The 46,916-nt window shown below is 31.9% G+C and carries 37 protein-coding genes; 15 read left to right on the top strand and 22 right to left on the bottom strand.

Translation table 11 applies throughout. The features are described from left to right. Positions 1-391: 391 nt before the first annotated feature. On the top strand, positions 392-1,063 hold the full coding sequence (plsY, locus tag LS73_RS06710; RefSeq protein WP_034558603.1) for a glycerol-3-phosphate 1-O-acyltransferase PlsY: 672 nt from the start codon (positions 392-394) through the stop codon (positions 1,061-1,063). Positions 1,064-1,276: 213 nt separating this feature from the next. On the opposite strand, the gene LS73_RS06715 is transcribed toward plsY, so the two are convergent. Both LS73_RS06715 and gatA read right to left on the bottom strand, forming a co-directional pair. After that, positions 1,277-2,434 carry an iron-containing alcohol dehydrogenase gene (locus LS73_RS06715; RefSeq protein WP_034558601.1) on the bottom strand — a complete coding sequence of 386 codons (1,158 nt, stop codon included), beginning with the start codon at positions 2,432-2,434 and terminating at the stop codon, positions 1,277-1,279. Positions 2,435-2,557: 123 nt separating this feature from the next. Further along, the gene (gene gatA, locus LS73_RS06720) at positions 2,558-3,922 is read right to left on the bottom strand and encodes an Asp-tRNA(Asn)/Glu-tRNA(Gln) amidotransferase subunit GatA (protein WP_034558598.1); all 1,365 of its coding nucleotides are present in this window, start codon (positions 3,920-3,922) and stop codon (positions 2,558-2,560) included. A 162-nt stretch (positions 3,923-4,084) separates the two neighbouring features. Here gatA and metG point away from each other — a divergent pair, with 162 nt between their 5' ends. Then, positions 4,085-6,115 carry a methionine--tRNA ligase gene (gene metG / locus LS73_RS06725; RefSeq protein ID WP_034558595.1) on the top strand — a complete coding sequence of 677 codons (2,031 nt, stop codon included), beginning with the start codon at positions 4,085-4,087 and terminating at the stop codon, positions 6,113-6,115. A gap of 108 nt (positions 6,116-6,223) precedes the next feature. Here metG and LS73_RS06730 read toward each other — a convergent pair whose 3' ends face one another. Then, positions 6,224-6,997, bottom strand: a complete 774-nt coding sequence (locus LS73_RS06730; RefSeq protein WP_034558592.1) for a hypothetical protein — start codon at positions 6,995-6,997, stop codon at positions 6,224-6,226. 147 nt (positions 6,998-7,144) lie between these two features. On the opposite strand from LS73_RS06730, the gene LS73_RS06735 reads away from it, so the two are divergent. Next, a complete protein-coding gene (locus LS73_RS06735) occupies positions 7,145-7,756 on the top strand; it encodes a nitroreductase family protein (protein ID WP_034558949.1) in 612 nt (203 codons plus the stop codon). A gap of 191 nt (positions 7,757-7,947) precedes the next feature. Here the strand turns inward: LS73_RS06735 and LS73_RS06740 are convergent, their stop codons facing one another. From LS73_RS06740 to LS73_RS06770, 6 genes are all read right to left on the bottom strand, one after another. Next, positions 7,948-10,287: a hypothetical protein gene (locus LS73_RS06740; RefSeq protein ID WP_034558590.1), complete on the bottom strand. Its 2,340-nt coding sequence runs from the start codon at positions 10,285-10,287 to the stop codon at positions 7,948-7,950. A gap of 313 nt (positions 10,288-10,600) precedes the next feature. Further along, complete coding sequence (glmS, locus tag LS73_RS10275; RefSeq protein WP_034558588.1) at positions 10,601-12,514, bottom strand: glutamine--fructose-6-phosphate transaminase (isomerizing); 1,914 nt, start codon at positions 12,512-12,514, stop codon at positions 10,601-10,603. 22 nt (positions 12,515-12,536) lie between these two features. Then, entirely contained in the window at positions 12,537-13,406 is an 870-nt protein-coding gene (locus LS73_RS06755) for a hypothetical protein (protein WP_052089805.1), read from the bottom strand. Next, positions 13,406-14,500 (bottom strand): hypothetical protein, encoded by a 1,095-nt coding sequence (locus LS73_RS06760; protein WP_052089803.1) that lies wholly within the window; start codon positions 14,498-14,500, stop codon positions 13,406-13,408. The genes LS73_RS06755 and LS73_RS06760 overlap by 1 nt, the downstream gene beginning before the upstream one ends. A 15-nt stretch (positions 14,501-14,515) precedes the next feature. Continuing rightward, positions 14,516-15,220, bottom strand: coding sequence for a 23S rRNA (guanosine(2251)-2'-O)-methyltransferase RlmB (gene rlmB / locus LS73_RS06765; RefSeq protein WP_034558586.1), 705 nt, complete (start codon positions 15,218-15,220; stop codon positions 14,516-14,518). A gap of 88 nt (positions 15,221-15,308) precedes the next feature. Beyond that, complete coding sequence (locus LS73_RS06770) at positions 15,309-16,661, bottom strand: M16 family metallopeptidase (protein ID WP_081955635.1); 1,353 nt, start codon at positions 16,659-16,661, stop codon at positions 15,309-15,311. A 217-nt stretch (positions 16,662-16,878) separates the two neighbouring features. Here LS73_RS06770 and LS73_RS06775 point away from each other — a divergent pair, with 217 nt between their 5' ends. From LS73_RS06775 to hemW, 3 genes are all read left to right on the top strand, one after another. Beyond that, positions 16,879-17,853 carry a hypothetical protein gene (locus LS73_RS06775; RefSeq protein ID WP_034558584.1) on the top strand — a complete coding sequence of 325 codons (975 nt, stop codon included), beginning with the start codon at positions 16,879-16,881 and terminating at the stop codon, positions 17,851-17,853. Positions 17,854-17,876: 23 nt separating this feature from the next. Beyond that, entirely contained in the window at positions 17,877-19,193 is a 1,317-nt protein-coding gene (hisS, locus tag LS73_RS06780; RefSeq protein WP_034558941.1) for a histidine--tRNA ligase, read from the top strand. A gap of 83 nt (positions 19,194-19,276) precedes the next feature. After that, positions 19,277-20,332, top strand: coding sequence for a radical SAM family heme chaperone HemW (gene hemW / locus LS73_RS06785; protein ID WP_034558583.1), 1,056 nt, complete (start codon positions 19,277-19,279; stop codon positions 20,330-20,332). A gap of 374 nt (positions 20,333-20,706) precedes the next feature. On the opposite strand, the gene atpC is transcribed toward hemW, so the two are convergent. From atpC to LS73_RS06820, 7 genes are read right to left on the bottom strand one after another with little or no spacing between them, the layout of a single operon-like run. Then, positions 20,707-21,084, bottom strand: coding sequence for an ATP synthase F1 subunit epsilon (atpC, locus tag LS73_RS06790; RefSeq protein ID WP_034558581.1), 378 nt, complete (start codon positions 21,082-21,084; stop codon positions 20,707-20,709). 10 nt (positions 21,085-21,094) lie between these two features. Next, positions 21,095-22,504 (bottom strand): F0F1 ATP synthase subunit beta, encoded by a 1,410-nt coding sequence (gene atpD, locus LS73_RS06795; RefSeq protein WP_104692251.1) that lies wholly within the window; start codon positions 22,502-22,504, stop codon positions 21,095-21,097. 45 nt (positions 22,505-22,549) lie between these two features. Beyond that, positions 22,550-23,455 carry an ATP synthase F1 subunit gamma gene (gene atpG / locus LS73_RS06800; RefSeq protein WP_034558578.1) on the bottom strand — a complete coding sequence of 302 codons (906 nt, stop codon included), beginning with the start codon at positions 23,453-23,455 and terminating at the stop codon, positions 22,550-22,552. 11 nt (positions 23,456-23,466) lie between these two features. Next, on the bottom strand, positions 23,467-24,984 hold the full coding sequence (atpA, locus tag LS73_RS06805; RefSeq protein ID WP_034558576.1) for a F0F1 ATP synthase subunit alpha: 1,518 nt from the start codon (positions 24,982-24,984) through the stop codon (positions 23,467-23,469). A gap of 10 nt (positions 24,985-24,994) precedes the next feature. Further along, on the bottom strand, positions 24,995-25,543 hold the full coding sequence (locus LS73_RS06810) for a F0F1 ATP synthase subunit delta (protein WP_034558574.1): 549 nt from the start codon (positions 25,541-25,543) through the stop codon (positions 24,995-24,997). Beyond that, a complete protein-coding gene (locus LS73_RS06815) occupies positions 25,543-26,067 on the bottom strand; it encodes a F0F1 ATP synthase subunit B family protein (RefSeq protein WP_034558572.1) in 525 nt (174 codons plus the stop codon). Before LS73_RS06815 ends, LS73_RS06810 begins: the two co-directional genes overlap by 1 nt. A gap of 24 nt (positions 26,068-26,091) precedes the next feature. Then, positions 26,092-26,517: a F0F1 ATP synthase subunit B family protein gene (locus tag LS73_RS06820; RefSeq protein ID WP_034558569.1), complete on the bottom strand. Its 426-nt coding sequence runs from the start codon at positions 26,515-26,517 to the stop codon at positions 26,092-26,094. A gap of 322 nt (positions 26,518-26,839) precedes the next feature. Between LS73_RS06820 and LS73_RS06825 the strand changes: the two genes are divergently transcribed. Beyond that, complete coding sequence (locus LS73_RS06825) at positions 26,840-27,808, top strand: hypothetical protein (RefSeq protein ID WP_034558567.1); 969 nt, start codon at positions 26,840-26,842, stop codon at positions 27,806-27,808. A gap of 173 nt (positions 27,809-27,981) precedes the next feature. On the opposite strand, the gene LS73_RS06830 is transcribed toward LS73_RS06825, so the two are convergent. The 6 genes from LS73_RS06830 to LS73_RS06855 all read right to left on the bottom strand — a co-directional run bounded on the left by LS73_RS06830 (position 27,982) and on the right by LS73_RS06855 (position 38,422). After that, positions 27,982-28,818 carry a phosphatidylserine decarboxylase gene (locus tag LS73_RS06830; RefSeq protein ID WP_034558939.1) on the bottom strand — a complete coding sequence of 279 codons (837 nt, stop codon included), beginning with the start codon at positions 28,816-28,818 and terminating at the stop codon, positions 27,982-27,984. Positions 28,819-29,092: 274 nt separating this feature from the next. After that, positions 29,093-31,360 carry a heavy metal translocating P-type ATPase gene (locus LS73_RS06835; protein ID WP_034558564.1) on the bottom strand — a complete coding sequence of 756 codons (2,268 nt, stop codon included), beginning with the start codon at positions 31,358-31,360 and terminating at the stop codon, positions 29,093-29,095. A gap of 175 nt (positions 31,361-31,535) precedes the next feature. Further along, a complete protein-coding gene (locus tag LS73_RS06840; RefSeq protein WP_034558562.1) occupies positions 31,536-32,660 on the bottom strand; it encodes an SAM-dependent methyltransferase in 1,125 nt (374 codons plus the stop codon). Positions 32,661-32,721: 61 nt separating this feature from the next. Continuing rightward, entirely contained in the window at positions 32,722-34,782 is a 2,061-nt protein-coding gene (locus tag LS73_RS06845; protein ID WP_034558559.1) for a GTPase Era family protein, read from the bottom strand. Positions 34,783-34,793: 11 nt separating this feature from the next. Beyond that, complete coding sequence (locus tag LS73_RS06850; RefSeq protein WP_034558557.1) at positions 34,794-37,313, bottom strand: hypothetical protein; 2,520 nt, start codon at positions 37,311-37,313, stop codon at positions 34,794-34,796. A gap of 293 nt (positions 37,314-37,606) precedes the next feature. Beyond that, positions 37,607-38,422 carry a sulfite exporter TauE/SafE family protein gene (locus tag LS73_RS06855; protein WP_052089801.1) on the bottom strand — a complete coding sequence of 272 codons (816 nt, stop codon included), beginning with the start codon at positions 38,420-38,422 and terminating at the stop codon, positions 37,607-37,609. Between the two features lie 200 nt (positions 38,423-38,622). On the opposite strand from LS73_RS06855, the gene LS73_RS06860 reads away from it, so the two are divergent. From LS73_RS06860 to LS73_RS06895, 8 genes are all read left to right on the top strand, one after another. Beyond that, positions 38,623-39,237, top strand: a complete 615-nt coding sequence (locus LS73_RS06860) for a porin family protein (protein ID WP_104692309.1) — start codon at positions 38,623-38,625, stop codon at positions 39,235-39,237. 51 nt (positions 39,238-39,288) lie between these two features. Beyond that, positions 39,289-40,473 (top strand): hypothetical protein, encoded by a 1,185-nt coding sequence (locus tag LS73_RS06865; RefSeq protein ID WP_034558405.1) that lies wholly within the window; start codon positions 39,289-39,291, stop codon positions 40,471-40,473. 186 nt (positions 40,474-40,659) lie between these two features. Then, the gene (locus LS73_RS06870; protein ID WP_138070005.1) at positions 40,660-42,006 is read left to right on the top strand and encodes a formyltransferase family protein; all 1,347 of its coding nucleotides are present in this window, start codon (positions 40,660-40,662) and stop codon (positions 42,004-42,006) included. Beyond that, positions 42,003-43,157, top strand: a complete 1,155-nt coding sequence (locus LS73_RS06875) for a hypothetical protein (protein WP_034556691.1) — start codon at positions 42,003-42,005, stop codon at positions 43,155-43,157. Before LS73_RS06870 ends, LS73_RS06875 begins: the two co-directional genes overlap by 4 nt. Continuing rightward, the gene (locus tag LS73_RS06880) at positions 43,154-43,450 is read left to right on the top strand and encodes a hypothetical protein (protein WP_034556694.1); all 297 of its coding nucleotides are present in this window, start codon (positions 43,154-43,156) and stop codon (positions 43,448-43,450) included. Before LS73_RS06875 ends, LS73_RS06880 begins: the two co-directional genes overlap by 4 nt. 10 nt (positions 43,451-43,460) lie before the next feature. Further along, positions 43,461-44,288 (top strand): SDR family NAD(P)-dependent oxidoreductase, encoded by an 828-nt coding sequence (locus tag LS73_RS06885; protein ID WP_081955474.1) that lies wholly within the window; start codon positions 43,461-43,463, stop codon positions 44,286-44,288. Next, positions 44,281-45,705, top strand: a complete 1,425-nt coding sequence (locus LS73_RS06890) for an ANL family adenylate-forming protein (RefSeq protein WP_138070006.1) — start codon at positions 44,281-44,283, stop codon at positions 45,703-45,705. Before LS73_RS06885 ends, LS73_RS06890 begins: the two co-directional genes overlap by 8 nt. 129 nt (positions 45,706-45,834) lie before the next feature. Further along, on the top strand, positions 45,835-46,916 hold a 1,082-nt coding region (locus LS73_RS06895), incomplete at its 3' end, for an AMP-binding protein (protein WP_138070007.1).

Here is a 46,916-nt window from a genome sequence, read left to right on the forward strand (position 1 = left end):
GCATAGAAACTTCGCTTCGCTTGTTTTTCCAGCTTCGCATAGAAACTTCGCTTCGCTTGTTTTTCCAGCTTCGCATAGAAACTTCGCTTCGCTTGTTTTTCCAGCTTCGCATAGAAACTTCGCTTCGCTTGTTTTGAGTTGGGGGTAGTTGGGTTTATTTTGATTCTAAACTTTGGATTCTAAGCAAAAGCTTTGTTGATTAACTAAGATATAAGAATATATAAGAAGATTTAGTTTTTTTGTCTTCACAGCTTTAAGCATGGGTAATTTACCGCGCATATTGTCATTAAATATTAATTAAAGGATTTTGCTATAAGCCTAAGCAACAGTTATAAAGTTGCTATAATTGTTGAATTATATTATTGAGTTCTTAAGGCTTAAAGGGGCGCAGATGATAGATTCAATGTTTGAAATATTAGGAAATATCAATGTAATATTTTATATTATTGCATACTTGTTGGGTGGGTTACCTATAGGTGTGATTATTGTTAAAATTTTTGCGAATAAAAATCTTTTAGAAATTGGCTCTAAAAGCAGTGGTGCAACAAATGTTTATCGTGCATTTGCTGATATAGATATAAAAAAGGCAAAGTTATTTTCTCTTATTACGCTTATACTTGATGCTATCAAAGGGTTGCTTGTAGTGTTGCTCGCAAAGCTTGTGGGGCTAGACTATGCAACGCAATATACTATTGCTTTTTTATCTATTATTGGGCATTGTTATAGTCCATTTCTTGGATTTTATGGTGGCAAGGGAGTATCTACCGCTATAGGTTCAGTGTTATTACTTGTTCCTATTGAAGGAGTATTAGGTCTTTTGGTTTGGGGTGTTGTAGGTAAATTTTTTAAGGTTTCAAGTCTTTCTTCGTTATTTGGTGTTATTAGTGGAATTATATTTACTTTTATTATTCCTTCAGTTGTTTCGTTGCCAGAATCAATAGATATTAATACACAAATAGGAACTCATGTCCCTGTTGTGCTAATAGGATTACTAATAATCTATACTCATACTGATAACATCATTCGACTAATTGCCAAAAAAGAGCAAAAAATTTTGTCATGATAAAGGACAAAGTTAACTTAAACGGATATGTTTATGTTATAAGTGGGCTTTGATTTTTGAATCTTGCAGATTTATGCTCCTATAGGTGATACTAAAATTAGTCTTTTCTTTTTCTGGTTTTTACTTTGGAGTGCCAAAGATTCTTTGGCAAATTATAAATATTTCTAGACAATAAAAATAAAATCATCTTCTAGTAAAAGCAATTATTCTCTATTATTCACCTTCGTATGCTTTGCGGAATATTTCAATAATATCTTCTTTGGTTGCTTTTCTTGGGTTGGTGAATCCACAGACATCCTTCATTGCATTTTCTGCCATGATATCAAAATCTTCAGGTTTTACACCAAGGACTTTTAGATTAGCTGGAATGTTTACTTGTTTGCTGATAGTTCTAAGTGCTTTGATAGCCTTACAGGCTGCTTCACCTGTAGATAAACCTTCTACATTTTCACCCATAGCTTGTGCCAAATCTTTAAAACGATCCAAATTACCAATTAAATTGAACTCTTCCACATATGGCAGTAAGAGAGCATTACACACACCATGAGGAAGATTATAATAGCCACCTAATTGGTGTGCCATAGCATGCACATAACCTAAGGAAGCATTATTGAAAGCAACACCAGCTAAAAATTGAGCATAAGCCATTCTGTCTCGTGCTCTCATATATTCTCCATTAGCCACTGCTTTTGGTAGATATTTATAGATTAATCTTACAGCTGCCAAAGCTGCAGCATCTGTAAGAGGGTTAGCAGCTGTAGAAACATAGGCTTCAACTGCATGAGTCATAGCATCCATACCTGTTGCTGCTGTTAGACTAGGCGGCATCCCTTTGTGAAGCATTGGGTCATTGATAGCAACTTTTGGTGTTACACGCCAATCAACAATTGCCATTTTTACCTTTCGTGAAAGATCCGTGATGATGCAAAAACGAGTCATTTCTGAAGCAGTACCTGCAGTTGTGTTGACTGCTAATAGAGGCATGAGATCCTTTGTTGCTTTATCAACACCTTCATAATCATGAATTCTACCACCATTACTTGCAACAAGACCTATGGCTTTAGCACAATCATGGGAAGAACCACCTCCAAGGGAGATAATTGAATCACACTTATTGTCATTAAAAGCTTTAAGTCCGGCCTCAACATTCGTATCTGTAGGATTAGGCTCTGCACCACCAAAAATTGCAGCAAAAAGACCTGCACCTTCAACAATTTTTTTCACTTGTTCAGCCGCACCTGATTTAGCTAAAAAAGCATCAGTAACAATAAGAGCACGACCAACATTAAAACTTTTCAATAAAGCTCCAGTCTCATTAACTGATCCTTCACCAAAAATACTACGAGTAGGTAAAAAATAATCAATAGACATAAAACACTCCTTCACATTTAATTTAGATAAGCACACATCAGGTGTGCGTCTATATTATAGTCTAAACTAAATATGAGTCAAAATGATAATGTCATAATAATTACATAATGGGAGATTTAGAATCTAAAATTTATGTGTGGTTGAAAGCCCAAGCTCTCTCTCTAAGCCAAATGCTGCATTAAGGATATTTTGCTCATCTAGGAATCTTCCTATAAATTGCATGCCTATTGGTAGTGGCTTCTTAACTACGGGAATGCTTATAGCAGGCAATCCAGCTAAGTTTACCCCTATTGTGTAAATATCGCTTAGATACATTTCAAGAGATGTTTTTGTTGCATTACATTTAGGGGCTACACTAGGCGCAACAGGCATAAATATCATATCGCAATCTTGAAATATATCTTCATATTGCTTCTTGATTATCGATCTCACCTTTTGTGCTTTTAGATAATATGCATCATAGTATCCACTACTAAGCACAAATGTCCCAAGTAGAATCCTCTTTTTTACTTCATCGCCAAATTGCGCACGTGAATTAAAATATATTTCCCTTAGATTTTCACCTTCTGCTCTTTTACCATATCTGATGCCATCAAATCGTGCTAGATTCGCACTAGCCTCTGCCATTGCTATTATGTAGTAGCTACTTATGTGATAATCTACATTTAGCATTTTTTTTTGAAAAATAGTATGTCCTATAGAATCTAGTACTTTTATAGTATCGTAGTATGCAGTTTGCACTTCTTTAGTTGCTTTTTCTATGAATTCTTCTAGCACAGCGATTTTGAAAGTTTTGTTTGGATTTAATTTTGAAAATGTAGAAGTTGAATCATTTTGCAAGCAAGTAGAATCTTTATCGCATTTTCCGCTTATTATGTCAAGTAATAAGCTAGCATCTTCTACATTTTGAGTAATAGGTCCAATTTGCTCAAGGCTTGAACTATATGCTACTAGCCCATATCTACTAACTCTACCATAGCTAGGCTTTAGACCTACTACACCGCAATAGCTAGCTGGTTGACGAATACTACCTCCTGTATCGCTACCAAGGCTAGCAATAGCTATGCCTGCTGCTACTGCTGCAGCACTTCCACCACTTGAGCCGCCAGGGACTATTGCTGTGCTATAAGGATTCTTAGTTCTACCATAGCAACTTTTTTCAGTTGTGCTGCCCATTCCAAATTCGTCCATATTTGCTCTACCAAATGCGCATAGATTGGATTGTTCTAACTTCTCTATCGCGGTTGCGCTATATGGAGATACATAACCATGTAATATATTGCTAGCACAAGTTAGTGGGCTATCTTTTACACAAATGTTGTCTTTGATTAGGATTGGAATCTTGCCCTTGTCTTTTTCTTGAATTTTTGGTGTTTGTATATAGGCATTTAATTCTTTGTATGAGGATTCTATCTTTTTACACAAATCATGCTTTAGATTCTCTATCTCATGTGGTTTAAGAGACATTGCTTGCTTTAGTGTTGGCATAAAAATCCTTAAATAGGTAAAATTTGTCAGACTTAAAAAGCCTAAATTATAGCTTATATTTTATTAATTCTACATATATTGAAGATGCTTGAATTATTGATTTAAGATGATTTTATAAGTATAATTGCATGCTTTAACCGAATTATTATTAAGAGGAAAATAATGAAACAACTACTTACTACTCCTATCTATTATGTTAATGATATCCCTCATATTGGACATGCTTATACAACAATTATTGCTGATGTATTGAAAAAATATTGGAATTTGCAAGGAAATGATATTTTTTTGTTAACTGGGACTGATGAGCATGGGCAGAAAATCGAAGGGGCAGCAAAGAAAAAAAATATGGATATAGGACAATATGTTGATTCCATTGCCAAGAGATTTCAAGATACATGGGATTGTTTTGGAATCGATTATGATAAATTTATTCGGACAACATTTGTAGAACACAAGATATCTGTGCAGAAAGCATTTGAGATTATGTTTGACAAGGGTGATATATATAAGGGGGAGTATGAAGGTAGATATTGCGTCAGCTGTGAGAGTTTTTTTACTCAAACGCAAGTCTTTGATGAGATATATTGTCCTGATTGTGGTAAGGAAACTCAAATAGTCAAAGAGGAAAGTTATTTCTTCGCCCTATCAAAATATCAAGATAGGCTACTTACATGGTATAGAGATAATGCTAAATGTATTTTGCCATTACACAAGAAAAATGAAGTCATAGCATTTGTAGAGCAGGGCTTACAAGATTTGTCTATTACTCGCACAAGCTTTAAGTGGGGGATACCAATCCCAGAAAAATTACATGATGAAAAACATATTATATATGTATGGCTTGATGCGTTAATAAGTTATATTAGTGCTCTAGGCTATGGACTTACGCAATCAAATGCAAAGGAAATCTTGCAAAATCATTTAGACCAAGATCCGTGTTTAAATTCAAATATGCAATATTTTGAGCATGCTACCCATATAGTTGGTAAGGATATTTTGCGATTTCATGCAATTTATTGGCCAGCATTTTTGATGAGTCTTGATGTTCCTCTTCCAAAACATATTTTTGTGCATGGTTGGTGGACAATTAATGGTGTAAAAATGAGCAAGAGCTTGGGAAATGTGGTAAATCCGTTAGAAATTCAGCAAGCTTATCCAATGGATATTTTTCGATACTTTTTATTGAAAGAAGTGCCATTTGGGCAAGATGGTGATTTTTCCCAAACTGCGTTAATCAATCGAAATAATGGAGAACTTAGCAATGATTTGGGCAATTTGCTTAATCGTTTACAAGGTATGAGTGAAAAATATTTTAACTTTGAATTAAAAGAGAGTTTTTGTAGAAATAGTTATCATGACCAACTTGAAAAAATTAATTCGATAACAACAGAGTGTCATGTATATATAGAAAATATGCAACTTAATAAATATTTGGAATCTGTTTGGGAGCTTTTGTATCTAGGCAATGAAATGATTACTAAGGTTGCCCCATGGGAGCTAATGAAATCAAATAAGAATAAAGAATGTAAAGAGTTCTTAAATTTAATTGCAAATATTCTTGCAAAGGCTGGATTGTTGTTATATCCTGTTATGCCAAACTCCTGCGAAAAAATTGCAAGATGTCTTGGTTTTGCTATTAATCCTGCCAACTTTACATATTTGATTAGTCAACAAGGATATTTGCAAGATTTTGTTCTTACAAAGGTTGAGGCTTTATTTCCTAAGATAGAATCTAAGAGGATAGAATCCAAAAATGCAGATTCCTCTAATAATTTGGAATCTGACATTTTAGATTCTAACAATGTAACAATAAATCAAAATGATGATAGCTCAAATAATCAACTAAAACCACATACATCCTTAAATTCTGTATCCATAGATGACTTTAGCAAAATAGAAATTAGAGTAGGGACTATACTAGATGCCAATAGGCTACCTAAGAGTCATAAGTTACTTAAGCTAAAAGTTGATATAGGTGATACTATAGAGAGACAAATTATTGCTGGTATTGCAGAATACTATGATAGTAAAGATCTAATTGGTAAACAAGTTTGTGTTATTGTCAATCTTAAGCCTGCCAAGATAATGTCAGAGATAAGTGAGGGTATGTTGTTAGTTGCTAAGGATTCAAACGGACTTAGCATAATAAACCCAGAACAAAAGCGAGAAAATGGTAGCAAGATTAGTTAGGCTTTTAGCATAATATATATATCCTTTCAAATGTAAGTTGGTATATGGCTTTCATCTAGTTCATGCAGTTAGTATTTGTATTTTTGTCATTTATTATAAAAGTTATATTTAGAAGCGATACATATAATAGATATTTGTTCCAAATGAATCTAAATAGGTATTACTAGAATCAATTGTAACTGGAGGTTGTATTGCTGCATTCGCGCTTGTTTGAGCTGTGCGCATTTTGATACTACTAAATTCATTTGTCAAAAAATAATAATTGAAGAATATTCCAATATGATGTTTAAAATAACCAACCTCCGCACCAAGTCTTATAAAAAATGAACTTTGTATTACGCTTGATGTATCATTTATATTTTTATCAATTACAAGTCTTGTGCTAGTTTGCCACATATATCCAAAGGTATATCCTAATCCTGCCTTAGGTAAAAAACTAAAGCCATTTTTTACAATGAGATAATAGTTACCCAATATGCTTACATCTATATTATATCCATCACCTGAATTATTGTGATAACTATTGAAGTATCTAGTGCTAGGGGCAAGATATGATATGATTATTGGCAACTCTATAAATACGCTTGGGTTTAAAGTATACTGAAATGAAGCGATTAATCCATATTTATTGTCTATACCGCTTGTTTTTTGATTGGATGTATTTTTTATTAGATTGCTTTTGCGCCAATCAAAGCCATAACCAAACCCCCAAGCAATTTTTAACTTCCCATATCCACTATCTTTGTCTTCTATGGGGCTTGTTGTTTCTTCTGCATGCACATTTTGGATTGTTAGCATCATTAGCCAAGTTGAAATTACAATGATACTACGGCTTATTGATTTGCAAAATACTTGATTTACTTTTTGGTTAAATATAATCATAACTCCCCTTTGGCATTTATGTCTTATTAGTATAAAACAAATAGCCAGTGATTCTACCACAAAGGTAAGTTTAAGTAGCAAGGATATTTATTGAAATATTTTGTATATAATTTTTGCTATATCTTAAATAAAGGAAAAATTGTGAATTTGCATTTTTGTGAAATAATAGAAAAGAGATTTGCATGTAAGGCGTTTAATGATAAAGAGATCAATAAAGATGACTTAGATTTTATACTCAATGCAGGTAGATTAGCCCCTAGCACATGCGGATTTGAACCATGGAAATTTGTAGTCGTATCTAAGAGAGATAATACAAGTCTTAGCAAAATTTGCTTTAATCAAGAGAATGTAGCTACTGCAAGCCATAATATTATCTTGCTAGCAAGGACTGATTTACAAGCAAAAGATGATTACATTAAAAAGCAAATTAGCAGAATTTGTCCTCCCGATAATGAAAAAAAATTTAATCAAGTGTTAAACGCTTATACATATGAGACAAATACCTTAAATGATGAGCAACTCTATGCCTATGCCAAGTCAGATTGCTATCTAGCACTTATGCAAATGGCTCTAGCCGCTATGAGTAGGGGCATTGATTCTTGTATGATAGGTGGTTTTGAGAAGGATAAGGTAGATAGCTTTCTAAGTCTTGGGTATCCATTCCAAACAGCCGTGATACTAAGCCTTGGATATAGGAGAGATGAGCCAAAATACGACAAAGTTAGATTAAACATAGATGAGGTTGTTATCTATTATTAAATCTTTGTGCGTTTAAGTGTATGATATTCTCTTATAGTTTTTGAGATGTTTATTCTTATGGTTTTATTGCATTGCACTTTATTCTTTTGCCATTTTGAGTAAAATAAGACATCTTATAAGAATAATAAATATTTTTTAATCTTTTCTTTTGATTTCAATTACATGAATTTGAAACAAAAATAAAATTGCAATTAAAATAAATAACTAAATACCCCGTTAACACCATAATAATATATATTGGTATCATCATTTATAGTAGTTTTAAATATTCCTTCAATCCCAAGACTTATATTATTGTTTATATCAAATCTACCTCCAATAACAACTCCTATTCTAGAGGTATATGGTGAGCTAAAGCTAATTCTTTCGCCATTTTGAAATATTAAGTGAAAATCCTGTGTGCTAAATAAAAAATGCTCATAGTCTAATCCAAAGGTTATATACTTATTAGAACCTAATCTCCAATTAGCTCCTGAACCTATGGCAATACTCATATAATAAGCATTATATTGTGGAACACTTATGCTTTGCGCTATATTATTATTACTTGGATTCGCATTCTCACTAAAGCCAGATATTATATTGTAGCTTTGTATAAGTTTTACCCTTGGGCTTATAGATAGAACCCCCATTTCTATGCGATAAGCAGTTGTTAAGTCAAGGCTAAATTGATGAACTCCATAGTTTGAGCCAAAGCTTTGCGTAGGAGAGTTTAATTTCACATTGCGATTAGAATCAATTAGTGAAACAAAATATCCAAGTCCTATATCAAGCTCTAGTTTGCCATCAGTTAGAAAGTATGTTTTGGCATTGGCATTTAATCCAATACTATGGCTTTGAGCAAGAAACTCAGAATCTAATAACACAAAATCATTTTTTGCTCCCTGCATGCTACCATACATATATGCGATATTAGAATATAAAATTATATTACCTAATCTATAACCAAATCCAGCTTTTATACCTCCAAAGCCTCCGACTAAAGAGCCTGCTACACCTCCTCCAATAGCATTTACATCAGATATAAATGAGCTAGTTGCACTTTGTAGGACAATGGTAGGATCGAATTTAGTATTGCTTTTTATAGTGTCAATAAGGCTAAATGGAGTTAATAAAAATTGTGATTGCAAGTTTTTGTTAAATTCTTTTATATCTTTTGCAATATTTATTCTAGTTGCACCCTGCAATGTATATATTCTATCTCCAAAGCTACTTAGGATAGCTTGGGAATTAGCATTCAAAGATGACTTGAAAGACTTTATAGCTTGTTCATTGATGCTTAATGTCACAGAGCCATTCCATTGGTTATTGTTATTCGAGCCTAAGCTAGTAGATGCAAATTCAGTGTTGCCGTTATTTAGTTGCACATGCGTTCCAATGGTTATATTTCCAGATAGATTGCCATTTATTATCTGATGTGTGCCAGCTTTTGCACCTGCAATGTCAATAATAATTGAGGCATTTTGAGAATTTTCATTATTAAGTGCGCCTGTGAATTTACCTACATCATCGTTGTATGCGCCAAATATAATACTGCTACCTATTTTATTGGTAAGATTGTTTGCAGTAAGAGTTGCTCCGTAGATTCCAATAGAGGAATTGCGTGCATTTGAAATACCTCCACCATTAAGTAAATCTCCTCCTTGAGAGGATATGATATTTCCCATTACATTCATACTACCACCATATAGTGTTATATTTCCACCACCACCAAATTGAGGATCAAAGACATTGAATCCACCAAATATTGATCCTGTTGTATCTACCTTTGCTTGTCCTCCATTGTAAAGATTCCCGTTTATGGTAATTGTCCCGTTTATATTTGTCATATTTGAGATGCCATTAGTAGAGATATTTATTTGGCTACCAATGTTATAAACTTCTCCTGTAAGTTTAAGATTACCTCTATTGTTTAGCTCACCTTGCAATCTAATTGTGATAGCTTGTGCTTCTAATGTAGATTGATTGGCAATATTTCCAACTCCATCGTGAATGAAAAATGTAGCATTGGTAAATTTTACATTAGAATTATGGTTTAGTGTTAGTCTTGTGCTTTTGCTAAATCTAACTTTAGATTCTCCTCCATAATCGCTAGATTGAGCATTGATCCTGTTTCCACTTGAAAAAACATGTAAGCTAGTTCCACTACCAACACTAATACTACCTGTTTCTAACGATAGTGTATGTACATTAGATATTGTTGCACTAATATTGCCATTTACGCTAATTCCACCAAGATAATATGTAACACCATTAACATTTGTAGGGCTTTTTACTTGCAATGAATATATGGAATTGTTGCTTCCACTAATGTTAAGGCTAGGATTTCTTCCAGATCCTATTGTTGTCATATCCCCATTGCCCGGGCTTGCAGTAACTGTATCTTGAACATTACCATTTACAAATATAGATTGTGGCATGTTGTAGTATGTGTAATCCGTGCCAAATAGTGGGCATATTAATGCAAGTCCGACTATAAAATGATTTAATATACTAGTATGCAAACGCGTCATATATTTTTGCTTTATCATATATGCCTCCTCGCATTTTTTGCTTTATTATTGTATCCACATATGTTAAGTATATTTGACATATTAAGGAAATTAATTATTAAGTCATATTATTAATGATAATCTTGTAAGCAAATGATACATTCTTAACAAAACACTAGATTCAATGTCTTTATCTTTTTTATAATATTTTTCTTGTATATTTATAATTGCCATGTTTATTTTGAATTTATAATATTTATTTAAATCCTTGATGGGCATGAAAGATATTGCTATTAATATTTTTACTTATTTATATCTAGAAACAATAATACTTATTTGTTAGTTTGAGATGTTATTCCACAGTAACACTTTTGGCTAAATTTCTTGGCATATCTACATCATTGTTTAGACGAATGGCAATTTCTAGTGCTAGTAGTTGTAATATCACCATCATAGAAAAAAATTCCTCCATATAGCTATCAAACTCTGGAATCTTTACCATATCATCGGCTAGCTCAAACTCAATAGGGCTAATTGCGCATACAATAGAATCTCTAGCAATAAGTTCCTCTACATTGCTTCTATTTTTCTCATACAATAGGTTCTTAGGCATAAGTGCTAATGTGAATAGCTCGCTATCAGCAAGGGCTATTGGTCCATGTTTCATTTCTCCACTAGCATATCCTTCTGCATGTAGATAACTGATTTCTTTTAGCTTTAATGCGCCCTCTAGTGCTAGCGGATAGAAAATATCTCGCCCAATAAAAAAGAATCCATGCCCATGCAAATATCTCTTAGATAATCTTTTGATTTTTTCATGTAAAAAAGGCATTATTTTAGTTGCTTTTATGGCGTTTAGCATAGCCTTTGTTTCACTATCTATACCTATTTGATCAACTTTGCCCCTCTTTTGTCCAAGTAAAACAGCAAATACCCATAGAACCATTACTTGTGTTGCAAAAGCTTTTGTGCTTGCTACTCCCTTTTCTATCCCTGCACGAGTAAGCAAACAATAATCAGCCAAACGCACCATAGAGCTGTTATCTACATTGCATATTGCAAGTGTTACTAGCCCTTTCTCCTTTGCTAATTTTAGTGCTTGCAATGTGTCTGCAGTCTCACCGCTTTGAGATATTACTATGAATAGCTCATCTTTTTCCAACATAGGTTTTGCATATCTAAATTCGCTTGCAATGTGAGTTGTAGTTCGGATTGCTGCTTTTCTCTCTAATAGATATTTACCTACTAGGGCACTGTGATAGCTAGTTCCGCAGGCACAAATGGCTATGCTTTTAAAATGTGAAAAAAAATTCGAATCTAATTCGTCTAGTTCTATTCTGCCTTGACTTACTCTACCCATTAATGTTTCAAATAGAACTTTTTCTTGCTCATAGATTTCCTTTTCCATGAAGTATCGGTAACCATCTTTCTGGGCATAGGCTTTTTGCATATAGAAGGGCTTTAATCGTTTTATAAGATTCTCATCAATATTATTTAAGCAGATGCTACCTATTTCCCCATCATCTAAATATAGCACATAGTCAATAAATCCTATTAGTGCTGCATCACTGCTAGCAAGGAATATGGAGCTAATTTTGCCATTAGTAGATAATGATTTTTTGTTTATATTTTGGTTTGTATTAGAATTATTACAATCTTGATTTTTATTTACATTATTTTCTTCGATTTGGTTTTCAATGTAGTCTTGCTCTTGGTATTTAACTCCAATTAATAAAGGTGAATGTTGTTTAGCATAGAAGATTCTATCTGGTTGCATTGTTGTAATAAGAAGTATGGAGTATGCTCCTTGTAGTCTTTTTATAGTTTCCTTAAATGCTTTTTCAGGACTAAGTTTTGCTGAATATACTTCAAATAGATGAATTATTACTTCTGTATCAGTTTGGCTAGAGAATGTGATATTTTTTTGTTCTAGCTCTACTCTAAGCTCTTTGTAGTTTTCTATGATTCCATTATGAATTACTGCGCTCTTATCTGTGCTATGTGGGTGTGCATTTGCTTCACTAGGCTTACCATGTGTAGCCCATCTTGTATGACCAATGCCTATACCATGTCCACAAAACTTAGAATCCTTTAGCAATGCTTCTAGATTTTTAAGCTTGCCTAACACTCGGAAAGTCTGAAGTTTTGAATCTTGCAAAACAGCCATACCTGCACTATCATAACCTCTATATTCTAGCTCTTTTAATCCGCTAAGAATAATTTCTTTTTTATCCTTATCTCCAATATAGCCTACAATCCCACACATAATCTCTCCTTAACCTATTAAGTTATTTAGGGTTAAAAATAATTTTGATTCCATTGCTTAATCTAGCTGGATTGTAATTATCTGTTATCATTAAAAATAGTATATTTGAATTTGTATTTATTACTTGCTTTTGTTTCATCTCTTTTTGCATAATTGCATTTAGCAAGTTCATATTATTATCAAATATTAGAATCTTTGGGTTCCATTTCTCTTCGTTGTTTAGCATTATTTCTAGTATTCCAGCACTATCAACAATTATCCAATATTTACCACTTACTTGATTTAGCTCTATCTCACCATCTTTTATCTGCTGAGCATTTGTAATTTTAGGCTGCTCAAGTCGTATATCATATATCCAATGAAGTTCTGAATCCTTGCTAACATCAATTACATTGTATCCTCTACTTTGGATATTGCTAATTATCACTGTAGGATCTATTTGAGATTCTGAATTAAGTGTATAACTAACCGATATTACATCATTATTTTTCTTTGCATTTGTTACATAAAAGTAGGAATATCCCATATTTGTTAATAGGTTGCTTGTTGCGTATGCAAGGAATATAAAGCTAGGCTCAAAATCTGTGCGATTTTTTTCATTAACTCTAAATGATATTTTTATATTGCTTGGCTTATTTAGCTTTAGTGCTAGTAAGCCATTGTTTTTTAGGTTATTAAGGATTTTAATTACATCAACATTACCGTTCTTATAAAAAGCACTTTCATTTTTGAATAGTTTTTGTATAAATTTAGCGTTGGTTTGATAGGTCTTTGGTTGAATGTATTCCTTGATCTTTGTATGTAAATCGTAATTTTCTCCCCAAAGTAATAAACAGTTGCAGGAAAAAAGCAAAAATGTTAGGATATTGAAATATCCAAATCTGCATATCATTAGATTGCCTTTTTCTTCATTGAGTTATATTCTTTTTGAGATATTTCCTTCAATCCAAAATTTTTACTATATAGCATATATGTAACTGAGCCTTTATTAAAGCTATAATCTTCTCCATTTATATTAAATGTAAGTATCATATTTCCAAAGTGAAATATGATATCACCTTTTGTTTGAATGCTAAATGAAGTTTTGGTGTATTTTTCACCATTCTGTTTGGTATCAAGATCCACCCATGCAAACCACACGTCTGTTTTGGGTATTATAGTGAGAGTGCTTTCTAATCCATTTGTATTTGCTGTTTGTGCTAATTCTTCTGATTTCTCGCTTTTTGATGTTTCTGTTTGATTTTTATCAGTTTTATTGTCCATTATATTTTCAGGTTGTGCTTTATTAGAGTTTTCATTTAATTCTCTATCAAGAAGCGCGTCTTCTAAGAGAATTCTTGGATACAAATCTCTTTTGCTTGGTATTATCTCTTCTGCTTGTTCTATGATTACCTCTTTGTTAGTTGTATCGTTATTCATATTATATATTATAGTGATAATAATTAGTAGTATTACCAATGTTAGAATGAATGCAAATACTATGATTTTTTTTGTTCTATTATCCTTATTGCTATGCAATCTTACTGAAGGTTTGCTAGGAATATATGATTTTTTTGTTTTTATGATTGGCCTGCTTTGTTTTTCATTGACTTTAGGTGAATCTTTTGGAGTAATTTCATGTGTATCTATATCGTTTTTAGGTTCCTTTGTTTTATTACTATATGTTTTATGTTTTGTATTTGTGCTTATTTCTATATCTTTTATATCTTTCGTGTCTTGCGTTGAGCTCGGACTTACTTTAGATTCTACTTTTTTAGGAATTGCATTTAGATTGTTGTATTTTTGATATTGTTCATATTCTTCGATCCAGCTTTTTAAATTGAGGTTTAGCTCTCTCTCTAGAATTTTAATAAAGCCATGCGCCCGTATATGATGTATATTTGCAAAGTTTTTATTTATAATATCTTGTAGCTTTGATACTGTTATGCGAGTTTTACTGTGAAGCTCCTGTATATCCATTTCTTTCAGTTTATCAAAATCTTGCATTCCATTCCTTAGTCCTTAAAATCTCTGCTGCTGTATCCGATCAATCAAGATTCCAGTAGCTACACTCGCATTTAGTGAATCAAAATTGTTCATTTCAATATGTATGATTTTATCTAATTTTTTCAGTATTTTTTGTTTTAATCCTATATCTTCTCTACCTATAAATAAAGCCCACTTTTTTGTATTATTAAGTGATTTGTTTACATGCCACGCATCGCGCTGCATTCCAGCCCCTATTAAGCAGAATTCTTGATTTTTAAGTTGATTTGCTACCTCAAGACTAGATTCCATTGTGCAAAATGGTAGTGTTAATAATGCGCCGCTACTAGCACGAAATATTCCTTCTATAGCGTTTATTTTAAGATATTCCCTATCGCATAAAATCACTGCACCAATATTTAAGCAACGACATGTTCTAACAATCGAACCTATATTGCCTACATCAGTTAACCCACATAGAACGAGTATGGAATCTAGTCCTAGCACACTCTTTATATCTGCTGTATTTATGTCGTCTATTTTGGCAATTATGCCTTGATGATTACCGCCTCTAGATAGTGATTGCGCCTTTTTATTGTCAACGCGAATGATCTTTATATAATTCTTTCTAATTTCTTTTATTAATGACTCATCAATTTCTTTTGATAGATATACTTCTTGTATCTGTTTAGGAGAATTTGCAAGAACATATTTAAAGCATTGACTTCCAAAAATTATCATTATAAACCTTATTATTTATAAATATTAATTGGGACGGAATATAAAGTTACTAAAGCCCCAAGTCAATAATAACCCAACCTAATCATTGTTATTTAGAAGAATTGGTAACTACGCTAAATGTTAAATTGGCAATTTCAGAGTGAGATAATATAAATTCGTTTAGTGTTTTTAAATCTAGATTTTTAATATTTTCTATGAATTCGTCCTTATAGTTAATTGGTAATCCATTATAATAGTTCATAAATTTAGCCTGCAGTCTCTGACTTAGTGTTTCTTCTTTTAGCGGTCTGCTGCCAATGATGAATTGTTTTGCAGAGTCTAATTCTTCTTGAGTTGCACCGTTTCTTATAAAATCCCTAATAATTTCTTGTGTTAACTTTATTGTTTCATCTTGTTTATCAAGGGCTGTTTGTATATGTCCAAAAAATGAAGTTTGAATCCTAGATAGATTTGGATACATGTATGCAGAATATGCTAGACCTCTTTTAACACGTATTTCCTCCATTAGCCTTGAGCCAAATCCAGAGCTACCAAGTATAAATCCAGCCACTTGTGCTTTATAACCATCGTTTCTAAGGTTTGTGATGTTAAGCGGGCTTGCAAAATATATGAAAGCTTGTTGTGTATCTTTTTTTAGAGTTTTTAATGTTGATGTTTTAACTTTATAACTTGGAATGTCTATCTTATGTCCTTTTGGTAGAGAGTCAAATAAGGGTAGTAATTTTTGAAGGCTTGATTGTAAGTTTAAATCCCCACCAACAACAATAATTGCCCTACTTATTGTTATATTTTCTTGTAAGTATGATTTAATATCTTTTAGTGTTATGGATTCAATTTCGCTAGATTTATTTCCTAATGCAGGATATGCTAAAGGAGTATTTGCAAATATATTCTGATTTAACAAAGTAGCTGCTTGATAATCAAAGTCAGTTTGCTTGCTCATTAGTGCTGCTTGGAGTTTATCTTTTACTTGTTTTAGTGTAGATTCTGTAAGATTTGGATCATTTAGCAAATTATAAAGTTGTTCATATGCAAAGTCTTCATACTCCTTTAAGAAGTTAACCTCAATGGTCAATGAAGATTGTCCAACTTGTGAATCAATTTCTACTGCCTTACTCTCAAGCAAGTCTGCAAAGCCTATATTGCCTAACTTTTTTGTTCCATGGTTAAGCATTGTGCTAGTAACTTTTGCTAAAGGTTTTTGGGTTGGATTAAATATATTGCCTCCACCAATGAATACAAGTTGCAAATTTCCAACAGGCAAGAATGGTGAAATATCGCTAATAATAGGGATCTTCACATCATCAATTAGCAAAAAATCCATTTCATCTTCTTTTAGAATTTTAACATCTCTAGTAGTTGGAGCTATGCTAGCATTTTGTGATGTTTTATTTTGACTAGATATGCTTGTTGCTCTTTTTTTATTGCCTGTTTGTGCCATACCCACTCCTAATAGCCCTAAAATTATCAAAAATCCAAATATATGTTGCAACACCCACTTTATCCTCGCAGTAATCACAAAAATTTAAAAATCAGAATTATATCATAATCTCTATTAAGGCTATAATGAAATGAATGTAAGTATTAGGAAAAATTAAGTATAGTTTTGTTTATAATTTTCTAATTGTTTGATTTTAGCCTAAATAAAAAGGAATATTATGCAACATTTCATCGGCTTTTCTAATATATATGTTATTGGTAGCAAATTTTTTTCTGTTATTTGCTCCATTTCCATGCTATTTTTTTCGTTATTTTATTTTGCTTTTGGATCTGGTGCCAAAGAATTAGCAGAATCTTTTGTTACCTCTCTATTAGAGAATCCAAAAGATTATTTTTGCGATGGTAATCGTTCTAAGGCTACATGTAATGCTAAAATCATAAAATTGGATAAGAACATAAAGCTTAGAAATGTTATACTTGATGTTGTTGTAAATAATAAAAATTCATCTTGGTCTTTCAAGGGAGACATAGATATATCAGATGCCGGTCTTGAACCAATAAAAAAAGTATTCCTACCAAATAAATTTGATTGTAATCATAAATATAATTTAAAAAATATAATACTTTCTTCAGATGATAAATGCAATATAAGTTCATCTACATATGATTTAACTCTTCATAGCTTAGCGGATACTCAATCAGATGTTTTTCGTTCCAAGAATATAGATGATGCAATTCAGGATTCTGTAGCTATGTTTGAAGGAATCGATCAAAATCAAGATCTAGAGGCAGTTTTATCTAAATTTAAATTTAATCATAAGCAACTAGTTATAAATCTTAAAGGATCACAACTAGGAGATTCTGTGTTTAAAGCAATGAAGGCTAACGACTCATCTTTAACAAAAGAAGTGTATGATTCAACCATTGCATTAGGTGTTGCTATGATCCCATCTTATTTATCTCAATTGCCAAACATTACCCCAGCTACATCATCCAGTCTTTCAAAGGTTGCAGGATCTATAGCAGATATCATCACTTCAAGAAAAGAATCCGCAAAAATAACCTTAAAAAGAAAGTCAAATACACCAGTTAGCCTTTCTTTGTTGATTGATTTTATTGATAATTTAGATTCAGATCGCGGAGATGCTTTTTTATTTATTAATGACTATGATATTACTTCTATATCAGAATAATGGTGATTATTATGATTGATAATTTGATTGTTGCTAAAACTCTTAGTGGATTTAAGGATAGGCTGCCAAAGGAATGCGCTGCTAAGGCAAGCATTCTTGATGTTGTAAGTAATGTATTTCTAAGTTATGGTTTTATGCCTATTGAAACGCCTCATTTGGAATATGCTCAAACTCTTGTAAGACAGGGTAGCGATGAGATTCAAAAGGAGTTATATCGTTTTAGAGATCATGGTAATAGAGATGTTGCTTTACGATTTGATTTAACTGTACCTCTTGCAAGATTTATAGTCCAGCATAGACATGAGCTTGATATGCCATTTAAACGCTATGCAATAGGAAATGTCTTTCGTGGAGAACGTGCCCAAAAGGGTCGATATAGAGAATTTACGCAATGCGATTTTGATTTCATAGGCAGCAATTCCTTAAGTTGTGATGCCGAGATATTGCAAGTTATTTATAGCTCTCTAACTGCTTTAAACCTTCAAGAATTTAGCATTTGGATAAATCATAGACAAATTTTAAATGGTATATTTCAGCATTTTGGTTTGCAAGATAATATAGAATCTGGGCTTAGAATTATTGACAAGTTAGATAAGATAGGCATAGATAATGTAAGCCTTGAATTGCAAAGGGAGCTAAATATTAGTTCAAATGTTGCACAAGATATTTGTAATATCATTAGCATAAAACAAAATAATCACTATGAGGAATTTTTTAAGGAAGTTAGCTATCTTAAAGATTATAATGATAGCCTAAAAATTGGCTTAGAAAGCTTGGAATCTGTATTACATATATTGAGCGATTTAGAGTTTGATATATCTGTATGTAGAGTTAGTTTTTCTATTGCTAGAGGGCTTGGATATTATACAGGTATAGTTTATGAGACAACTCTAAATCGCCTAAAAAATCTTGGCTCTGTTTGTAGTGGCGGTAGATATGATAATTTAACTCAAAGCTTCAGCAGTGAGAGATTAAGTGGGGTTGGGGCTAGTATAGGCATTGATAGACTAATAGTTGGAATGCTTGAGCTAGGCTTGCTTGATGAGAGAAGCACTATGGCTAGAGTTCTTGTTATTTCATTGCATATGGATTACTTGCCATTTGCCCATAAAGTAGCTGAAGTATTAAGGCAGAGCAATATTAGGGCTGAAGTTTATCCAGATGTTACGAAAATTAAGAAATCCCTAAGTTATGCTAATAATAAAGGACATGAATTTAGTCTCATCATAGGTGAAGAAGAATTTAAAACAATGACTGTTACTGTAAAAAATATGACATCGGGCATGCAACGTGAGAATATTAGTTTATTGAATACATTGCAGATGATTAAACAAGCCTAAGATTTTTAAGATATTGTATTTATCGTATTAATGTATTTTATGTGATTGTCAATAGTTTTACAATTCAATCATAGAGTATTATAATGAGAATCTACATTCACATTCCATTTTGCGATTCTAAATGTGGGTATTGCGCATTTTTTTCTCAAACAAACCAAGAGTATTTGATACAAGATTATTTTAAGGCTTTATACAAAGATATACAATATACTCTAGCTATACATAATATAACATATATCTCAAGTATATTTATTGGCGGTGGGACTCCAAATGTAGTTCCTGCTCGATATTATGAGAGCATATTTGAGCTCCTTATGCCTTTGTGTAATATAGAAAATGCAAATTCAAGTATAGAAATAAGCATAGAATCAAATCCGAATACTTTAACTCAAGAATGGCTTGAAACTCTCTGTTATTTTGGTGTAAATAGGTTAAGCTTGGGTGTGCAAAGTTTTTATAGTGATAAACTCATATTATTACAACGAGCTCATTCACCACGAGATATAGCTCATTCTTTTGATTTGGCTACACGATTTCTTGATAATATTAGTCTAGATATGATTTATGATTGTAGCTTGGATTCCAAATTTAGGCTTCAAGATGAGCTAGCTATGGCTTTGAATCTGGGTATATCACATATTTCAGCATATAGTTTAAGTATAGATAAAGATTCTAGTTTTGCTAAAACAAATTCCAATCATCTTTTAAGACAAGAAAGCCTAGGATATGTTGTAAGAGATTTCTTGTGTCTTAATGGAGCACTTCACTATGAGGTGTCTAATTTTGCTTTGCCTAAGAAATGTCAGCATAATTTAGGCTATTGGAATAGTGAGGAATATTTAGGATTTGGTGCTAGTGCCGTAAGTAGAGTTGGAACAAAAAGAACTTATGCTACAAAGAATTTACAAGGCTATATTGCAAACCCATCTTATAGAATCATTGAGGAGTTAAGTCTTAGGGACTTGGAGTTTGAGGAAATTTTCCTTGGATTTCGTAGTGAAGTGGGAGTTAGACGGAAGTTGTTAAATCAAGAAAGACTAAATATAGCCCTTAGCAATAACTTATGCTTAGAAAAAGATTCCAGAGTTTATTCTAAAGACTTTTTTATAGCTGATGAGTTGGCATTATATCTTTGTTAATATATTTAGCGTATTTTAATAGCATTTCTGTGATTTTTGTTGTACTATAGTTGTAATTATGCATTATGATTTGTTATACTTTATCTTAAACATAACTAAATAAATTGTTTTTATAAGCTGTTAGTGTGAAATATAAAATACTATATATTGATGAAATTGATATTACTAAATAAATCTAGCATTAATTCATTGGCAAATATTATTGTGATATTTTAAAGTTCACCTATAATACAAACCTATTTAAATAATCTATAATGATAGTTACTTACTGTTATGGTTTATTGATGTTAAAATCATTTGATAGCATTTATTATAACTTGCACAGGTATATTATCTAAGTGGCTAATAAAATATTTAGATACCTAAATATTTTATTATATCTCTTCAAAGCGACGTAGTGCTGAAGCTATCATTGAAGTATCGCTTGATGCTTCTCTTAATAGTTGTTCTGCTTGTTCTATTGCTTTTGATACTTGTGAACTGCTATCATTTTTGCGAATACATACTGCACCATCAGCCAGAACACTTACTAAATCACCTGCAATTTCTACATAACCCCAATTAATGGCTACTAAATCATGGTGAGATTCAAAGCTAATATCTATAATACCAGTTTGCAGCAGTGTTAGCATATCACAATGTCCCGGTAATACTCCAAACTCTCCGTCTTTACCGGGGAGATATACTGCTTGAACCCTACCTTTAAAAATTTCACCATAAGGAGTAACAATGTCTAATTGAAAATCTTGCATAACATATCCCTTATTTTGATTGTTTCATATCCTCTGCTTTTTGAATCACCTCTTGAATGTTGCCTACCATATAAAAGGCATTTTCTGGAATGTGGTCATATTTACCTTCTAGTATGCCTTGGAATCCTTCAAGTGTTTCTTGTAGACTTACATACTTACCAGCACTACCTGTAAATACTTCAGCAACAAAGAATGGTTGTGATAAGAATTTCTCAATTTTTCTTGCCCTTTCGACTGTTCTTTTATCCTCTTCTGATAGCTCGTCCATACCAAGCAATGCGATAATATCTTGTAAATCTTTATACTTTTGTAAAACTTCTTGAATACCTGTTGCAATTTTATAATGTTCTTCCCCTATAACTTGAGGATCAAGAATTCTAGAAGTAGAATCAAGAGGGTCCACAGCTGGATAAATCCCCTTTTCAGCAATCTTTCTATTCAAAACAGTTGTTGCGTCCAAGTGTGAGAATACCGATGCAGGAGCTGGGTCAGTTAGGTCATCTGCAGGAACATAAACAGCCTGCACAGAAGTAATAGATCCCTTATTTGTAGAAGTAATACGTTCTTGTAATTTACCCATTTCACTTGCAAGTGTTGGTTGATAGCCAACTGCAGATGGAATCCTTCCTAAAAGCGCGGACATCTCAGCACCAGATTGTGCATATCTAAAAATGTTATCAATAAACATCAAAACATCAAGTCCTTTTTCATCTCTGAAATATTCAGCCATAGTTAATCCTGTGAATGCGATTCTATTCCTTGCGCCTGGTGGTTCATTCATTTGTCCATAGCATAATGCAACTTTATCTAAAACCCCGCTTTCTTTCATCTCGTGATATAAGTCATTTCCTTCCCTAGTTCTCTCTCCAACGCCAGCAAATACAGAATAACCACTATGTTTATACGCAACATTGTGGATAAGCTCCATAATAACAACAGTTTTTCCTACTCCAGCACCGCCAAATAAGCCTACCTTACCACCCTTTGAGTAGGGGGCTAGCAAATCAATAACTTTTATTCCAGTTTCAAACATTTCTGTTTTTGTGCTTTGATTATCGAAGCTCGGAGATTCTCTATGTATGGGCCATGTTATTTTAGCTTTTACCGGTTCTCCGCTATCTACTGCTTCTCCTATAACATTAAAAATTCTTCCTAATACCTCTTCTCCAACGGGCACTTCAATCATAGTGCCACGAGCAGAAACTTCTTGTCCTCTTGTTAGCCCTTCTGTCATATCCATAGCAATAGTTCGGACTACATTATCTCCCAAGTGTGCTGCAACTTCCAAAACAAGATTTTTTGTTTCTTTGTCGAAGTCATATTTAACATCTAGTGCTTCATTTATCTGCGGTAGATAATTATCAAATTCAACATCTACAACAGGTCCCATAATTTGTGTAATCCTACCTATCTTGTCCATAAAGTAAACTCCTTAAATATAGTGTAATTATTGGCATCAGTATATCTATTTCATCGCTTCAACGCCAGCATTGATTTCTACTAGTTCAGTTGTGATAGCTTGCTGTCTTGCTTTGTTGTAGGAAATAGTCAATGTTCTAACTAGCTCAGTGGCATTATTGGTTGCTGTGTCCATGGCCTGCATTCTAGCACTGTGTTCAGCTGCTAATGAATCTACGAGAGCATAATACATATTATATTCAACATACTTTTTTGCTAATTCGTCTAATATAATATTTTCTTCATCTTCTGGCGAAATATTTAAAACATTATTGCCTTTGTCTTCGTTTTCTAAGATACTTAAGTCGGGAACTAGTGGTAGTATTTTTACAGATTTTAGCTGTTGTGATATTAGGTTTTTGAATCCATTATATACAATTATAACTTCTTGTGTTTTATCATTTAAAAAATCTTCTACTGCGGCATTAATAAAATCGCTTGCCCTCTCGTAGTTTGGAGAAGAACTCAAATCTACAATACTATCTTCTAGTTTAATTCCATTAAATGCAAAGAAAGCATTTCCTTTTTTGCCAATGCATCTAAATCTCACATTTACCTGACGTTTTTTATATTCATCACTTAAACGTAAAACTTCTTTCATTGTTATACTATTAAATCCCCCACATAATCCTTTATCTGCTGTTATGAACACTATATCAACAAACTTAATATCATGTGAATCGGTGTTGTTGAAAAATTTACTATCAATATTAGTTATTCCGCTAAATCTAACTCTTTTCATCATATCATAGAAAACTTCATTAAGCTTATTTTCAAATGCTCTAGCTCTTCTAGCCATTTCCTCTGCTTTTTTAAGTTTAGAGGTAGAAACTAACTTCATAGCTCTAGTAGTTTTCTTAGTGTTGTTTACACTAGATATTTTTTTTCTAATTTCTTTTAGTCCATTACCCATATTAGACTCACTTATATTGCAAACCCAGATTGAAATTCTGTTAATGCATTATTAATGGCAGATTCAATTTCTTTGTCTAAAGCTTTTTTAGATGCAATATCTTTGAATATTTGAGGATATTTTGCTTCTATAAAGGGATAGAGCTGTTTCTCAAACTCAACCACTTTATTAGCTGGAATATCATCTAAGAATCCTTTTGCTCCAGCATATATTATTACCACTTGTTTCTCTATTGGAAGAGGGCTATATGGACCCTGTTTTAATACTTCAACCATTTTTTGTCCTCTTTCTAGCTGTTTTCTGCTAGATTCATCAAGGTCAGATGCGAATTGAGCAAATGCTTGCAATTCTCTGAACTGGGCAAGATCAAGACGTAATGTCCCTGCAACTTGTTTTGTTGCTTTAATTTGTGCTGCGCCACCAACTCTAGATACAGATAAACCAACGTTAATAGCTGGACGAATACCAGAGTAGAATAGGTCTGTTTCTAGGAAGATTTGTCCATCTGTTATTGATATCACATTTGTGGGAATATAGGCTGATACATCTCCTGCTTGAGTTTCAATGATTGGTAGTGCTGTTAAAGAGCCAGCACCAAGTTCATCATTTAATTTAGCTGCACGTTCTAAAAGTCTAGAATGAATGTAGAATACATCTCCTGGGAATGCTTCTCTACCCGGAGGTCTTCTAAGAATAAGACTCATTTCACGGTATGCTACAGCATGCTTAGTTAAGTCATCATAGATTATTAATGCATGCTTGCCATTATCTCTAAAATATTCTCCAATTGTTACTCCTGAATATGGCGCAAGATATTGCATAGCGGCACTTGAGCTAGCAGATGCGTTAACAACAACTGTATATTCCATTGCTCCATGTTCTTCTAGTTTACGCACCACTTGAGCAACTGTTGATTCTTTTTGTCCTATGGCTACATATATACAATAAACACCTTGTCCCTTTTGATTTATGATTGCATCTATTGCAACAGTTGTTTTTCCTGTTTGTCTGTCACCAATAATCAGTTCTCTTTGTCCCCTACCAATAGGAACAAGAGCATCAATAGCCTTAAGTCCTGTTTGTAGTGGTTCGTGGACACTTTTTCTTTGCATAATGCCAGGTGCCTTTTGCTCAATAAATCTATGCTCAACAGATGTTATATCTCCTTTACCGTCTAGAGGCTCTCCAAGTGTATTTACAACTCTACCAATTACTCCTTCTCCTACGGGAACTTTCATTAGTCTATTTAATCTTTTTACTGATGTTCCTTCCTTAATCCCTTTGCCTGAACCTAATATAACGATTCCAACACTGCCTTCTTCAAGATTTAGTGCTAGACCCTTCTCTCCTGTATCAAACTCTACCATTTCATATGACATCACATCATTTAAGCCATATACTTTAGCAACACCATCGGCATAGCTAGTAACTTTCCCTACTTTGTTAATGTCTATTCGTAGATCGAAATTTTCTATCTTTTCTTTTATTATTGAACTAATTTCTTCTGGCTTTAATTTTGTTGTATTCATGCTTTTCCTTTTAAATTGCTTTTAAGATAAATTCTTGTAATTCTCTCATAAACTTGTTTTTTAAGAATGTAATTTCAATTCCCAAATCATGTATATCAAGGCATATACCATCAATGTTATGATCGATTGTTTGAGATATTTCAAGATTGACATTTATTCTTTTCTCTAATTTTGTCTTAATGCTTTGAAGTGTTATTTCGTCAACTCGCTCTTTAGTAAGTAAGGTTGCTATATAGGTATTATTTTTGCCATCTATTATTTTCTTTAGTTCTTTAGATATTATAGGTATTAAACATAGTCTATTATTTTCAGCTAATAATGATAGTAGTCTCTTGGATTTAGAATCTAATTCTTCATTTATGGATTCTATTATTGAGCATACAAGTTTAAACTTATCTTCCTTTGACATTATATGTGAGTTAACTGCTTCAGAGAATTTATCTGATTCAAAGGCATACTGAAGACAAGAATAATTTCTATGAGTTTTAATGATTTGTTCAATATTAGAGCAATCTGCTAATGCCTTAGCATATTTCTTAGCTATTATAATTTCTTGCATTATGACACCTTTTTTTCTAGTATATTGATGTAATCGTTACTTGTTAGCTGAATTTTATTGCTGGAGAGTATTTCTTGTAATACTTCTTGTATAATTTGTTTTTGGAAAGCTTTAGCTTGGAATTTCATTGATTCTTCATTGCTCTTTGTTATATAAAGTATTTGTTCTTTAGCCTTTTCCTCTATCTCTTTCTCTGATATTAATGCTTCTTTCTTGGCTGTTTCAATTATACTTTTAGCTTTTTGCTTTGTATCTTCTAGCTCAATTTTAGCTTTTTCTTTTTTACTTTTAGCTTGTTTTGTTCTCATTTGTGATTCTGAAAGCCTATTGGCGATATCTATACTTCTAGCAGATAATATTGCTTTTAATTTGTCTGCCACCAAGTACCAAAGCAATACAACAAATATTATGAAGTTTACAAGCCTTTCGAATATGTCAGTTTTTGATATATCTATATGACCACCTTGTGAAGCGAATAATATTCCTGATAATCCAACCAAAGTTAGTATTGCTATAAATCTCATTATAAACCACCTTTCATTAAAGCTTCACACATTTTTTATTTTCATTAATAGTGTTGAATCTATATCACTTAAGCAAGCCTTAATATCCTTCCTCATTTTATCCTTCTGGTCTGATAGTTCTTTTAGGAATTCTTCCATTTTTTCTCTATTTTCTAGTTGAGCTTGTTCTATTTTTTTATTTGCGGAATCTTTAGCATCTTGTATCGCTCTGCTTTTTATGGCATATGCTTCAGACTTAGCTTCTGATAAAATTTTATTTATTTGCTTATTTATTTCAGATAATTCCTTATCGTCTTGGCTAGCAATAGCTAAATCACTATTAATCTTAGCATTCCTCTGGTCTATATAATATATAATTGGTTCAAACACAAATTTATTTAATAAAAACATAGTAATTATAAATACTATAAATACAACTAGCATTACTTGAGGATTAGGTATTATCTCCATAATTTAGCTCCCATTAGAATTATTACATTTGTTTCTTAAAATTTCAATTTTATATAGTCCCAATAGCTAAAAGCAGATTGCACTGCAACGGGCATACTCTTAAAGAAACGAAACAATAACGAAACTCTACTTATTATTATAGCAAATTATCTTTTGAAATATGTTTTAAGTTTTAATTATAATTAAAAATAAAGTAATTGAGTATGTTTTTATTCAAGTTATTTTTTAATAATATTTTTTTATACCTAATATCTTTTTTGTCAAACTATATTAGAATTATCATATAGAGTTTTGCAACGTTTTGATTTTTGGGAGGATAACAATGAATGATGATTTAGCTATTAAAGAGTATCTTAAGTTTCATGGTATAGATAATGTATTAGATATGGAATATGATGAATTAAAGGAACAATATGAAAAAGTTGTTCGCGAAGGTGTATCCTATTACTTTGATATTTTGCATGGAAATGATGTAGATATGGAGATTTCTAGCATTGATAGAAAGGATACAATTGAAGCTCTAAAGCAAGTAGAAAATACAGATGAGTTGTATGAAAAATTGCATGATTTTTTGCATACATATAATCATACTGACTTGATTGCTCTTATAGTTGAATTGAAAATGCCTATTTCATATAATAGGCTACGTAAGATTGTTTCTATAGTTTATTCTAGGGTTCAAGATGAAGTTCTTGATAATATTAAGATGGATTTGCATACATTTCCACAGCAAGAGCGCGAAACCCTTATTGCATATTATGAAACTAAGAGAGATGATATTATGATGCTTCAAAGCTTGCATGCAAAATACAAAAGTTTAGGAATGTTGGAGTATTTACGTGGGATAGCTGAGACTAAGCTTCTAATTATGCGAACTTTTTTACCCAAAGACTTGGAAACTGAATATAAGCCATTTTATGATAATGGAAAGGAAAAGCAAACACTTGTTTCAAAAATACTAAAAATCAGTGGGATCTATTCAAAGCAAGAATTATTTGACATGCAAATTATGGAATTGCAAGGTATCTATAATGAAATTATGGAACAAATATCGCAAAAAGAACGAGAGAATAAATTGATAAGGAAATATATTGAAATATTCGAGGATTCTGCAGGTATTACGGAAGATGAGTTTAAGGCTTATTGCCACGAAATGAGGGAAAACCTATCGGCAGAAGCAATAAGTGAGGTTATTGGTCATTTTACAACGCGTAATCATTTCATATCAAATAAAATTAATAATGTTTTTTCTGGTAAGAATGTTAATCAAGCTCCAGAGGCTTTAGATTAAGCATTTGTGTGACTTAATCTTTATATATATTCTGCTAATAAATTTAATTGGTTTTGTTTCTTATCTATTTTCTATATCTTTTTATATATTTGTATTTTTGCTAATATAAATCTATAAATTTTGAGAATCTATATTCCACTTTCATTATTTATAGCCTATTCATTATTTATAGCTTACATGGCTGGTAATGTTCCTATCTCTTGTCCCATTTTCACAATATCATTGGTGTGCACGCTCCAATGCGCTTTTATAATCAAAACCACAGTTGAGCCCATCTCAAAATATCCTATTTTATCTCCAGCTTTAAGTTGAATAGGATTTTCGTAGATATATTTGGCATCTCCTAATTGGGCATTTGTCTGTATTCTATGATCAAAATCAAAGCATATTTTGCCTACATTTAAAGCACCTATCGCGACAAAATACGCAATGCTAGCATTGTATTTAAGCCTTGTTGTAAGGACTACTCGCTCATTATGTATAAATAAATTATTATTTTTCAGCAAAGAATTTTTATTTACAGGTAATAATGTGCCGCTAAAATACCTAGCTTCTAATACCTCCAAATCACATGGAGCATGATAATGATGATAATCCTTAGGGGATAGATATAAGTTTATATAGCTATATGAATCTAAGCGCGCTTGGCTTTCGTTTTTTTCTATTTGTCTATATTCTGCACCATATCCATATAGTAATTCAAGAGCATTGTAGCTTTTGCCTTTTATCTGTAGTGCGGTATTTTTATTAATATTTCCAGATTCCATAATCAAAGAATCAGTAGGGCTAATTATATTGAAAGACTTTGTTTGAATTTCTCTTGGCTTTACTAGCTCGCGGGTAAAAAGATCATTTAGTGTTTCATATTGTGTATAGTCCTTAAATTCATTTAGGTTGATTTTGAATATATTTACATAACTTTTATTTATGATGTGTTGAATAGATTTATTGAACTTTTTATGTGCAAATTTGCCAAATAATCGTGAAATTTTGTTGCTTCGATACAATATATATCCTTTATGAGTGAAATGATAATAGTGCTTTTTATAAGAAATTGTATAAGATTCTAGCAAACTTTTGATATTCTTATTTAGATGTTTATTGCTTGGTTTACTAAATAAGTTTGCCTTATATGAAAACCCTTATGCTAGAAACTTCTATTTCATAATTTTGTATTTTGGGTTTTATTCTATTCATTCAAATCAATAGGCTTTTATTATTTTAGCCTGTGTAAGAGGCAAAACATAATTTTATTTGAGGAAAGTGTCATTAATACTTTTAAAGTTATCGCGCACATCTAAGCGCATTTGCTAGAGCTAATAGTGCTACACCCACATCTCCAAAAACCGCTAGCCACATATCTGCTATGCCCGCTACTCCTAGTGCTACTATTGCTAGCTTTACGCTTAATGCGAAGTATATATTTTGCCAAGTGATTCTTTGTGTTTTTTTAGCGATTTCTATTGACTTAGTCAAGCTGTGCAATGTCGGAGAAGTTAAGATAATATCTGCGCTTTGCTTGCTTATGTCATTACTTCCATTATCGCTTCCTGATATACTAATGCCAACATCAGCTAGCGATAGAACTACGCAATCATTGATTCCATCTCCTATAAAAGCGGTATTATTTTTATGTCTGTTTATAGACGAAAATATTTTTTCACTATCCCCAAATCGTCCCCTTTCCTTTGTCGTGCTGTTGGTTGTAATCTCATATTCTTTTTTAAGTGATGAGAAGATTTCTGCCTTTTGATTTGGCAATAGATTCCCATAGAATCTATCTATAGTAAGTAATTTGGCTATATGTTGAGTGCTTGCTTGATTGTCCCCACTAAGAATTGCCATATTTGCAATTCCTAGTTCTTTAAGTTTTAAAATACATTCTTTTGCTTCATCTTTTAGAGAATCAGAGATGTGTATGCATCCTACATATTGCCATTCATCTATATCTATTTTAGCTGTTGCTACATATATGATTGTATCTGCAGGATTAGCATTAGTTTCATCGTCCAATATAATATCTATATTGTATTCTTTTAATAGTTTAGCACTACCTATTAAAATCTTTCCTTGTCCTTTATCATTATATGTAGCTAGTATTCCTTTCCCAGATATTTCTTCACATTCTTGCATAGATGGATAATTTATTTTCATTGTTTTTGCAGCTTGTCTTATAGAGTTTGCGATTGGGTGATTTGATAGGCTTTCAGCACAGCTAGCAAGCCCTAATAACTCTTCTTTGCTAATGTTGTTTGGCTTTATTTGTGTAATAGCAAATTCGCCTTTTGTAAGAGTGCCTGTTTTATCAAATATGATATTTCTTGTGTTTGCTAATGCTTCTAAGTAATTTGAGCCTTTTACTAATATGCCATGTCTACTTGCAATACCAATAGCACCAAAATATCCAAGTGGAGCAGAGATTACTAGAGCACAAGGGCAGCTAACCATTAATACAACTAATGCCCTATATATCCATTCTAACCAAATCTCTTGTGTGAATCCTAGAAAGAATGGTGGGATTATTGCTATACACAAGGCAAATACGAATATGATTGGCATATACACTTTAGCAAATCTTGTAATTAGCTTTTGTGTTTTCGCCTTATTATCTGCAGCATTTTCTATCATATCCTGAATCTTGGCTATATTAGAATCTTGAAATCTAGCCTCAACTCTAATTTCTAATGGACTGTTTATGTTGATTGCACCAGCTATTACTTTATCATTTGGTTTCACACTTAATGGCTTTGGTTCTCCATTGATTATACGCATATCAAGATGGCTACTACCCTTAATAATCATTCCATCAACTGGAATCTTTTCTCCAACTTTTACCACAATTACATCATCAATGTCCAATATTTCTGGGTGTATATCTTCTAGCTCATTTTCATTTAAAGTTTTTTTATGAGCAATATTTGGGATAATTTGCATTAGAGTATTCAGCGAATTGCGAGATTTACTTATGGCTAATGATTCTACTAGCTCTCCAGTTTTGAAGAATATCATTACAGCTACTGCTTCAACCACTTCTCCTATACAGATAGCAGCAAATGTAGCAAAGAACATCAAGGAATTTTCATCAAAGAAGATTTTATTTTTTAAGTTCTTATATGTATTTTCAAAAACCTGCTTGCCTGAAAGAAAATAAATTAGCAAAAAGAATACAAATAGTAAATATTTGGAATCTTCATTATTTCCAGTAAATATCATATCGCTGTATTTTGCAAACAATCCAAACCCAAATAGAGATATTAATATGAGCAATAATATCCCTTCGTTTTTATTTGCATCATTTTCATCTTGATATTTAGAATCTTGATTGCTTTTTATTTGCACTTTTGATTCTACTTCATGTATATCTTTTTGTAACAAAGACAACAAAGATTGATTTAGATTTGACTTGTTATCTTCATTTCTTTCTTGTATATATAATGTTCCTGTTTGAAAATTGATTTTAGCAGTCTTGATATATGGTAGGCTAGATAGTTTTTTTTCTATCTTATTTGCGCAGTTTGTGCAATCAAGATTATATAGTTTAAACTTTTGCATATCGCTCTCCTAATAAGCAATGTTTAGATATATTATATTATGTTTTTGTTTAATACCTAAGGGAGGTATATGTTTATTACAATATAAAATAAATTCGTATTTTATTTATAATTTTAGGAATAGAACTTATTACAAAGATTTATATAAGCTAATGTTTATACATGCTTGCATGTTTTTATTCTCCACCAATAAAACAAATTGCTTTAAATCTTTCGCCCATAGCATTTGGAGCAATCAACCCTTTAAGTTTTACTTGCTGCTTAATTTTTGTTTGAAGGCTAAATCCTTGTGAAAATAGCTCAAAAACTTCTAATATATTGCATTCTTGTAATAATGCTTTAGCTTGTGTAGAGCAGAAGAGACATTTTGCTCCATATTGAGCAAAGATGTTTTGTAATATTCCAAAATCTACATCATAGGTTATATCACTCTGTTTATAGAATCTGTGGATATTTCCATTTTGTAGTTCTTCGTAAAAGTTATAAACATAATGTTTTTGATAAATACGCAAATTCATATCTCTAGCACCAAACTCTCCATAATCAAATGCTAGAAAAATCCATTTATTTTTAATCATGTTTATATCATAAATGAACTTTTCTAAGTTTAAACATACTTCAGATCCCAGAACTTTATATTTATTGCGAAAGTCTGTGATGCTAGGTTGTATATCCTGCCATATAAATTCGTGATTATTGCTATCTTGTCTTACAAATAGCATTTGTTCATTCATTATAACGTCGCAAGGCATACTATCAAATAATTCATTACTAAGGAAGAATATGTTTGTATTTGTATTGTCTTTTTGCTTCGATATTTCTAGGATATTGTTTGAATGCTGCAGTGTGTTTTTATCAATATTTTGCACAAAACCAATATCTTGCAATCTTTTAAATATATGTAATTGTTTTTTAAATCGATTTGTAATTCTTGATTCAAAATTTTGCTTTTGTAATATCCTAAGATTTGGCAATGGCTCAATTGTGCAAAATTCGCATTGATTAATTACATCATAGCTAAATGCACTTAAGAATTCTGCTACATCACCAATCAAGTCTGCATTATTGCTTCCAATTTCTATTATTGCTAGCGGTAAGCTTAAAATATCTTTCTCAAGCAATGCTATGATATATCTTGCAATCGCACCACCAAAGAACTTTGACACAGATACAGAAGTATAAAAGTCCCCACTTTTTCCAATACGATTTGCATCACTGCTTAGATAATATCCTTGATTATTAGAATCTACATCATAGAGCCATTTATTCATATACTCCCTAAAGGGTATTTGATTTGTCATATAAGTCCTTTTGAATCTCTATTTGCTTTCAATATATTGTTTATTATTTTATTTAGTAATTTTATGCATTATCTTTGGATTTGATTGTGTTTATTGTGTCATAGATTAGTTTTGTCCCAGTTTTCATAGTTTGACGCAAATCTATAATTTCTCGTATGCGATAACGAATGATTTTTTCATTTTCTTTTGCTTCATCATTCAATAGTTCTGGTATGCGATCAAACTCTGTCCTAGAGCTAGGTAGCATGCAAAATAAGTCCTTAATTTCTTGGGGTAGAATATCAATTATAGTATCTACTATAAAAGCACGGTTAAGCGGTATTATCATATCAACTTTGGCATTTTTTGCTAGCATTTTATCTTTATGTAGTTTGTCCTTTAGTCTGCTTATTACGCATTCTAGTAGCATTTTTTTTGTAGCTCTAATCCATACACTCAATATTGTTAGCTCGGTGTGAATCTTTTCTGCAAATTCACGCATAATCTCATAATGCTTATTTGTAAAGTTGCGATATACGCTTAGGTTAAATTCCTCTAGATTAAAGTAGCCATCTACACTAATGAATGGAGGTTTTTTTTGTAGCACTAAATGATGTCCGCGCTTTATCCATTCCTCAATAACATTGCCAAATGCAAGCAAGCTATCTTCTATGGTATTGTTTATATAGGCATCAAAGCGGCTAATCTTTGATAGTAGTGTTTTATGCTTTCTTGCCAATGGGCTTTGGTTATCATCTAATTCCTTTGCTACTTCCTGTATGTTGATTTGATATGTTTCATAGATTATATGCCTATTGGTTATGATGTCTAGAAATGAAGTTTGCTTAGGTCTTATGCGCATTTTGATAGTATCAATATTATCTAATATACTATCTACAATACTTTCTAAATATCTCTTAAAACTTTTTAAGATATTGCTTAATAACTCTTTGTTATATTCATTATTAAGCTTGATGACTTTTGCTATTAAATTTAGATTTTCTTTATGATAGTTGTAGTCAAGCAATTTATAATGATCAAATAGAATCTTATAGTGCATATCTATAACTTTATTCTTCTCAAATACTTCTTTGAGAAGAATAAAGTTTTTTTTGTTTTTAGCATTTTGTGCAATTTTTATAATAGATTCTTCTATTGCTTGCATTTTTTCTTTTTGAGATTGTAGTTTTATATCAGATGATTTTTCTAGTTCGTTGGCTTTATTTTTTTCTAAATAGAATTGCTCTATATTTGCTCTAGCAGATTCAAATATCGCTTTAATAGATTCACAATTTTTATTTTTAGTAGAGTTTAGCTGCTTCTCTAGTATGTAAAGCTGTTTTATGATTGCAAATTTCTCATCTATTTTTTGCTCGATAAAGAATAGTTCAAAGCTAATACTATAAGTGGCAGATAATTTAAATTTCTCATTTAACATATTCTTATCAGTAGATATTTGCTCTAATAACTCATGGGCATCGTTATATTTTTGCGTTTTAGTAAGTATTGCTATAGTTGGCTTTTTCTTTATTATTTTTGCGATGACATCTTGTTGTTGTATTTTGCTATTTAGCTCCAAAAGCCATATATACATGTCTGCATCTTTTAATGATGAGCTATTCTCTTGTTTAAATCCATCTATATCTTTGATTATATCAAAGCTTTGCAAAAAGCTAGATGGGGTAAATATTTCAAAGCTTTCAATTTGCTCTAAACTAGTTTGACTTATATCTAGTGAATGCAAGGTATTACTAAGGATAAAATCCTTACTATTTGTTGTATCCTTATTTGTAGAATCTTTATAGTTAATGCGTACAAACGCATTAGTAGAATATCTTAGGATAATTTTTTTTTGCGACATTTGGCTATTTAATGGGATAATATTATCCTTTAATATGGCATTAATAAATGCTATTTTATCCATGCCTTGTGTGCCTAATAGCAATATCTTTAATGTTTTTTTATATTGCTCTCGTATATTTTTATAGAATCCTTTTAGCTCTTGTGTGGGGTGGAACTTAGGATTGCTCATTATTTTTTCTACTTGGCGAATCTGACTTAATATATCGCTTGTTGGTTCATCTGTATAGGATACATGATGCAACTCGTTGTATTCTTTCAAAAAAATCTTTAATATGCTCAATATTTATCCTCCTATTTGCTTACAAGATTTTTTAGAATCCATGTACATTCGTCCTTATCATTAATATAGGCATCATCGTAGTAATTAATGAAGCTAGATTCTATAATCATAGTAGCACATTGCATAAATTCGCTAAAAAGTGCTATTCGTGTATTGAATAGCTTTTCTATATTGCGTTCTAGCAAAAAGAAGTAGTACTCAAAACTAGCTTTAAGGGGTTTTATAATTGATTCTTCACTAATTGCTCCTTTTTTTGTATTATCAGGCAGAACAATATCAAGCTTATATGAGAGATGCTCTGTAATTATATTATTGCTATCAGTAGAGTAGCCATCTCTAATTATAGAATCAAATCTTTTGAACAATATATCCAATATCTCTTTATGCTCATTGGTTTTTGTAAATCTTACTAGTGAGTTTGGATTCTTGCTATCTAGACAGCTTGCGATACTATTTAGCTCATTATGTGCTATAAAATGGCTTTGCAATATTTCTGATAGTCCTTGTAGTCCTATGATAATGCTATCTATTGTGGAATGCTTTAGTCGTTTTATGCTAAAGTTTGTTCTTTTTTGCATTTCATAGTTTAGTGACTGAATAAATTGCGAATAAAGATTGTCTCGTAGATTCTTAAAAGAAACATAAAATGATGAATATTTTGCTGGTAGTTTATCTGCTATGAGGTTGGCATTTTGCTTTATTTTGTTTAACATTGATATTATTTCTTGCCTATCTTGTGAGCTAAGTCTATCTTGCTTATTATTTATTAACAACGATGATATAAGTGATAATTTTGCTGACTTTTCTTTGATTGTATTTTTAGATTCCTTATCTATCTCTTTTGAATCTATATGCACATCTTTCTTCTGTTCATCATTTTTGCTATCTGTATTTTTATAATCAAGACTTTCAGAATCCTGCTCTAAGCTGCACTCTTTTATGTCAATGCTAGATTCTGCAATCTCTAATCCTTGTATATAATCGCTCTGGCAAAGCTTTATGATATTGCTTAATATTTCTACATAGATATGTTTTATTGGTGATTCAAATATATGTGCGAATATTTGTCTCTCAAGCTCTAAGACACCGCTTGATTGCATGTCAAATCCACTTTCTGATGTTATAGTGTTTTGCTTTCGCATATTATAGGCTGAAGCTGGAGTTACATAATGAAAATGTAGTTTATGTAATATTTCTTGCTTTTGCTTTATTTTATCTAGCCTTTGCTCTATGAGGTTAAGAAGCTTATTATGAATCGTTTGTCGCTTTTTTATTGTTAGATTAATTTTATCTACTTGGCTGCATATTAGATATACATATGAAATATTATCTTGTGTTAATAGTCTGAAAGATACGCTCGCTATATATTCGTAATGTTTATTTGTATTGCTATTTAGTAATTCCTCGGTGTTAATTATATAGCATGCAATGTTACTTGTTGTGAGATACTCATATATTTGCAAATGCCTAAAGGCATTTGGTATAAGCGATGGGGTATTGATGAATTGCATATATTTCAATATATCACTATCATGACAAATTGAGATATTTTTTACTTGTTTTATTATGCCTGTTTGGTATATATCCTCATAGATTTTACTTTTCTTAATCTTTTGTATACTCTTATCCAATTGAGGCTGCGCTTCGTTATTAGCGAATACATTATTAATTGATAATGAGCTGAAAGCTTTCATTTCTTTTGTGTTTAGATACTCTATTTTAGAATCTCCTTTGCCATATTGATATAATATTGGAGCGATTGCCTCTAATGGTTTATTATCAATTTTATTATCGGAATCATATAGCATAGTAGATATTAGAGTTGATTTACCCGCACTTTTATCTCCTATTATAATTACTTTCTTTAGAAAGTTTTCATCGCATAGAAATGTAAGACATTTAGTCCATGATGTTTTTTGTAGAATCTTCCTAGCCTTGGATATTGCTAGTAGCTGTTCTTTCAATAACGTATGATTTGCATTGAGCTGCGAAAATGATAGAATCATCTGCGATGGGGCATTTTTATTGCTCTTAGATAGCTTTCTTGTGTTTTCGCTATTTATAGCTGCTTGTATGCACTTTTCATCATGAAAGCTAATAATCCCACCCTCTCGCAGCAACTTTATGTCTTTTATAATCTGTTTTGAGGTTTTTGTGTCTATATAATATAGTATGCTAGCTTGTAGGCATTGCAGATATATCCCATAATGCTTATTTGGAAGTAAGTCTATATTTTCACAAAATATCTTGCATATATTCCTAAAGCTAGCGATTTTTAAGAATAAATCCAAGTTATTATTATTTAGAGCAAGAATGATTGCATAGACTTCGTGAATATCTGTTGGATTCTCATAATGCGTTGCTAGCAATTCTTTTGGCTCATTTCTTAATATAAATTCTGGTGCTTCTTTAGAGTAGATGAGGTTAAAGAAAGTTTGTAGTTTGTTGTTTGGAGATATTCTTTGTATAGGCAAAAATCTATGTAGAATTTCCATTTTTTGTGCTACTTCTTGTGTAGAGTGTTTTTTCACATTCTGCTCCTAATTGACTTAGATGATTATACAATTTAAATAGGGATTTCTGTATTAGATAAATTTATTTCGATAAATTCATATTTATAAAAGACTCTTATTTATCTTATAAAGATTTTTAGTAGTTAAATATTTCATATTTTAGTAATCTTATGAATGAAGAATTTTAATATTTATACTTTGCCTATCTATTTCTTAATCCGATATAACAAAATTCACATAATAATAAATAATATATATTTTCCTAGTAATTTATATAATTTTTATAATTTGTCCAAACTGTTTATTGAATCTTAGTGATGATGATGATGATGCATATTGTCTTTATTTCCGCTTAGTTGCACATAGCCAGTATATATGCTTTGAGCTGAAAAATAAATCATAATTGCAAAGCATAACCAAAGAAATATTTTGCGTCTAGTAGAATTAAGCAGTCTTACGCTTAGCATTCCAACCAAAAATAAAGGCAAAAATGTCCCAAGTGAAAAAAGCAACATAACAATTATAGAATCTAATACATTCATAGTTTTGGCAGCTTGCAAAGCAAACATATAAACTAGACCACAAGGCAAAAATCCATTTAAGATTCCAATTACAAAGAACTTAATAAAGCTATCCGACTTTAAAACTATGCTAAAACTAGTTTTATATGCCATTGCAAATAATGTCTTAGCCTTGGCAAAATAGCCCTTATTATCCTTACTAGATTCGTCGGTATATTTTATAAAGTCCGTTGTTTCGTTCTTGGTATTGCTATTTGCACTCTTATGTTTTCTATTGCCTTTTGTTATAGCTCTAAAACCCTTAGGGAAAAACGTAAATATTGTTGCACTAATTGCTAGCAAGATTCCAAGGGTAATAAAAATTATTCCGCTAGCTGTGCTATTTAAACTCAAATTCACACCAATGAGAGTAAATATAATCCCAACACATACATATCCGCATGCCCTTCCGATAAAATATAATAAGTTAGCAAGAATTTGCTTCAACTTAGAATCTATTTCTTTCATATTAAGAGTTATTACAATGCCTCCACACATACCCGCACAATGTGCCAAAGCTCCAGTGAATGCAGCACTAATAATTAATGCATAATCTTGAATTGTCATATATTTCCTTTTGTATCTTAACGTTTTTTTAAGTATTTCATGTCTTACTAAGTAACTATTTTTATAGCTTTTTGGAATCTTGCAATTCTATCTGAAATCATATATAAAAGGAATGTTTCTTGCTTTTTGTTTTTGTAAAAGCAGATAGTTTTCTTAGTTTGATTCTTAAATAATCCCCAGCCCAATATTAGGAGTTTGCCGTGTATTGTACTTATTCTAAATACTGTTTTCAGGTATTTAAGTATATATTAATTGTTATGTTTCTATGTCCATTATTTCTTAGAGCAGATTCCAATGTGCCAAATCTTGAGCTAGCTGGCTCTGAATCGTTTGAATATGATGTTAATAATAAGATTCGCAAGGCAAAGAGTAATTTTAATATAGGCATAGGTGCAAATATTTCTAAAGTCAATCATGAATCATTGGGTAAATATAGAATAAATGTAAGTGCCTTGCTAGGATATAGCCAATTTTTTTATAAGACTTTTGGCGTTAGGTTGTATGGTTTGTTTGACTATTCTATTGAGAAGATTTATGGCGGAGCTGGGTTTGATGTTTTATGGGATTTTTTGCAAACTGAAAATTTTGGAATTGGAATCATATCTGGCAGTAGTGTGGGATATTCGCAAGTAACAGAGTTAGACAATAATGGTGGAGCATTATCACAATTTCATGTTGGTGCTAGTGTAAACTTTGATGGTGGAAAGTCTAGGTTAGAAGGACTTGTTCGTATACCTTATAATAAACTAAAATCTTCAAACACACTTATTGATGTGGGTATTACATATGTTATTATGTATTCATATTTGTTCTAGATTTGATTGATATTCTTATATTAAGTTATATAACATTAATAAAGAGACACAATGCTTACACCTCTATCATCATCAGATATATTACATATCTTTAATTCAATAAAGTCTAAGCATCGTAAGATTTTTACTAACTATTTCTTTAATGCTAAGCAAGATTTATTTTTATATCATTTAGATTCTGCATCTTGCATATTTTTACAAAGAGTTGAGGATTTTTATCGTTTATATTTTATTGGTGATAAAAAAGAATATGTTGAAGACTTGCTATCTAAATTAGAACTACCTTTTCGTGTAATTCTAGAAAATCTTGGAAGAGATGATTCTGCTATTATGGCTCTATCTCCAAAGGTGTGGCACTATGAGACCACATATATCAAAATGCAAAAAAAGCTTAGTGCATCCATTGATATAGATGTTCATAATTTAGATATTGATATGAGTTTATGCGCGAATAGTTTTTATTATACAAATTTATTTGAAGAGATAAAATTGCTAGATGCTAATTTATCTTTAGGTATAGATTCTGTATCTTGCATATTTGCACAAAAGATATATAGTCTAATAAGATTAGATTTTAACAAATACTTTGATTATTTGCCCTCTAAGCAAAGCTTGCAAAAGCATATTAACTGCTCTCATATTCTTGTATGTTCTAAGAGCATAAATAAGGCAACATCTCCTAAAGATAGCAATATTAAAAGCAATGTAATTTTTGATAAATTAATAATTGGTTATTTGCTATTTATTCCCAAAGGCAGTAGTGCATATTTAAATCTCATATCAAATTATGGCTCTAAAGCTAGTTTAGTTCCATTGTGGCATTTCTTTTATAGATATTTAAGCAAACTTCATATAAGATCTCTGCACTTATGGTGTGATATACAAAATCAAAGGGCAATGCGTATGTATGCGATAGAGGGCTTTGTGCCTAGTGGATTGAAAAATATCATCTATTCTAAAAATCTTTTTGCAGAAAAGATTTTATCTTGGAGTAAAGAACCTTCTTTTAGCAGCGTGGATAATAGCACAGCTAGTGCAAATATCAAGATTCCCAATAAAGCTAATATATTTAGTAATGCCAATAGTATTTATAATATCCATGCCTTATCTCCTAATCTATCTATAAATCTATCCCTATCTAATAGCAATTCTAATGTTATATCTAGCAATGCTAGCTTGGCATTAGTGTGGAAATCTTATCGTAAATATATGGGGGGGGGGGGGCAACCCAGCTAACTTTTATAAATCTTTATTCATTTCTATTATTGTCGAATTCTGTCTATTGCAATTCTATTATAAACTTTATCTTCAATCATTTATTACAACCAATCTTTCATATATACTTGCTACAAGTTATGCTCATTTCATCGTTAATCAAGATTTATTTATTAGCCAAATTAGTAGCCATGCAAGGAATTTTGCATGATATTTGATCAAATTATAATTATTGGTAGCGGTAGCATTGCTAGCGATATATTAGATTCTATGTGTGAATTTACATCTAAGTTAGAATCTAATATAAAACCAACACATATATCTAGCCTAAGCTTAATATTAGAATCTAGCTTGCAATGTATATCTCTATCTAACTCAATGCAATTGCAGCCCATACTAGCAATGTCTTATTGTTCGCATAGCCTATCTTTATTGCAGCATAAAGCAAAAAAGCATAATATTCCTTATCTATCATGCAATGATTCAAATACATTAGATATATTTTTTGCGAGTATAGATTTTCCTACATTGGTCATTAGTGCGAATAATAATTATATCTTTAAATCCTCTGCAATATGCAATGAAAACCTAAAGATTATCAATTTCCATAACGCTCTTTTACCATGTCATAAGGGCGTTAATGCGCCAATATGGAGCATATACGAGCAAGATGAAAAAAGCGGTGTAACTTGGCATGTTGTAAGCTCTAAGCTTGATAGCGGGGATATTTTGATTCAAAAAGAAATGCCCATAGCCCCAGATATTAACTCCCTAAAACTTTTTCAATCATTAATGAAGCTAGGTTTTGATGCATTTGTGGAGATAAAAGATAGCTTATTAGATTGGAGTGTAAGTTTTGTTCCAATGGCTAAGGATAGCCGCGCTCCTCATAGGGCTAGAGATTTGCCAAATAGCGGGTTTCTAAATCCAGCTTGGGATAGAGATAAGATTAGTGCGTTTTTGCGCAGTATGGATGCTTTTGGAGTTATCCCAAAGCCTTGCATAATTATTCATGATAAGGTTTTTACTATTACTAAATATTGGCTTAATATATCATATTTTCAAAATGAAATTTCATATCAAAGGCATAGTGAAAGTGATTTATTACAAAGAGATTCTACAAAAGTTAAACCCCCAAGCAATATTGCAAATGATATTATAGGCGATATTGTAAAAGAAGACCCAAAGGATAGAATCTCTAAGGATAAAATTCCAGAAGATAGAATCTTTTTACACATTAAAGACATAGCCCTAGAGCTCTGCTTAGCATCTAATAATGTCTCTAGCTCAAGCATAGATTTAGAATCAAATAACAAATCCCTTAAAACATACAAAGCATATACATCAAGCATACATGATAATGCTACGGGGGGGGGGGGGGTAACCTCTCTATGTAAAAATAATAATGCAATAAATGATATAGCTTTAAAGCTAAGCGCGTTTATATCTACTACTAAGAATACTAATAATCATAATATACATATTAGCTTTATTTCTGGCTTTGCTAATTATACATTAGGCAATATATCTAATAATAAAAGGCGGGCAGCATGAGAGACTTAGGGCTGCTTATAAGCGAAACGGATTCCAAAGATATTAATATAGCATTTCGCAAGCTAATAACTAGCAATAGCATTAGCAATTATTTTTTTCATATTGATTTTCATTTTGCATATTCAGTTAGCCTAAGCCTTGCATCTAGCAAAGATTCTGATTGTGATTTGTTGGCATTTTTGGTTTGTTCAAGTTGCATTGATGATGCTAAAAAGCAAGAGAGTCATAATGACAATATTGATTCTTGTCTAACAACTGTTCATAAGCCAAAAATATGTGAATCAAATTTTTCAGATTTATATGACACAAATTTGCATGAACAAAGCCTACATGATAAGAGTTTTTATAAAGGCTATTTTATTTGCAAGGATTCTAATACCTTGCGATATATTCCATTGTGTTTTGATACTTTAATGGCTTATATATGCAATACATGTCTAAATAAAGATTTGCGTCATAGAGCAGAATCTAATAATTGGCAAAATACCAAAGAGATTAATGAAGAATATAGAGAAGCCAAAAATCCAATACCAAGACATCAAGATTTAGCAAAAGAGACTAAAGAGCCTACTATAGTATTTGAAGTAATAACAAAGGGTAATATATCAGAAGATATACAAGGGATATTATCTTACTATTGCAATCGTCATAATATTTATGAGCGACTGCGTGTAAATCTTGCTAGCCTGAAAAATCCATTCAAAACAATATCTTCAAATCAAGCTAATTGCAACATAGACTTAGCAAAGCGAAGCGATTCTAAAGATATATATCATCTGCTCTTAAGCACATTTGATATATATCTTGATAACCTCCCTAGCTATCAAAAACTTTTAAGCTATATAGATAGTAATCAAGTCTTAATCTCAAAGTCTAATAACAAAATAGATAGTCTAGTTATATGGACATTGCAAGGCAGGGTTTCACATTTTAATTACTTAATCAACATCTCTAGTAATCCATTTGCCATGCCTAGCATATTACAAGCATATTACGAGATACTTAAATCTAAGAATATTATGCAAGCATATCTATGGGTGGATATAAATAGGAATGCTAGGCTTAGGTCATTTCATATACAGCGTTATGGCTATAAGCCTGATGGAACATTTAATCATATTTTTATCTTTAATCCAAGGAGTAATGAATGAATAAAGAAGCAATTATTGACTATATCTATATATGCCTAAAAAATCTAGCTAGTGAGCTAGAGAGTGAAGAGTTAGAAAACCCCAATTTGCAAACTAGGATTTATGGTGCAGGTGGCATTATAGATTCTATTGCTTTAGTTAGTTTCATAGTAGATTTGGAATCTATGCTATCAGAGAAGCTAAACACAGAAATAGTCCTTGCTAATAGTAGGGCAATGAGCCAGCATAATTCACCATTCAAAGATGTAAGTAGCCTTAGTGATTATATATTTTCATTAATTCATGATAGCTAGGAGGAAGTATATGGAATCTTACATTTCTAGCACGAATATAGTTCGTACAGATATCACAAATAAAGAAAATTTAGCAAAGGGCAAAGAACATGTTCAAAATAAACTTAGTAAACCAAAAATATTTGTCATTACCGGCACTAGGAAAGGAATAGGTAGGGAGCTAAGCCTAGCTTTTTTAGATGAGGGCAATGTGGTTTGTGGTTGTTCTAGGGGGCAATCTAGTATAGAGCATGAAAATTATAGACATTTTCCACTTGATGTAAGCGATGAGATGGCTGTGGTAGCCATGATTCACGCTATTAAAGTTGAGTTTGGTGTTATTGATGTGTTGATTAATAATGCAGGAATTGCTTCTATGAATCATATCTTAACCACTCCATATAAGACTATGCAAGATATATTTAGCACTAATGTATATGGCAGTTTTCTTTTCTCTAGGGAAGTAGCAAAGGTAATGATGCAAGACTATAAAAAGCATAAAAGGCATGAATCTATGCCCTATAGGATTGTGAATTTTGCCACTGTTGCTACGCCTCTAAGGCTTCAAGGTGAAGCTGTATATGCTGCTTCTAAGGCTGCTATTGTGAATCTAACTGAAGTTTTATCGCGAGAGCTTAGTGAATTCGGCATTACTGTTAATGCCCTAGGACCTACGCCTGTGCCAACTGATTTAATCAAAAATGTCCCAAAAACAAAAATGCAAGCCCTGCTAAATTCACAAGCAATAAGGCGTTTTGGTGAATTTGCAGATGTCTTAAATGTGATTAGATTTTTCATTAATCCAAATAGCGATTTTATAACAGGACAAGTTATTTATTTAGGTGGTGTGAATGGCTAGATTTTTAGAGAAAATTGCTAGTTTTAGCGGAAACTGTATAGTATATGATGATGAGCGTTATAGCTATGCCGATTTGATAGAGTATATCAAAGATAAATCCAATTTGTTATCTTCATTGCCTAAGGGCTCTAGTGTCGCCCTAATTGGCGATTATGATATAGATTCTATTGCTTTCTTGCTTGCCTGTTATGCTTGTCAGATGATTGTAGCACCACTAAATAGAGATGAGTTAATAGGATTGAATGTAGATAGTGATTATATAAATAATGAAAATTTACAATTGCTTATAGATAGCAAAAATATAATTAGTGATAAGCTAAAACAAGCAGAGATTGAATTCATATACAAAGATGGCATATTAAAAGATACGGGCATAAAAAGACAAAATATTATCTTTTCACGTCTTAAGAATAGAGCGGGCTTAGTGCTATTTTCTAGTGGTAGCACAGGTAAGCCAAAGGCGATTGTGCATGATTTAGATTCTATGCTTGAATCCTATATCTCTAAAAGACAAAAAAGCATAAATTTGCTTTTATTTTTAGGCTTTGATCATATAGGTGGCTTAAATACTTTGTTTAATACCTTAAGTATTGGGGGCTTAGGCATCACAATTAGCAATAGAAAAGACATTAATGCCTTAGCAAAAGTCATTCAGGATTATAAAATAGCTCTTTTGCCTGCTAGCCCTAGTTTGTTAAATCTAATGTTGCTTAGCGATGTGGCACATAAATATGACTTAAGTAGTTTGAGGATTATTACTTATGGTAGCGAGGCTATACCAAAATCATTATTGATTAGATTGAAAGATGTATTTCCTAAAGTTAGATTCCATCAAACATTTGGCACTAGTGAAGTTGGAATCATTCAAACTAAAAGCCTAGAAGACGCTATAAAGTTAGAGAATATTGATTACAAGATTATCAATAATGAGCTTTTCTTACGTCCTAAGTCTAGCGGATTAGGCTATATCAATAGCGATATTGCTATGCTAGATAATGAAGGTTACTTTGCTACAGGTGATATAGTGCAGACTCTTAAAGTAGAAGGAGAAGAATATATAAAGATTATAGCTCGCTCTAAGGAAGTGATAAATATAGGCGGAGAAAAGGCTTTGCCTAGTGAGATTGAAGATGTAATATTTGAGTTGCCCTATATTAAGGATTGCTTAGTATATGGAGAAAAAAATGCAATAACAGGGCAGAGCGTTAGTATAAAAGTGGTGCTTGATTCTAGTCTTCAAGTTAATAATATGGAGTTAAAAAAGAAAATTAGGGCTTATTGTAAAGATAGGCTAGCTGCATATAAGATTCCAAGTAGAGTTTGTATTGTAGATTCCCTAGATATTAGTGATAGATTTAAAAAAGAGCGCAACAAAACAGTTGAAATCTATACTGGGGGGGGGGGTAGCACTCTATGACTATCTCTTTATTAAATCCTATCCTAGTGTCATTTGGTCTAATTCATATAGAAATACTTGTTCTTTTAGTGGCTGTGTTTGTCATGATGATTGTGTTCATTATGATTGTAGTCTTTCGGGGTGGCTATTGTGTGCATAGCCGTTTTATTGCAGCGATGTGTGGAGCAAGATTTTTTAGAATCAAATCTATCTCAAATAACCAAAGATTTAACCTCACGCAATATTGCAACATGCAATTTACAAAGACTAGCTTCATGGCAGGGTGGGATAATAATCAATCAAGAAGAGTATAGTTATGATTTGGTGTATAAAGAGATGATTAGATTATCTAGTAGCATGCCAATTGGCAGGGTTGTAGCACTTGTTGGTGATTACAGCTTTCATTATTTAACTACTTTGTTTGCTCTAATTTATAACAAATGTATCATTTCTCCTTTATTGCCTAGGGATCTTTGTTTTGATATGGGTAATTTGTTTGAGTTTATATATGACTCTTATTCTAAACAAATGCAAACATGCTCTAATACTACAAGCAAGCCTCTAATAGAATCATTAAAGAAGCAAAATAGGGCGGGCTTAGTGCTATTTTCTAGTGGTAGTACAGGTAAGCCAAAGGCGATTGTGCATGATTTAGATTCTATGCTTGAAACTTATCTAGCTAAGAGGCAAAATTTATTAAGAGTAGCAAATGTCTTTTTGCCTAATCATATTGCAGGCATAGATGTGTTATTTTCTACCATTAGCTCTTGTGGAAAGCTAATTATTCCAAAAGATAGGAATCCAGAAGTAATTTTGCAATCTTTATCAGAGCATAAGGTAGAAGTTTTACCCGCTTCGCCAACTATGCTTAGACTTTTGTTATTAAATAATCTTAACTTATATGACCTTACATCGCTAAAGCTAATCATCTATGGCAGTGAAAGGGCTGATTTAGGGCTTTTATCCGCATTGCAAGAAGCACTGCCACATATAAAGCTTAAGCAGAGCTTTGGCACTAGTGAAACTAATGCTATCAAAATTAAGAATCACAATAGCAAAGATGGATATTTTAAAATTCTTGAATGCGATTACAAGATTATCAATAATGAGCTTTTCTTACGTCCTAAGTCTAGCGGATTAGGCTATATCAATAGCGATATTGCTATGCTAGATAATGAAGGTTACTTTGCTACAGGTGATATAGTGCAGACTCTTAAAGTAGAAGGAGAAGA

This window comes from Helicobacter muridarum (assembly GCF_000765805.2).
GTDB classification, from domain to species: domain Bacteria; phylum Campylobacterota; class Campylobacteria; order Campylobacterales; family Helicobacteraceae; genus Helicobacter_A; species Helicobacter_A muridarum.

What these genes read in the sequence shown, in the direction of transcription:
- LS73_RS06815 (WP_034558572.1), bottom strand. Translation starts at nt 26,067, where the DNA reads ATGAGATTTATAGCAATACTAACTTTGGTTGGATTATCAGGAATATTA.
- LS73_RS06755 (WP_052089805.1), bottom strand. Translation starts at nt 13,406, where the DNA reads ATGATATGCAGATTTGGATATTTCAATATCCTAACATTTTTGCTTTTT.
- LS73_RS06875 (WP_034556691.1), top strand. Translation starts at nt 42,003, where the DNA reads ATGAGAGACTTAGGGCTGCTTATAAGCGAAACGGATTCCAAAGATATT.
- gatA (WP_034558598.1), bottom strand. Translation starts at nt 3,922, where the DNA reads ATGCCAACACTAAAGCAAGCAATGTCTCTTAAACCACATGAGATAGAG.
- plsY (WP_034558603.1), top strand. Translation starts at nt 392, where the DNA reads ATGATAGATTCAATGTTTGAAATATTAGGAAATATCAATGTAATATTT.
- LS73_RS06885 (WP_081955474.1), top strand. Translation starts at nt 43,461, where the DNA reads ATGGAATCTTACATTTCTAGCACGAATATAGTTCGTACAGATATCACA.
- LS73_RS06810 (WP_034558574.1), bottom strand. Translation starts at nt 25,543, where the DNA reads ATGCAAGAAATTATAATAGCTAAGAAATATGCTAAGGCATTAGCAGAT.
- atpC (WP_034558581.1), bottom strand. Translation starts at nt 21,084, where the DNA reads ATGCAAGATTTTCAATTAGACATTGTTACTCCTTATGGTGAAATTTTT.
- LS73_RS06865 (WP_034558405.1), top strand. Translation starts at nt 39,289, where the DNA reads ATGCTTACACCTCTATCATCATCAGATATATTACATATCTTTAATTCA.
- hemW (WP_034558583.1), top strand. Translation starts at nt 19,277, where the DNA reads ATGAGAATCTACATTCACATTCCATTTTGCGATTCTAAATGTGGGTAT.
- LS73_RS06760 (WP_052089803.1), bottom strand. Translation starts at nt 14,500, where the DNA reads ATGCAAGATTTTGATAAACTGAAAGAAATGGATATACAGGAGCTTCAC.
- LS73_RS06890 (WP_138070006.1), top strand. Translation starts at nt 44,281, where the DNA reads ATGGCTAGATTTTTAGAGAAAATTGCTAGTTTTAGCGGAAACTGTATA.
- LS73_RS06775 (WP_034558584.1), top strand. Translation starts at nt 16,879, where the DNA reads ATGCAACATTTCATCGGCTTTTCTAATATATATGTTATTGGTAGCAAA.
- LS73_RS06730 (WP_034558592.1), bottom strand. Translation starts at nt 6,997, where the DNA reads ATGATTATATTTAACCAAAAAGTAAATCAAGTATTTTGCAAATCAATA.
- metG (WP_034558595.1), top strand. Translation starts at nt 4,085, where the DNA reads ATGAAACAACTACTTACTACTCCTATCTATTATGTTAATGATATCCCT.
- LS73_RS06715 (WP_034558601.1), bottom strand. Translation starts at nt 2,434, where the DNA reads ATGTCTATTGATTATTTTTTACCTACTCGTAGTATTTTTGGTGAAGGA.
- glmS (WP_034558588.1), bottom strand. Translation starts at nt 12,514, where the DNA reads ATGTGTGGGATTGTAGGCTATATTGGAGATAAGGATAAAAAAGAAATT.
- LS73_RS06770 (WP_081955635.1), bottom strand. Translation starts at nt 16,661, where the DNA reads ATGGCACAAACAGGCAATAAAAAAAGAGCAACAAGCATATCTAGTCAA.
- atpG (WP_034558578.1), bottom strand. Translation starts at nt 23,455, where the DNA reads ATGGGTAATGGACTAAAAGAAATTAGAAAAAAAATATCTAGTGTAAAC.
- LS73_RS06880 (WP_034556694.1), top strand. Translation starts at nt 43,154, where the DNA reads ATGAATAAAGAAGCAATTATTGACTATATCTATATATGCCTAAAAAAT.
- atpD (WP_104692251.1), bottom strand. Translation starts at nt 22,504, where the DNA reads ATGGACAAGATAGGTAGGATTACACAAATTATGGGACCTGTTGTAGAT.
- LS73_RS06835 (WP_034558564.1), bottom strand. Translation starts at nt 31,360, where the DNA reads ATGCAAAAGTTTAAACTATATAATCTTGATTGCACAAACTGCGCAAAT.
- atpA (WP_034558576.1), bottom strand. Translation starts at nt 24,984, where the DNA reads ATGAATACAACAAAATTAAAGCCAGAAGAAATTAGTTCAATAATAAAA.
- LS73_RS06870 (WP_138070005.1), top strand. Translation starts at nt 40,660, where the DNA reads ATGATATTTGATCAAATTATAATTATTGGTAGCGGTAGCATTGCTAGC.
- LS73_RS06855 (WP_052089801.1), bottom strand. Translation starts at nt 38,422, where the DNA reads ATGACAATTCAAGATTATGCATTAATTATTAGTGCTGCATTCACTGGA.
- rlmB (WP_034558586.1), bottom strand. Translation starts at nt 15,220, where the DNA reads ATGATAATTTTTGGAAGTCAATGCTTTAAATATGTTCTTGCAAATTCT.
- LS73_RS06740 (WP_034558590.1), bottom strand. Translation starts at nt 10,287, where the DNA reads ATGATAAAGCAAAAATATATGACGCGTTTGCATACTAGTATATTAAAT.
- LS73_RS06825 (WP_034558567.1), top strand. Translation starts at nt 26,840, where the DNA reads ATGAATGATGATTTAGCTATTAAAGAGTATCTTAAGTTTCATGGTATA.
- LS73_RS06820 (WP_034558569.1), bottom strand. Translation starts at nt 26,517, where the DNA reads ATGGAGATAATACCTAATCCTCAAGTAATGCTAGTTGTATTTATAGTA.
- LS73_RS06840 (WP_034558562.1), bottom strand. Translation starts at nt 32,660, where the DNA reads ATGACAAATCAAATACCCTTTAGGGAGTATATGAATAAATGGCTCTAT.